Below are 56130 nucleotides of genomic sequence, written 5' to 3'. Positions count from 1 at the left end.
GTCGGGCAGCTCCCAGACGCCGAAGACGCCCGCCTCGCGCATCCGCTCGGGGGTCACGGCCAGCAGGCCCGGCTGGTTCATGGCGGTCGCGTGCCGGGACAGGTCCTGCGCGGACGGCGTGGCCTCGTAGGCGCGCAGGACCAGCTCGTGCGTGCGCGCCACGCCGTGGGCGTCGCCGAAGCCGGGCTCGTAGTCCTCGTAGGTGACCTCCAGGCCCTCCAGCTGCTCGGCGAAGGTGTCCTGGCCCATGCCGTCGTGGTAGAAGCGCAGGTCCATGGCCGGGGCGGACGGCGACCACAGCCAGGCGGTCACGGTGGCCAGGTCGGTGGCCGCGTTCCTGACGTCGAGGCGGGTGGGGTGCAGGCGCCAGAAGTCGCGCAGCCCGAAGCCCAGGCCGCCGCCGGTGCCGCCGACGTAGCCGTAGCCGGCCGAGCGGGTGCCCGAGGGGATCGTCACCCAGGAGTGGCCCTCGGCGGTGCGCTTGCGCAGGGTGAAGCCGTCGGCGGAGCTCTGGTCGAGCGTGTAGTCGTTCCAGGTGGGGATGAGGTGCAACCGGTTGGCGACCTCGGGGGCGATCTCGCCGGCCGGCCTGCCCTCGACCTGCGCCCGCCGTACGGACTCGCCGGGGTCGCGGCGCAGCCCGGTCAGCCCGCGCACCGCCTCGGTGAGGAAGCCGCCGCTGCCGGCCAGGCGAACGTGCCGGTCGTGCGGCTCGTCCCGCATGACCACGTCGGCGCGCAGGCCGAGCCCGGCCAGGAAGTCGCGCTCGGGGTCGCCGTCCCAGACGAACGTGTGCATGATCCGCGCCTGCTCGGCGCCCGCGTGGAAGTACAGGCGCACGGTGAACGGCAGCCAGTCGCCGTGCCTGCCCTCCAGCCGGACGACCGCGCGCACGGGCCCGTCCTGCTCGACCGTGACCTTCTCGACCTGCCCCGTGGTCTCCGAACGGGCCACCGGGCCGCCCTCGTCGGGCGTGGGCTCGCTCTGGCGGAGGCTGACCAGGCGCACGTCCCTGGCGATCTCGCGGCTCCCGCGCGAGATCGAGCGGGCCAGCGTGCCGCCGGACTCCTCGATCGTCCAGGTGACCACGCCGGTGCTCACGGTCAGCACGCCGCCCTCGCGGGCGACGGTGACGGGGGCGGCCGCCGCGGCGGGCTCGCGCCCGGGCTCGATCCGGTACGACAGCTCCGCGGGCCGCGCGCCGATCGCGTGGGCTGACCACTTGACCGAGCCGTCGGGCCAGGTGGCGGTCACCCAGGTCTGCACGGGCACCTCGCGGCCCTCCGGGTCGGCCAGCGCGAACGGCGCGCCTGGCTCGACCGCGCCGCGCGGCCACGGAACCCCCCAGGTCACCCCCTGCTCCCCCGGTCGGTCCAGCCAGCGCAGTGCCGTCATCGGATCTCCCTCAGTCGTTCGGCGACGATCGCGGCCACCTCGTCGGCGCCGCGGAAGCTGAAGTGGGTGTCGTCCGCCACCCCGTCGGGGTAGAGCGGGTGCTCCCCCGGTTTGAAGTGCGTGAACAGGCTTCTGGAGCCGTCGGGGCCGTACCGCTCGTACAGCTCGGTGGTGGCGGCGGTCAGGTCGATCAGCGGCACGCCCTCGGCGGCGGCCAGCGCCCGCACCCGGTCGGGGTAGTCCCCGTGCGTCGGCACCAGCCGCCCGCCTTCGAACCTGCGCCGCTGCACCGGCGTGCACAGCACCGCCGTCGCGCCCGCCCCGCGTGCCTCCTCGACGAAGGCGCGCAGGTTGTCCTGGTACGGGATCGCGGGATCCTTCTGGTCGTTGTGCCCGAACTGGATCACCACCAGGTCTCCGGGCACGACCTCCCGCAGCAGCGCCGCCCACAGCCCTTCCGCCTGATGACTGGCGGTGGTGGCGCCGCCCTTGGCGAAGTTGCGCACGGGCTCGCCCGCGTACGCGCCGAGCTGCGCCCCCCACCCGGACATGGGCGCCTCCCAGGCCGGGCACGAGGCGACCGTCGAGTCACCGGCCAGCAGGATGGCGCGGCTCACTCCTTGACGCCCCCGATCAGGACACCCTTCGCGAAGTGCTTCTGCAGGAACGGGTAGAAGAGCAGGATCGGCAGCGTCGCGATCACCACGACCGCGAACTTCAGGCCCTGCTCCGGCGGCACGAACGTCCTGTCCATGTTCGCCAGCGCGTCGGCCTGGTCAGCGCTGGTCAGCTGGCGCACCAGGATCTGCAGCGTCCATTTGCTGGGATCGCTGATGTACAGCAGCGGCGACATGTAGTCGTTCCAGATGCTCACCGCGTAGAACAACGAGAACGTCGCGATGATCGGCTTCGACAGCGGCAGGACGATCTTGAAGAAGACGCCCATCTCGTTGCAGCCGTCAATGCGCGCCGCCTCCTCCAGCGCCTGCGGCAGCTCCTGGAAGAAGCTCTTCACGATGATCAGGTAGAACGGGTTGATCGCCAGCGGCAGGATCAGCGCCCAGTAGCTGTCCAGCAGCCCCATGTCGCGCACCACCAGGTAGGTGGGGATCATGCCGCCGGAGAAGACCAGCGTGAAGATCACCAGGTTGAGCACCAGCGTCCGGCCCGGCAGGTACCGCTTGGCCAGCGGATACGCCATGGTGAATGTCAGCACCAGCTGCACCACCGTGCCGACCGCCGTCACGACGATGGTCGTGAGCAGGGCGCGGATGAAGGTGGGGGTGGAGAAGATGAACGTGTACGTGTCCGTGATGAACTTCTCCGGCCACAGGAAGAACGGCCGCGCGGCGATCTCCGACTCGCTCGCGAAGGACCCCGCCAGCACGTACAGCAGCGGCAGCACCGTGACCAGCGCCAGGCCGATGAGCACGGCGACGTTGATCACGTCGAACACCCGGCTGGCCACGGTGCTGTATTCCGTGTTCAGCTTCTTGTGCTTCATGCTGTTCATATCCAGGGCCCCCTAGAGCAGTCCACGCTGGCCGAGGCGCTTGGCCAGCCAGTTGGAGCCGAAGATCAGGATGCAGCCGACGACGCCCTTGAACAGGCCGACGGCGGTGGAGTAGCTGATGGCGCCCTGGGTGATACCGGTGTAGTAGACGTAGGTGTCGAACACGTCCGCCACCGAGCGGTTCAGCGAGGTGGTCATGAGCCAGATCTGCTCGAAGCCCGTGTCGAGCAGGTTGCCCGAGGTGAGGATGGCCATGACGACGATCGTGGGGCGGATCGCGGGCAGCGTGACGTGCCAGAGCTGGCGGAAGCGGCCGGCGCCGTCCATGCGTGCGGCCTCGTACAACTGCGGGTCCACACCGGCCAGCGCGGCCAGGTAGATGATCGTGCCCCAGCCGGTCAGCTTCCACATCTGCTGCAGGATGATCAGCGGCCGGAACCACTCCTCCTGCGCCACGTAGTCGATCTTCGCGGTGTCGCCGAGTATGTCGCGCAGCCATCCGGAGAGCACCCCGTAGTCGGCCGAGAACAGCAGATACGTCAGCGACGCGACGATCGTCCAGGACAGGAAGTGCGGGATGTACATCACCGACTGGACCGAACGCTTGAGCACGTTGATCCGCAACTCGTTCAGCAGCAGCGCGACGACGATCGGCGCGGGGAAGATGAAGACCACGGTCAGGAGCGCCAGGAACAGCGTGTTGAACATCAGCCGGCCGAAGTCCGGCCCGGTGAACAGATCCTGGAAGTGCTGGAAGCCCACCCAGGGACTGCCGGAGTAGCCGAGGAACGGCAGGAAGTCCTGGAAGGCGATGGTGATGCCGTACATCGGCAGGTACTTGAAGATCGCGAAGTAGACGACGCCCGGAAGGAGCATCAGGTAGAGCCAGCGGTATCGCGCCAGGGACGCGCCCAATCCCGGCCTCCGGCGTCGGCCGGGCTTGCTCGCCGCCCTCGCGGGAGGCGGCGCCAGGTCGGTGGCCACAACGGCCTCCTTTCATGTGAGGGGCCCGGGCACGACGGCCCGGGCCCCTCAGGCGGATCAGTTGGTGCCGAGCTTGGAGACCAGGTCGTTGATCTCGGTGGCGACCTGCGTGCCGCCGGCGTCGTACCAGCGCTTGATCTCGCCCTTCAGCTGCTCTTCGGTCATCTCACCCGACAGGTACTTGATCCGGGCGTCGGGGATGATGTCGTCGAGCTGCGCGCCCTTGGCGACGGCCGTGGGTGAGACCACGGGCAGCGCCGGGTTGAACACGGCCGTCTTGAGGTCCTCGTTCATCAGGTCGAGGCCCAGCTTGATGATGTCCTTGTACGGCTGGCCGGACGGCGTGCGCGCGTAGGCGAGGCCGCCGTACGTCGTGTCGCCCTTGAAGCCGAGCTGGGTGAAGGCCTGGTCGACGTTGTCCTGGACGACCCGGACCGCGGGGTCGGTCTCGTTGATCAGCGCGGCGGTGTCGCCCTCGGCCTTGAAGTTGCGCCCCTCGATGCCGTTCTGGACCAGGACCTGGCCCTCCTTCGTCCCCAGCTTGTCCAGGACCTTCAGCAGGTTGTCGAGGTCCTGCTCGGTCCGCACGTTCTGCTTGGAGATCGCGATGGCGTCGTTGTAGCCGGTGAACGGCAGGGAGAACTTCTTGCCGTCGGAGCGCTTGAGGTTGCCGACCATGGCGACCTTGTCACCGTAGTCCTTGTCGCCGTCGTCCCTGAACTTGTCGAGCAGCGCCCTGGAGCGGACGTTCACGTCGATGATGATGCCGCCCTTGCCCTGGAAGAACGGATCGTCCCACTTGGCCGTGTCGTAGCTGGCGAAGTCCGGGTTGACCAGGCCCTCGTCGATCATCTTCTTCAGGAACTTGTTGGCCTCGAGGAACTCGGGGGTGTCGAAGCCGGGGACCAGCTTGCCGTCGCGCTCGCCCCAGCCGTTCGGGGCGCCGAACCAGGTCTCCAGCGTGTCATAGGGACTGGAGCTGGCGTACTTGCCCGGCCACTTCGGGATGATCAGGCCGTAGGTGTCCTTCTTGCCGTTGCCGTCGGGGTCCTTCTCGGCGAACGCCTTGGCGATGGTGTAGAGGTCGTCGACGGTCTCGGGCAGCTTCAGGTCGAGCTTCTCCAGCCAGTCCTTGCGGATCATGACTGCCGAACGCAGCATGGGCCGCATCCGGGGGATGGAGTAGGACTTGCCGTTGATGGAGGCGTTGAGCACGCGGCGCTCGTCCGTCGGCTTCAGGTTCGGGTACTTGTCCAGCTTGTCGGTCAGGTCCCAGAACGCCCCGGCCTGCGCGGCCTTGACGAACGCCGGGCCGTGCGGGTCCACGACCATGAGCTGCGGCACGTTGCCCGAAGCCAGCGTGACGTTGACCTTGTCGGCGTACTCGGCGTTGGGAACCCAGGTGATCTGGAGCTTCTTGCCGAGGAACTTCTCGACCGCCTGCTGCATCTCTCCCTTCGGGTCGGGCGCGGCGCCGAACAGCTTGGTCATGATGGTCAGCGTGTTCGGATCGCTGGCGGGCGCGTCACCGCCTGAGCAGGCCGAGGCGGTGAGTGCAGCCGTGAGCGTTAACACACCGGCGAGAAGCCGGCGACGACGGGATGCGCTCATGAGTTCCCTTTCGAATGCAGGCGCGCCTCGTTCTCCTCGAAGAAGCGCTGGCAGAGCCACGTGTTGAGATAGATCCACGCGCCGAAGCTGATCACCGGCGCGAGGATGGGCGCCGCCGAGGTCGCGTAGGCGATGGCTGAGAGCGCTAGCAGCAGCAGCACGGACGAAGCCGGACGCAGGAGCGCTAGCTGCGCCGCCTTGGGCCAGTAGGCCCGAAGCGGCAGGTCATAGTGCGTGTACAACGGCCCCACGTACGCCCCCACACCCGCAAGTGCGATGAGCGCCACGAAGGTCGCGATCCGCAACGCTCCCATGCTGGGCCCGAGAGCGGAGAGGTAAAGATAGTTGCCGACCAGGACGGTGGCCAGCGCCGCCACGGGCAGGACCAGCAGCGAGCCCCGGACGAACTCCCGTCGGTAGACGGTCCAGAATTCGGCCCAGGCATGAAACGATTCATTGCGAGCCCGCCGCCGAGCCAGCGTGTACGCGGCGACGGTGGCGGGCCCCAGCCCGCCGATCACGCCTCCAGCGAGCGTGAAGACGATCCACATCAGGTTCAGCTGGACCGCCCAGATGAGCTCTGAGCAGGCAGCTTGAATCCTGATAGACATGGCGGGATGGTTCATCCGGCACCACCTCTCGTGGCATGTGCACGGATACGGGGGTGGGGTTGTTGCACCGCGATTCCTGCCCCGTTACAAGCCAGTGAACGGCGGGTTGGTGCGAAATTAGTGTTGAATCGACTCAAAGTCAATGACGAGACACCCGGAGATTTGCGTACTCTCCGATCAGCGGCGCCATCTGCCGAAACCCGATCTTGCCTCCGGCCAGGGCGGGACCGCCGATCGAGCCGTCGTCCGCCCATCGGAACGAGACCAAATCGTTGACCGAGAACGTGATCGTCCCGGCCTTGATCTCGAGGCGGATCGCGTACGGGCCCTCGGCGTCCAGCACCGCGGGGAGCGGGTCGGGGCCCTGCGCGACCAGGTGGAAGCCGTGGCTCTTGCGCAGGTTGCAGGTGTGCAGGGCGCGCTCCGAGGCCCACATGCGGCGGAAATAGGAGACGTGGTAGGCGTCGATGTCGCCGTGGTGATACTGGTCATAGGGGCCGGTGCGCGTGGCCAGGCCCGGGTCGAACAGGTCCTCGCCGGTCCTGCCGCGGGCATGGAAGAACATGATGGCCAGGCCGGGCTCCCGCACGGGCCAGAAGTCCCACTCGATCCGCACGTCGGCGGGGAACTCCTCGGGACACCACAGGACCAGGTTGGCCGCCTGGCCGTCCGAGGGCGGTCTGAGGCTCTCCAGGCGCAGGCGTCCCTGGGGGAACGAGGTGGCGCCGTCCCCCTCCAGGCGGAAGCCTGCCAGGTCATCGGGGGTGGCCAGGGGGTTTGTGTAGAGCTCGGTCAAGAGGGCTCCTTCCGGTTGTCACAGCCCGCCGCAGGTCACGCCGGGCACGTGGCGACTGTGCCGCCCATGCCGGACGGACCCCACGGGCACGCGGCGCGCAGCCGCCGATGAATCGGTTCACGGGGCTCCGGCGCGGGGGGGAATGGAGGTCAGGCGCTGCGGTCCAGCGCGCTCGACTCCCGGACCACCAGGTCCGGCTGGAAGATGACCTGCCGATGCCGATGCTGCTCCGGCTCGGCGACCTCCTCCAGCAGCAGGTCGATCGCCGTACGTCCGAGCAGCTCACGCGGCTGCCGGATCGACGACAGCGGCACCGCGGCCGCCGCGGCGAAGTCGATGTCGTCGTACCCGATGATGGCCAGGTCCTCGGGCACGCGTAGTCCGTGCGTGGCCATCGCCTGTAAGAAGCCCAGCGCCATCATGTCGTTCGCGCAGAACGCCGCCGTCGGCCGCTCGTCGGCGGGCAGCGCGGCGATGCGCTCCCCGACGGCCCGGCCCTCGGCGACGGTCAGCGTGGGAGAGATGGAGGTGAGCAGCTCGACCGCGCCGTCGGCCGCGGCGACGGCGCTGCTGATGCCCGCGTGCCGGTCGGCCACCTGTCTTATGGACGTCGGTCCCCCGACGAACAGGATCCGCCGATGCCCCCGCTCGATCAGGTGGGCGCCGGCGATCTGCCCGCCGAGCCGGTCGTCGACCGCCACCGAGCACTGCAGGCCGGTCGCGGGGCTGTCGACCAGCACCACGGGCGTGCCCCGGGCGGCCAGCTCCTCCAGCCAGGGGCTCTCCATCTCCACGGGGGTGATCAGTATGCCCATGACCCGCTGCTGTTCGAGCTGGTCGAGGTGGCGGCGCTCGCGGCCGGGGTCGCCGGCGCTGTTGCAGAGCACCACCATCGAATCGTGGCCGTCGGCCACCGACTCGGCACCCTGGGCCACGTCCACGAAGAACGGGTTGGACACGTCGAGCACGACGAGGCCGACCGTACGGCTGCGGCCCACTCGCAGGTGGCGGGCCACTTCATTACGGACGAAGCCCAGTTTCTTGATCGCTTCGAAGACGCGTTCGCGTGTGGCGGGGGACACGATCTCCGGGCGGTTGAGCACATTGCTCACCGTGCCCACCGAGACGCGCGCCAGCTGCGCGACCTCCTTGATGTTCCTGGTCGCCATCGATCCTCACGAGGCCGTGCTGCTTGAACTGCATAATCCGCTACTTGGCAGTGGTCCGCCGGACGCGGCCCACCGAAGGTGCACAAACCGCAGCCTGCGGCGGCCCGCCGTGACGCGGCCCACCGTAGCTGCGCGCTACCGCCGCCTGCGGCGATCCGCTGGACGCGGTACGCCGTGGGCGCAGAGACAACGGATGAACCGCCGATGGCGGTCACCGTGAACTTCTCGCATCATAGCGGCATTCAAGATTCTTTTGAATCGTCTCAAACTCTCAAACCGGTCACGGGGCCACGTGAGCGGACGGCGTGGCCGCGCCGGTCTTCATCCCGTCGAGCATCAGGTGCAGGTATCGGACCGGCCTGGACGCCACCGGCTCGGGCAGCCGGCCGGGGTGGCAGGCGAAGACGTTCAGCAGGTGGATCAGGTCGTCCACGCCGACGTCCGTGCGCATCGAGCCCTCGGCCTGCGCCCGGCGTACGAGCGCGTCGAACCGCTCCACCCACCTCGCCCGCGCCCGCGCGAACTCCTCCCGGCCCGTGATCACCTCATCGGGCAGCACGGCCAGCGCGGTGGCCAGCGCGGCACGGCCCGGCTCCGCCGCCCAGGTGACGAAGTCCCAGATCGCGCTCCAGGCGTCGGAGGCGCTCGACGCGGCGAGGTCGAGCGCGTCCGCCATCGTGTGCACGTAGTGGTCACCGACGGCCGCGATCAGCGCGTTGCGGTCGGGGAAGCGCCGGTAGAGCGTGCCGACGCCGACTCCGGCCCGCTTGGCGACGGCCTCCATGGGCGCGTCCACGCCGCGCTCGGCCATGATCTCGGCCGCCGCCTCGACGATCTTGTCCAGGTTCCGCCTGGCGTCTGCGCGCACGTACGACCCCCAAGTGGACGATTCGATTCCGGTTAGTGTAGCGTCCGGGCAACCGGAATCTCATCGTCCGCTTAGGGAGGCCAGCAATGATCGTGGTAACCGGTGCCACCGGCTCCATCGGCCGGGCGCTCGTCGAGCGCCTGCGCGGTCACGACGTCCTCGCCGTCGTCCGCGGACTCGCCGACGACCTGGGCTGCGACCACGCCCTCGCCGACTTCGACGAGCCCGGGACGATCGGCGCGCTGCTGTCACCGGGCGACCGGCTGTTCCTGAACAGCTCGCTCTGGCCCGGCTTCGCCGACGCCCACCGCGCCGTGATCGACCTGGCCGCCCGCGCGGGCGTGGCCCAGGTGGTGACGGTGTCCGTACGGGGCGCCACGCCGGGCGCGAAACTGGGCGGCGGGATGCACGGCGAGGTCGACGCCCACCTCAGGAGGTCGGGCCTGCCCTGGTCGATCCTGCAACCGACCGGCTTCATGCAGAACCTGCCGCGCGAGGTGCGCGACGGACGCTTCTACGGCTCGTACGGGCCCAGGCCGGTCAACTACATCGACACGAGGGACATCGCGGAAGTGGCCGCCGCCCTCCTCACCCGCCCGGTCGGACCGGACGCCGACCACGTGCTCACGGGCCCGGAGTCACTGTCGCACGACCAGATCGCCGAGGAGATCAGCGCCGTCCTCGGCCGCCCGATCCGCTACGTGGACCTGCCCGTTCCCGAGATGGCCGCCCACCTCGAACGCCAGGGCATCCCTCAACCGCTGGCCGGCGACCTGGCCGAGCTGATGGCCTCGACCGGGGACGGCCGCTGGTCCACGACCACGACGACGGTCGAGGACCTCACGGGCCACCGGCCCCGTCCCCTGTCCACCTTCCTCACCGACCACAAGCCCGCCTTCACCCCCTGACCGCACCCACGCCACCATCTCCCGTGATCGCAGCGCCGGCCCGATGGCGCACCGCGGGGCTGGGGGCACGGGGCGGGAGATGGACGCGTGGGCGCGGGGCTCGGGCGCGATACAGAGCGCGAGCAAGGGCGCAGGTCAGGGTGGGTCGATGATCCTGATGCGGGTCGCGCGGAACGACGCCGGCGTGTCCCGGAGCACCGCCAGCCGGGGGTCCGGCACCACCAGGAACGGCTCGGTCTCCAGCGCCAGCAGCGACGCCAGCCGCCGATCCCCCCGCAGGGCGTCCACGGCCCGGCGATCCCCGCCCAGCACCACCCCGTCCAACTCCCCCAGGTACGGCGTCAGCACCCGCACCGCCGTCTCCACCGCGTCGTCGAACGCCTGCGCCGCCTGGTTGCTCCGCCGCCTGGCGAAGCGATGCTGCGACCACCCGCCCGCCGCCGTACGCCCCTGCACCAGCCGCGACCCCACCTTGGACGCCACCAGCGAAGACCCGGAGAAGACCCCCGCCGCGTACCCCCCGAGCCGCACCAGGAACACCCCCACCTGCCGCGCCGCCCGGGCGTGGACGACGAGCCGGGTGACGTGCGGCGGCCCCGGCGGCGTCATGGGCGGGAACGGCACGTGCAGCTCGGCCAGGGCCCCGTCGTCGGCGAGCAGCCGCACCACCCGCTCGTCACCGGACGCCGTGAAGGGCCCGTGACGCCCCGCGAACCCGTCGATCCACGGATGCAGCCGCTCCGGCGGCACCGTGACCCACCGGCCGCCACCCCTCGCCGGACGCGCACCCATGCCGGAAGGCTAACCGAATGAGATTCCCCGCGGCCAAGCCGCCGCTCCCCGGATGGAAAACGAAATGTCGGTAAATTTTGCTGCCTGGGCCTTCAGCCACGCCCGTGACTCCACCACCATTCGTACGTGTCCTCCCTGCTCACCAGCCCCATAGTGGATCTCGACACCGGGGCAGCCATCGCCCACCCGGCCGTCGTCGACTCCGCGGGCACGCTCAAGGCGGCCCCCCTGCCGATGGTGCTGGAGCTGCCTGTCAGGGTCGTTCTGGCGGGCGCGGGTGCCCTGGCGCCCCTGCACGAGGCGCTCCGAAGGGCGGGCAGGCATCCCCGTGAGGCGATCGTGCTGCTCACTGGACCGTGCCAGGAACAGGACCGGCCGCTGCTCAAGGTCGGGCTCGACAGCCTGCGCACGATCGGCTACCTTCTCGGCTTCGCCGACGTGGGGACCAGTGGCGCGGCCCTGGCACTGATCGCGGACGCGAGCCCGTACCTGCTGGCCCTCGACCCCGAGACGGTCACCCGCGTCCCGGGCGACCATCGCGCGACCGCGGTGGTGCGGTCGGTGGTGACGCTGGCCCGCGGCATCGGCGCCCACGTGCTGGCCCCCGGCGTCGAGCGCGAGCCGCAGGCCGCGGTGGCCCGCGGGCTCGGCGTGCGGCTGGCGCACGGCCCGCTGCTCGCACCCGGCCCCGACGGCAAGATACGGGTGCCGCTCCCCGTCACCGACGAGCCGGCCTCCGTCATGCTCGGCCCGCGCGTCCAGGAACTGCTGATCCCGGCGGTGACGCTGCCCGCGGAGGCCAAGGCGGAGGACGCGGTGGCGGCGTTCGGGCAGGAGCCGACGATCACCAGCGTGATCCTGGTGGACGAGTTCCAGCGGCCCAAGGGCAGCCTCGACCGCAGCCGGTTCCTGCTGTCGTTCGCGGCCCGCTACGGGCACGCGCTGCACGGTTCGAAGCCGGCGCAGCGGCTGGCCGACCCGCCCCGTACGGTGCCGCGGACCACCCCGGCTATCGCGGCCATGCAGGCGGCGGGCCGGGACTCGGCCCGCGTCTACGACGATCTGGTGGTCACCGACGAGATGAACCGCTGCCTCGGCATCGTGCGCGTCTCCGACCTCATCAGGCAGGTCAGCGCGATCAGGTGAGGGAACGCCGCCGCCTGGATAGGAAGTAGCCATGCGGGTGGACAGGAGAACCCTGCTCGGAGCGGGGATGCTGGCGGGGCTGACGAGCGCGTGCACAACCAGTACGCCTGCGGTGAAGCCGAAGTTCGACCCCGGCGACTGGGCGTCCGTGCGGGCCCAGTTCGCGCTGGACCCGGCCTACGGACAGTTCGCGGCGTTCGTGCTGGCGCCCGCCCCGGCCCAGGTACGGGAGGTGATCGCGAAGCACCGCGACGCCCTGGACGCCGACCCCGAGTACACGCCGCCCGGTGCCCAGTCGCCCGACCGGACGGTACGCGAGGCGGCGGCCCGCTACCTGGGCGCCAGGGCGGAGGAGATCGCGCTGACCGACAGCACCACCATGGGCCTGGCCCTGCTCTACTCCGGCCTCAGGCTGCGCTCCGGCCAGGACGTGCTGACCACCGAGCACGACTTCCTCGCCACCCATGAGGGGCTGCGGCTGCTGGCCGAGCGCACGGGCGCGAAGGTGCGCAAGGTCAGGCTGTACGACGACCCGGCCCGCGCGGACGCCGGCCGGATGGTGGCGGCGGTCAAGGCCGGCCTCGGCCCGCGTACCAGGGTGGTCGCGCTCACCTGGGTGCATTCGAGCACCGGCGTGCGCGTGCCCGTCCGCGCCATCGCCGACATGCTCGCCGAGGCGAACAAGGGCCGCGCCGAGCACGACAGGGCGCTGTTGTGCGTGGACGGCGTGCACGGGTTCGGCGCGATGGCCGACGGCCCCGGCGACCTGGGCTGCGACTTCCTGGCCAGCGGCACGCACAAGTGGCTGTTCGGGCCGCGCGGCACCGGCATCGTGTGGGGCAGGGCCTGGGACGCGCTCTCCCCGATCATCGCCAGCTTCAGCGGGGCGTCGTTCCAGGCGTGGCAGGGCGGCGGGTCTCCGGGGGCGAGCACGGCGGAGCTGGTCACGCCGGGCGGTTTCAAGGCGTTCGAGCACCGGTGGGCGATGCCGCAGGCGTTCGCCTTCATGACGGCGATCGGCAAGGACCGGGTCCAGCGGCGCACGCAGGAGCTGGCCACCCGCCTCAAGGACGGGCTGGCCGGGATCCCGCGCGTCACGCTGGCCACGCCGCGGGCGCCCGAGCTGTCGGCGGGCCTCGTGTGCTGCTCGATCGAGGGGATGGCGCCCATGGAGGCCGTCGACCGGCTGCACGCGAGCAAGGTGGTCGCGAGCGTGACGCCGTACGATCCGCCGCTGCTGCGGTTCGGCACCAGCATCGTGACCACCCCCGAGCAGGTGGACCAGGCGGTCAAGGCGGTGGCCGGGCTCACCTAACTAGAGCCAGCCCTGGGCCTTGGCGCGCTGCACCGCCTCGATGCGGTTGCGGGCGTGGGTCTTCTGGATGGCCGAGGACAGGTAGTTGCGCACGGTCCCCTCCGACAGGTGGAGCTTGCCGGCGATGTCGCCGATCGTGGAGCCGTCCACCGCCGCCTCCAGCACGTCCCGCTCCCGCGCCGACAGCGGGTTCGGCCCGGCGCTGAGGGCCGCCGCCGCGAGCCCGGGGTCGATCACCCGTTCCCCCGCGTGCACCCGCCGGATGGCCGCCGCCAGCTCCCTGGCCGGGCTGTCCTTCACCAGGAACGCCGAGGCCCCCGCCTCCATGGCGGTACGCAGGTAACCGGGCCGCCCGAACGTGGTCAGGATCATCACCCGGCACCCGGGCACCTGCTGGGTGATCCTCGCGCAGGCCGCGAGCCCGTCCATGCCGGGCATCTCGATGTCCAGCAGCGCGATGTCGGGCCGGACCTTGACGGCGACCGCGAGCGCCTCCTCCCCGTCGGCGGCCTCGCCGGCCACCTCGATGTCGGGCTCCAGGCCCAGCAGGGACGCCAGCGCGCCGCGTATCATGCCCTGGTCCTCCGCCAGCATCACGCGGATCACGCGCACGCCTCCGTCGGCACCAGCACCCGCAGCCGGTGTCCGCCGCCCGGGGCGGGGCCCGCCTCGACGGTGCCACCCGCGCCGGCCACCCGTTCGTTGAGGCCGCGCAGCCCGCTGCCCATCTCGTACGGCCCCTCGCCGCCCGTTCCGTTGTCCATGATCTCCAGGGTGGCGTGTCCGCCGTCGAACGTCACCTTGATCTCGCACCGGGTGGCCCGCGAGTGGCGCACGACGTTGGTGGTGCCCTCGCGTACGGACCAGCCGAACAGCCCGTCGAGCATCCCGGGCAGCGGCGTGCCCGAGATCCGCACCTCGGCCGCCACGCCCGCCGCCCGTAACACGGCCCTGGCGTTGTCGAGCTCCTCGGGCAGGCTGCGCCGGCGGTAGCCGGTGACGGCCTCGCGCACCTCCACCAGCGCCTTCCTGGCGACGGTCTCGATGTCGGAGATCTCCTTGTGCACGTGCGGCGCGTCCTCGGACAGCCGCCCGGCCAGCTCGCTCTTGAGCACGATCAGCGACAGGCTGTGCCCGAGCAGGTCGTGCAGGTCGCGGGCGATGCGCAGCCGCTCCTCCGTGGCCGCCAGCCGGGCCATCTCGTCCTGGGCCAGGCGCAGCTTGACGGTCAGCGCCCTGGTGTTGCGCACGCTGATGAACAGCACGCCGAGCGTCACCACCTGCAGGCCCAGCACGATGATCGTGTCGGCGCCGTCGTGGTTGACCAGGCCGGCGCCGACGACGACGGCCAGGTTGGCGACGACGGCGAAGACGGCCCACACAGGCGGCAGCGTGAACCCGTACAGCACGACGGTGTAGACCGGCAGGCTCAGCCAGGAGCCGCCGAAGACGGTGGCGCCCACCACGCCCAGCACGCTGGTCACCCCGAGCAGCGGGTAGGTCAGCGGGCTCTGCTCGAACATGCTCTTGTTGGCCACGACCGTCGCGATGAAGGACGCGAGGAAGGCGAAGAGCAGCACCCCCGCCCACACCGCCCGGGCCCCCGTCAGGGTGCCGCCGAGGATGTCGGTGATGGGGAAGACCAGGTAGACCAGGCCCACGGAGATGCCGATCAGCCGCCGCCTGCGCGACGGCCGGCCCTCGGCGTCCCCGAAGGTGATCTTCTCCGCGAAGCTCATGACCGTACGGTAGCCCGCCGGTAGAGGAAGACGGCGGCGGCCCCCAGCACGATCCCCCAGCCGGCCACGACCAGGACGTCCGTCATGGGCAGGCCGTGACCGGCGACGAGGCTCTGGCCGAGCCTGGCGTAGTGGAACGACGGGGTGACGTCCGCGACCGTGCGCAGGGTGTCGCCGAGCACCTCGGGCGGGAACCACAGCCCGCCGGCGATCGCCAGCACGAACATACAGATCATCGCGGCCGGCTGGGCGGCGTCGGCGGAGAGCACGGACCCGATGGCCAGGCCCAGGGCGACGAACGGCAGCACGCCGAGCCAGAGCGCGAGCAGCAGCTCCGCCCATGTGCCGAGCGACAGCGACACGTGCTGCTGCACCACGGCGGCCAGGCTCACCAGCACCAGCGATGGGAGCACGAGGACCATCGTGGCGGCGAGCTTGGTCACGATGATGGCCCAGCTCGGCAGCGGGGTGATCTGGAGCTGGCGCAGCCAGCCGGACTGCCGCTCGGTGGCCCACGGGACGGCCGAGCTCATCATGGACGAGGCCAGCGCCCCGTAGGCGGCCATCGACACCATCAGGATGACGCTGTACTTCACGCCGCCCGCGTCGGTCTGGTTGCCGTAGATGTTGGCGTTGATGAGGTAGAGCACGACGGGGAAGGCGACCACGAAGATCAGGTAGCGCCGGTTGCGCAGCATCCTCAGGGCCTCGGTCTTGGCGTAGTAGAGCATCAGGACTCCCGGGTGAGGGCGAGGAAGGCGGCTTCGAGGTCGGCGCCGGAGAGCTTCAGCTCGCGCACGTCGAGGGCGGTGTTCCGGTAGAGCGCGGCGAGGGTGGCGTCGGTGTCGGAGGTGTGCAGGGTGGCGACGCCGCGGGCGACCTCCACGGCGGTCACCCCGGGCAGCCGGTCGAGCCCGGCCGCGGGCTGCTCGCGCAGGGCGAAGCTGACGGTGTGGCCGCCGGCCCCGGCCTTGATCTCGGCGGCGGTGCCGTCGGCGGCCAGCTTGCCTCTGGCGATGACGATCACGCGGTCGGAGTGCTCGTCGGCCTCCTCCAGGTAGTGGGTGGCGAACAGCACGGTCCTGCCGCCGGAGGCGTAGTCGTGCATGCTGTCCCAGAACCGCAGCCTCGATTCCACGTCCATGGCCGCGGTCGGCTCGTCGAGCAGCAGGATCTTGGGCGCCCCCGCGATGGCCAGGGCGAACCTGACGCGCTGCGACTGGCCGCCGGACAGCTTGTTCGCCCGCCGGCCCGCGAGCTCGGACAGGTCGGCCAGCTTGAGGATCTCGTCCAGGGCGAGCGGGTTCGGGTAGAGGCGGCGTACGAGGTCGATGAGCTCCTTGACGGACAGCTCGGGGATGAGCGCGCCGTTCTGGAGCATGGCGCCCATCTCGCCGGCCCTGACGGCCTCGTCGGGGGTGCGGCCGTGCACGGTCACGGTGCCCGCGCTGGGCTTGAGCAGGCCGAGCAGCAGGTTGATGGAGGTGGATTTGCCGGCGCCGTTGGGGCCGAGCAGCGCCACGGTCTTGCCGGGCTCGATGGCGAGGGAGAGATCGTCGACGGCAAGCACGTCCCCGTAGCGCTTGCTGACCTGGTCGAACACGATGGCGTTCATGAGAAGAACGCTATGGCCGGGCTTCCCGGGCGGTTAGTGCGTTCCCTCCGGCGTTGGCCGTGACATTTGTCAGGCCAACGCCGGGCCGGACGTCACACGCGGCAGGCGTAGATGTCGGTGACCAGGATCGCCCGCGCGCCGATGTCCCACAGCTGGTCCATCACCAGCTGGTGGCCCTGGCGGCGGACCATGACGCGGACGGCCACCCAGCCCTCGCGGTGCAGCGGGGAGACCGTGGGGCCCTCCATGCCGGGCGTGAGCGCGATGGCATCCTCGATGCGCTCGGCCCGGATGTCGTAGTCCATCATGACGAAGTCGCGGGCGTGCACGACGCCCTGGATACGGCGGACGAGCTGCTCGACGGCGGGCGTGTCGGGCGCGCTCTGCTGCTTGATCAGCACCGCCTCCGAGCGCATGATCGGCTCGCCGAACACCTCCAGGCCGACGTTGCGCAGCGTGGTGCCGGTCTCCACGACGTCGGCCACCGCGTCGGCCACGCCGAGCCGGATGGCGGTCTCGACGGCGCCGTCGAGCTTGATCACGCGGGCGTCGACGCCCTGGTCGGAGAGGTACTTGTCGAGCAGGCCGGCGTAGGAGGTGGCGATGCGGCGGCCGTTGAGGTCGGCGGTCGAGGTCATCGTGCCGGCCATGGCGGCCAGGCGGAAGGTGGAGGCGCCGAAGCCGAGCGGCATGACCTCCTCGACCGGCGCGCCGGAGTCGACCAGCATGTCGCGGCCGGTGATGCCGACGTCGAGCGTGCCTTCGCCGACGTAGACGGCGATGTCGCGGGGTCGCAGGAAGAACAGCTCGCAGCCGTTGGCCTCGTCGACGACGACGAGCTCCTTGCTGTCCCTGCGGGACCGGTAGCCGGCCTCCTTGAGCATGTTCTGGGCCGCCTCGCTGAGCGAGCCCTTGTTGGGTACTGCCAGACGCAGCATGTTCGGATCCTCGATCTGTCTCGCTGTTGCTTCTCCAGGGGCTGGGTGGCGGGCGCCGGGCGCCCTAGAGATGCTTGTAGACCTGGTCGAGGCCGATGCCCTTGGCGATCATGAGCACCTGCACGTGGTAGAGAAGCTGGGAGATCTCTTCGGCGGCCCTGTCGTCTGACTCGTGCTCGGCGGCCATCCAGCTCTCGGCGGCCTCCTCGACGACCTTCTTGCCGATGGCATGGACGCCGGCGTCGAGGGCGGCCACGGTGCCCGAGCCCTCGGGCCGGGTCCTGGCCTTCTCGGACAGCTCGGCGAACAGCTCTTCGAAGGTCTTCATGGTCTCTCTCGTGGGTTGGCTGACGTGCTCGTCAAGCCTAGTCTGCGCGAGAGGGTGACGCCGCCCCGCGTCCGCCACGCGAGACGGCCTCGCCAAATGGCCACCGGCGCGCCACCCGGGGGCCACACCTGGCCGGCGCCGCCGACCGCGACCGCTTCCACCAGGGGGTGCGCCCTGGCCCCGGCTGTCCATGACGAAGACCGCGTAGCCGACGCCGGGCCAGAGCAGCCAGTCGATCGGCAGCCCCCGCCCGCCGCCTAGCCCTGGTGCTCGACCACGCACGGCACCGGCCCGGCGGCCTGGCGCGGGACGAGGAGCCTGTATTCGCGTAGCTGGGCGAGTGGCATGTCGACGAACATCGGCGCTCCTGGAGGACATGCCTGGGTGCCCTCACCGTAACGGCGATCGCGTGGGCGCGATCATCCGGTCACGGACGGCGGGCGCATGATGCCAGGAACGCCGTAGTTATCGCTGATACGGTTCAGTGAAAGTTTCAGGGAGAGGAGCACGGGGTGAAGAGGCCAACGATCGCCGACATCGCCAGACGGGCCGGCGTGTCCAAGGGGGCCGTCTCGTACGCGCTGAACGGCCAGCCCGGTGTCTCCGCCGAGACCAGGGCCCGCATCCAGGCGATCGCCCAGGAGATCGGCTGGCGGCCCAACGTGGCCGCGCGCTCGCTCAGCGGCGCCAGGGCCGACGCCATCGGCCTGGTCCTGTGCCGCCCGGCCCGCTTCCTCGGCGTGGAGCCGTTCTTCATGGAGCTGATCAGCGGCATCGAGGGCGAGCTGGCGGCCAGCTCGTGCGCGCTGATGCTGCAGGTGGTGCCCGACCACGAGACCGAGATCGCGGTCTACCGGCGCTGGTGGGGCGAGGGCCGGGTGGACGGCGCGATCCTGGTCGACCTGCACGCCGACGACCCCCGGGTGCCGGTGGTCGAGCGGCTGGGGATGCCGGCGGTGGTGACCGGGCACCCGTCGGGCGCCGGCTCGCTGCCCGCGGTGTGGTCGGACGAGGTGGCCGTGCTGCGCGAGGTGATCGAGTATCTCGCGGCCCTCGGCCACCGGCGCATCGCCCGGGTGGCCGGGCTGCCGGCGCTGCTGCACACCAGGATCAGGGACGAGGCGTTCGCGGAGATCTGCGCCGGGTCGGAGGTGGCCGAGCACCCGGTCGTCCACACCGACTACACCGGCGAGCAGGGCGCCCGCGCGACGCGGCGGCTGCTGAGCTCCCGGTCCAGGCCCACCGCGATCGTCTACGACAACGACATCATGGCGGTGGCGGGGCTGTCGGTCGCCCAGGAGATGCGCCTGGACGTCCCCGCCGAGCTGTCGATCGTGGGCTGGGACGACTCGCCGCTCTCCCAGGTGGTGCGGCCGGCGCTGACTGCGGTGACGCGCGACATCCCCGCCTGCGGCGCGCACGCCGCCCAGACCCTGCTGCGCCTGATCGGAAGCGGGGAGACGGGGAGCCTGGAGGGGCCGCCGGCCCGCCTGCTGCCCAGGGGGAGCACCGCTCCCGCGGGCCGTGACCGAACCGTTTCACGGGCCATGTAGCCACAGGTCAGCGCCGCCATAAGGGGAAACATTTCAGCAACCTCTGAGGCTGGCTATTGTAACTTACCCGTTTAAGTGGTGAGATCCCTACACCATTGATTTTGGGCGCCAGTCGTGGGGATGCCCTCGCACATCCGCACGCCCTTTCGCGGGGAGTCCCGGTGCCCATCCGACCGATAGATCGGACAGCCCCATGCGACGAACGATGGCAGCGTGCAGCGCGGTCCTGTTGACGGTCCTCAGCGCGGCCTGCGCCACGAGTGGCCAGACGGAGACCAAGCAGGCAGACCAGAACGCCCCCGCGACCCTGTCCTTCTGGTCCACGGGCGGAGATGACGAGACCGCGACCTTCCAGAAGGCGGCCGACCTTTACCACCAGAAGCACCCGAACGTGACGGTCAAGGTGCAGACCCTGTCGTGGAGCGACGCGTACGCCAAGTTGCTGGCGGCGGCCACCAGCCGCAACGGCCCCGACGTCATCTCGGGCGGCATGACCTGGACCATCCAGTTCGGCACCAGGGGCGCCATGGTGGACCTGCGCAAGTACGGCGCCGACTCGCTCAAGGCGCAGGCGCTGCCGGCCCAGTGGGAGTCGGCCATCTCCCCCGACGGCTCCGTGTACGGCGTGCCGCTGGACATGTCGACGCTCGCCCTCTACTACCGCACCGACCTGCTGGAGAAGGCCAAGGTCGAGCCGCCCAAGACCTGGGAGGAGCTCACCGCGGCCATCGACAAGCTCAAGGCCGCCGGCGTGAAGAAGCCCTACAGCCAGGACTGGGGCAACCTGGACTGGATCGGCTACTTCAACTACCTCTACCAGGCGGGCGGCTCGTTCTACACCGCGGACTGCAAGCCCTCGCTCAACACCCCGCAGGCCGAGCAGGCGCTGACGTACTGGGCCGACCTCTACAAGAAGCACGGCGCGCCCACCGCCACCGTCGAGGGCTCCGACGCGCTCGACACCGGCACCGCGATGGTGGTGGCGGGCAACTGGATCGCCAAGGGCATCGACATCAACAAGCCGAAGCTGAAGGGCAAGTGGGCGATGACCACGATCCCGGCGGGACCCGCCGGGCCGACCGCGTTCATCGGCGGCCGGGCGATCGGCGTGACCTCCTTCAGCAAGTACGTGGAGACCGGCGCGGACTTCGTCAAGTTCATGTACAGCGACGAAGCCGTCGCGGCGATCTCGGACGAGGCCAGGAAGCGGAACATCTCCTACATCTCGCCACGCGCCGACAAGATCGTGAACGGCTCGGTGTTCGCTCCCGAGCAGGCTCAGGTGTTCGAGGCGTCGATCAGGACGGGCAAGGCCGCGCCGGGCTGCCCGGGCTGGGACGAGAGCGCGCCGGACGTGACCAAGCAGCTCCAGTCGGTCATCCTGGGCAAGTCAGACGCCAAGACCGCGCTGGCGGAGGCCGCCAAGGTCATGGAGCGCAACGCCGGCTAGCCGCCCGCCGGGACCGGCGCGGGCTGATGATCCGGCCCGGTCCCGGCCCCGATCCAGGAGTCCGATCCGGAGTCTGACCCAGGAGTCTGACATGGCCTCCCCCATCCCCCTGCGCAGCAGGCTGCGCCGCTACGGCACCTCGTACGCGATGCTGCTGCCCTTCCTCGCGCTGTTCGCGGGCTTTCTGATCTGGCCGCTGGCCAACTCCCTCTACCTGAGCTTCACCAAGTTCGACGGGATCAATCCGGCCGCGTTCACCGGCCTGGAGAACTTCCGGCAGCTGGCGTCGGACGGCAGGTTCCGCCACGCGCTGGGCAACACGGCCCTGTACGTGGTGGCCTCGGTCGTGTTCGGCACGCTGCTGTCGCTCGGCCTCGCCCTGGCCTTCAACGGCACCGGCTGGCTGCACCGGATCATGCGCACGGTGTTCTTCCTGCCCTCGGTGACCTCCTCCATCGCGCTCATGCTGATGTGGAAGTGGGTCCTGTACCCCAGCGACGTGGGCCTGGCCAACACGATCGTGGGCTGGTTCGGCGGCAATGCGGTCGCCTGGCTGGCCACGCCGGGGCTGACGATCCCCATCCTGGTCGTGATGTCGGTGTGGGGCGGCATGGGCTATGGCATGGTGCTGTACGTGGCCGGCCTCGGCTCGATCCCCGAGGAGTACTACGAGGCGGCCAAGATCGACGGCGCCTCGACCTGGCACCGGTTCCGCCACATCACGCTGCCGCTGCTGCGCCCCGTCACCACGTACGTGGTCGTGACCGGCCTGATCGGCGCCTTCCAGGTGTTCGAGGCCGTCTACATCGTCTTCTCGACGGGCGCCAACACCATCGGCGGTGTGCTCGACTCGGGCCTGATGATCGTCCCCTACCTCTACGACCAGGGATTCACCCACTTCAGGCTGGGCTACGCCTCGGCGATCGCCTGGGTGCTCTTCCTGGTCATCTTCGTGCTGAGCCTCATCAACCTGCGCGTGGGCCGCGCCATGAAGGAGCTGTGATGGCCGTCGCCCCGATGGACACGATCGCCCCCGCGCCGCAGCCGTCCCGGCACGCGGCCCCGGCAGGCGGCAGCCGGCGCGCGAAGATCAACGGGCATCTTCTGCGCCTGCCGTTCTACCTGCTGGCGCTGACGATGATCGCGCCGTTCTACTGGCTGCTCATCACGGTGTTCAAGCCGCCGAGGGAACTGGCCAGGACGCCGCCGTCGTTCGTGCCGCAGTCCCCCACGGTGGCCAACTTCTACGACACGGAGTGGACTCCGAAGGGGATCAACCCCGGCCACCTGGCGGGCATCTTCCAGCGCTACCAGGTGGACCTGGGATTCTGGCGGTTCATGCTCAACAGCCTCGTCATCACCACCGCCATCACCGTCGGGTCGCTGCTGATCTGCTCGCTGGCCGCGTACGTGATCTCCAAGCACGACATCAAGGGCCGCCGGACGATCTTCCTGCTGATCATCGCCTCGATGATGGTGCCCTGGCAGACGACGCTGATCCCGAACTACGTGATCATGCGGAACCTGGGCTGGCTGGACAACTACGCCGCCTACATCGTCCCGGCGCTGGCCAAGGCGTTCGTGCTGTTCTTCCTGGTGCAGTTCCTGCAGTCGCTGCCGAACGAGCTGATCCAGGCGGCCAGGGTGGACGGCGCCGGGGAATGGCGGATCTGGTGGAAGATCGTGCTGCCGCTGCTGCGGCCGGCGCTCGCCGCGATGTCGATCTTCATCGTGCTCGCGGAGTGGAACAACTTCCTCTGGCCGCTCATCATCGTCCAGAGCGACGAGATGGCGAACATACCCGTCGCCCTGGCCCGGCTCAACTCCTACTACGTGGGGCCGGATCACCAGGGCGCGATCATGGCGGGCGGGCTGCTCGCGTCGGTCCCGACGATCGTCTTCTTCGTGATCTTCCAGAAGTACTTCACCCGCGGCATCGCCCTCAGCGGCCTCAAGGGCTGACCCGGTGCGCCTGGAGCAGCTCCAGGAGGTCCCGGTCCACCGGGAACCCGTCGAGCTGCTCGAAGCGCGCACCGGGCCGCCGGTGCCCGATCACCCCGAACGGCCCCTGGAACTCCCACAACGCGTATCCCCAACCGAACGAGGCGAACACGCCGAGCACGTCGGACAGCCAGCGCAGCGCGACGTCGTTCGGCGTGCGGTCGTAGCAGCCGAACTCGCCCACGTGAACGGGCACGCCCTGCGCCGCCACCTCCCGCCACGGGGCGTAGAAGTCGCGCAGCGCGGCCCGATCCCAGTGCCGCCCCTGGTAGTCGCCGGGGTAGACGGGCTCGGGCAGGCCCTTTGAGCCGGGCCACCACTCGGCCCGGTAGTGGCTGACGCTCATCGGGGCGTAGCCGCGGGTGCTGTGCACGGCGCCGAGGTCGGCCAGCTCCGGCATGGCCAGGTGGCCGCCGCCCAGCCCGTCGATCACGATCGGCCGGTCCGGGTCGGCCCGCCGGATCTCCGCCGCCACGCGGCGGATCACCGTCTCGTGCGCCGCCCTGGTGAACCCCCGCTCCCCCACGGCGGGCGGCTCGTTGACGAGGTCGAAGGAGAGCTCGTCGGCCGGCACGCCCCGGTAGCGGCGGGCGAAACCCGCCCAGACGGCGGTGAAGCCGTCCTGCGCCGCACGGTCGGCCCAGAGGTTGTGGTGCTCGCTCTCCCAGCCGGTGATCACGTAGCCGGGGGCGCGGTGGAGGTTGAGCGAGAGGTGCAGGCCGCGCTCGCGGCAGGCGTCGAGGTAGGTGTCCAGCACCTCCAGGACGCGCTCGTCGGGGTGGGCGTAGTCGAGCCCGTCGGTCCAGAAGCGGTAGTCGCACGGCATGCGCACGAAGTCGAAGCCCCATGCGATGATCGCGTCCAGCGCCCGTTCGTCGACGGGCGCGGGCTTCACCCCGGGGTCCTTCCAGAACATCCACTGCAGGTTGAAGCCGTAACGCCTCATCGTCGCACCACCACATCGTTGACGCAGCGCAGCACCGGCGCGCGGACCAGGGCCCGCTCGTCCAGACCCGCCGTACTGATCAGGAACTCGGCCCGCTCGCCCGGCAGCAGCGTGACGAGCTGGTCGTCGGCCCGCGCGTCCGGGTCCAGCCGGTCGGGGAAGACGGCCAGGTCACGCAGGAGCGTTCGCGCGGTGACCGTCAGCCGGAGCCCGCCGGGGACGGCCTCGGCCGCCGTGTCGTAGCGCGGCGCGGGCAGGCGCAGGTCCCGGTCGGGCGCGAAGAACCACAACGCCCGGTCCACCTCCAGGTCGCCCCCGCCCGGTTCGGTGATCGCGGCGGCGATCAGCTCGCTCGCCGCCTCGCCCGGTCCGGCGACGGGAGCGGCCAGCGGCAGGGTGACGACCGCCCGCGGCGGCACGTCCAGCTCAAGGTCCTGCGCCGCGAGCGCGGCGCCGTCGAAGCCGTGCCGTACGGCCCGCGCCCGCGCCCGCCACGGCAGCGCGGTGTCGTTGACGGCGACCAGCGCCAGGCCGCCGTCGCGCGGCTGCACGGTCAGCAGCCGGTCGGCGTACGCCCGGCGCAGCGCGTGGAACAGCGGCTTGCGCCGGCCGTCCCCGTCCACGGCCGACCAGGAGGTGACCGGCCAGCAGTCGTTGAGCTGCCACACCACGCTGCCCGCGCAGTGCGGCCACAGGGCCCTGAAGTGCTCCACCCCGAGCTGGATGGCGCGGGCCTGGTTGACCTGGGTGAGGTAGTGCCAGTCGTCGAAGCTCTCGGGGACCGGGAAGTGCGGCTTGAGCCCGGCGGCCAGCTTGAGGTTGCCGTCGACGGCCTTCTGGTGGTGCAGCAGGCCCCGGGAGCCGGGCAGCAGCGGCTCGTCGCTGATCGCCCGGCGGATCGTGGCGTACGCGGCGGGCCCCTGGAAGCCGAACTCGGCGGCCATGCGGGGCCGGTAGTCGCGGTAGACGGTGTAGTCGCGCTCGTTCCACACGTCCCAGATGTGCATGGTGCCGCGGGCCGGGTCGTTGGGCGGCAGGTCCATGGAGCCCGAGTAGGGGCTGCCCGGCCAGTACGGGCGGGTCGGGTCCAGCTCGGCCACGACGCGCGGCAGCGTCTCCAGGTAGAAGCCGCCGCCCCAGCTGCGCCCCTGGAGCCGCTCCTGCCAGCCCCAGTCGGCGTAGCCCTCGATGTTCTCGTTGTTGCCGCACCACAGGACCAGGCTCGGGTGCGGGCTCAGCCTGGCGACCTGCTCGCGCGCCTCCGCCTCCACCTCGGCCCCGATCGGGTCCTCCTCGGGATAGGCGGCGCAGGCGAACGGGAAGTCCTGCCAGACCATCAGCCCGAGCCGGTCGCACAGGTCGTAGAAGTCCTCGCTCTCGTACAGGCCGCCGCCCCACACGCGGATGAGGTTGACGTTCGTCTCGCAGGCCTGGGCGAGCCGGGCGGCGTAGCGGTCGCGGTCGACCCGGCTGGGGAAGCAGTCGTCGGGGATCCAGTTCACCCCTCTGACGAACACCTCGACCCCGTTGACGGCCAGGGTGAAGGCCCCGTCGCCGGTAGCCAGCCGCACCTCGCGCAGCCCGATCTCGCGGCGCCACACGTCCTCGCCGGCGGTCACCTCGAGCTCGTACAGCGGCTGCCCGCCGTACCCTCTCGGCCACCACAGCTCAGGGTCGGGCACCTCCAGCGTGAGCACGGCCTCGTCGCGGTCCCCGGGGATCACGGCGCGGGCCGTCACTCCCTTGATCGCCGCGGTCACCTCGGCGGCGCCCGTCTTCTCGACCCGGACGTGGACGTCCACCCTGGCCGTCCCGTCCTCGACGGTGACCAGCGGCCGGACCTCGGCGATCCTGGCCCCGCTCCACTCGTGCAGCCCGATCGGCCGCCAGATGCCCGCCGTGACCAGCGTCGGGCCCCAGTCCCAGCCGAAGTTGCAGGCCATCTTCCTGATGAAGTTGTAGGGCTGGGTGTAGGCGCCCGGCCGGTCGCCGAGCTCCTCCCGCAGCCGCTCGGCGTATTCGAGCGCCGACCCGAACGTGACCGTCAGCCGGTTGCTCCCGGCCCGCAGCGCATGGCGGACGTCGAAGCGGTACGAGCGGTGCATGTTCGCGGACTCGCCCACCGGCACGCCGTTGAGCTCGACGGCGGCCACCGTGTCGAGCCCCTGGCACACGAGGTCGACGTGCTCGTGCCCGGTGCCGTCCCACGAGAACTCCGTCTCGTAACGCCACTCGGTGCGCCCGATCCAGGCCAGGCGGGTCTCGTTGTCGTCGAGGTAGGGATCGGGGATCAGCCCCGCGGCGAGCAGGTCGGTGTGCACGCAGCCGGGGACCGTCGCCGGCACCGGGGCCGACACCGGGGCCGGGGCCGGGGCCCGCACGTCGCCGCTCGCGGAGCGGACGGTCCAGGCTTCATGAAGGGGGCGGAACGGGCTCATCAACCCTCCGGGCTCGAGCAGCGGGGAATTGTCATCGCATCACTAAACCCGTTTAGTTTCAATCTTTCTTATGGTGACTGAACGGGTTCATGGGATGTGCGCACGGACCGGGGCGGTGCTGCCCCTGCTGACCATGCGCGGGTTGGCCTGTCGCGTGTCGGCCACCTCGCGGCCCTGGACCAGGTCGAGCAGGGCCCGGGCGGCGTGGGCGCCGTAGGCGGCGATGTCCCTGCTGACCGCCGTCAGGTGCGGCCGGGCCAGCAGGCACAGGGCGGAGTCGTCCCAGGCCACGACGGACAGCTCGCCGGGCACCGAGATCCCGGCCTCACGGGCGGCGGCGGTGCCCGCGACCGCCATCACGTCGTTGTCGTAGACGATGGCGGTCGGCCTGCCGGGCCCGCGCAGGAGGTCGAGCGTGGCGCGCTCGCCGCTCTCGCCGCTGTAGTCGGCGTACACGGTGACGCTCTCGACGCCCAGCCCGGCGGCGGTCGCCCGCATGGCGGCGGTCCTGACCCGGGTGTGCATGAGCTCCTCGGGGCCCGCGACCCTGGCGATCCTGCGGTGCCCCAGCCCGGCCAGGTGCTCGATCACGGTGGAGAGCGCGCCGCCGTCGTCGATCCAGACGGCGGGCAGCCGCCCGGTCCCGCCTGGGCCGCCGATGACCACGGCGGGCAGCCGCAGCTCCTCCAGCACGGCGATCCGGGCGTCCTCGGCCCGCAGGTCCACGACGAACACCCCGGCGACGCGGTGCTGGGCCCACCATTTCCGGTAGATCGAGATCTCGGCCTCGTGGTCCTCGGTCATCTGCAGCAGCAGCCCGACGGACGCCGCCGACAGCGTGGCCTCGATGCCGGAGATCAGCTGCATGAAGAACGGCTCCAGCCCCAGCGTGCGCGCCGGGCGGTCCACGACCAGGCCCAGCACGTCGGGCCTGCCGTCGAACAGGGCCCGCGCCAGGCTGTTGGGCTGCCAGCCCAGCTCGGCGGCGATGGCCTGGATGCGGCGGCGCGTCTGGCTGGAGACGCCGGGACGGCCGTTCAGCGCGAACGACACGGCCCCTTTCGAGACGCCGGCCCTGCGCGCGATGTCGTCGATCGTGGGTCGCTTCATCGGCCGCCCCTCGGGATTTACCGGTTCATATATGTCGCAAACGCGACTCTACGCAAATGACACCGCCCGCCGCATCCCTTGCGGGACGCGACGGGCGGGTCAGCGATGAAGAACCGGGTCAGCGCTCGAAGCGGCGGCCCGAGTTGCGGCGGTAGCCGCCGCCGTTGCCGCCGCGCTCGTCAGAGCGGCCACCGCCGGAGCGGTAGCCGTCGCGCGGGGCGCGCTCGTCGGAGCGGTAGCCGCGGTCGCGGTCGGCCGAGAACGGGCGGCTGCGGTCGGAGGCGTAACGCCCGCCGCGGTCCTCGGAGCGGTAGCCGCCACCGCGCTGGCCACCGCGGTCGTCCTGGCGCAACGGCCGGTCGTCGGAGCGGTAGCCGCCGCGCGGCCCGCCGTCACGGCGCCGGTCGTCCCCGAAGGTACGCGGCTCCTGCGAGCGCCCGAACGGCCGCTCACCGTCGGCGTGCCGCCGCGGACGGCGGTCCTCGCCCGAGTTGAAGGAGCGCTCGCCGTCCTCGTGGCGGCGCGGACGACGGTCCTCACCCGAGCCGAAGGACCGCTCGCCGTCCTCGTGCCGCCGGGGGCGGCGGTCGCCGTCGAAGTCGCGGCGCTGGCGACGGCCGTTGCGGCGCTCGCCGCCCTGGCCACCGCCCTCACGGCGAGGACGCAGAGGCTTGCGGACGTCCGGCTCCCAGACCGGGATGGCCTCGCCGCTCGGCGTGCGGGCACCGGTCACCTCGGCCACCCGCGGGTGGCCGGGCGTGGCCTTCAGGCGGAACGGGTGGATGCCGGCCCGCCGGGTGAGCGCGTCGGTGGAGCGGCGCTCGCTGGGCAGCACCAGCGTGACCACGGTGCCCTTCTCGCCGGCGCGGGCGGTGCGCCCGCCCCGGTGCAGGTAGCTCTTGTGGTCCTGCGGCGGGTCCACGTGCAGCACCAGGCTGATGTTGTCGACGTGGATGCCGCGCGCCGCGACGTCGGTGCAGACGAGCACGTTGATGGCGCCCTCGCGGAACTCGGCGAGGATGCGGGTGCGCTGGTTCTGGCGCTTGCCGCCGTGCAGGCCGCCCGACTTGACGCCGACCCTGGCCAACTGCTTGCAGAGCCGGTCGACGCCGTGCTGGGTGCGGACGAAGACGATCGTACGGCCCTCGCGGTTGGCGATCTCGGCGATGACGTCGAACTTCTCGTCACGCGTGACCTGCATCACGTGGTGCTCCATGGTGTCGACCGGCGAGGTCGCGGGCGCCACGGAGTGGGTGATCGGGTTCTTGAGGAAGCGCTGCACCAGCTTGTCGACGTCGCCGTCGAGCGTGGCGGAGAACAGCAGCCGCTGCCCGTCGGTCGGGGTCTGCGCGAGCAGGTCGGTGACGACGGGGAAGAAGCCGAGGTCGCACATGTGGTCGGCCTCGTCCAGGACGCTGACCTCGACGTCGGCGAGCGAGCACTCGCCCTGCCGGATGAGGTCGCCGAGCCGGCCGGGCGTGGCGATGACGACGTCGACGCCGCGCCGCAGCGCCTCGATCTGCTTGCCCATGGACATGCCGCCGACGACGACCTTCATCCGCAGCCCCAGGCCGCGGCCCAGCGGCTCCAGGGCGTCATGCACCTGGAGGGCGAGCTCGCGGGTGGGCACGAGGATCATCGCGCGCGGGTGGCCGGGGGCCGGCTTCACACCGGCGATGCGGGCCATGGTGGGCAGGCCGAACGCGAGCGTCTTGCCGGAGCCGGTCTGGCCGCGGCCGAGCACGTCGTTGCCGGCGAGCACGTCGGGAATGGTCGCGCTCTGGATGGGGAACGGGCTGTCGATGCCCTGCTTGGCCAGCCCGGTGATGAGCGGCTTGGGCAGGCCCAGGAGCTCGAACTCGGACGGCCGCGCCTCGGCGTCTCTCTCCGGGGCGGAGTCCGCCGGACCGGCGTTCTCGTCGAATGCGGGCATGACAGCGTCAAGCATGGTCACGAAAGTCGTGCCTTTCCGTCGAAGTGGCACGTCACTTCTGCGAAAGGACGAGCCGGGACGTGCGGCGCACGCCGCACAGGGGTTCTGGTCACCCGCCGTACGGGCGGGTCAAATCATTTAAGGGGGTAACACACCGGGCACCGGCCGCAGGCGATGCGAGACGCGCGATGAGACGTCAGGTGCGTTTGTTACCAACGCCGGGATGTTATCTGAAATTCCCCGGACGGGCCCGGACTTTCCGCAACCCTCTATGGCACGCTGAAACGGCTGACGAGTGAACGTCAGCCGTAACAGCAAAAAGATCAGACATTAAATCCTAGCATACGGAGCTGCTCGCGCCCCTCGTCGGTGATCTTGTCCGGGCCCCACGGCGGCAGCCAGACCCAGTTGATCTTCACGTCGGACACCATGCCGTCGAGCGCCGAGTGGGCCTGGTCCTCGATGACGTCGGTCAGCGGACAGGCCGCGCTGGTCAGCGTCATGTCGATGGTGGCCACGGGCCGCGCGCCGTCGGCCGGGTCGAGGTTGAGCCCGTAGATGAGGCCCAGGTCGACCACGTTGATGCCGAGCTCGGGGTCCACGACGTCCTTGAGCGCCTCCATGACCTCTTCGACGGTCGTCTCGCCGTCGAAATCGGTCGGAGTCTCCACAGGCTTACTCATCGGGCACTCCTCACTACCGCATCCTTATAGGCCATCCACGACAGCAGCGCGCACTTGACGCGCGCCGGGAATTTGGCCACGCCCGCGAACGCGACCGCGTCGCCGAGCACTTCCTCGTCGGCCTCGACCTGGCCCCTGCCCTGCATGAGCCTGGTGAACTCGTCGACCACGGAGAGCGTCTCCTCGACCGTCGAGCCGGTGGCGAGCTCGTGCAGCACCGAGGCGGCGGCCTGGCTGATCGAACAGCCCTGTCCGTCGTAGGAGACGTCCAGGACCTTGCCGCCGTCGCCCACCTTCACCCTGAGCGTGATCTCGTCGCCGCACGTCGGGTTCACGTGGTGAACCTCGGCGTCGTACGGCTCGCGCAGCCCCCGCCCCTGCGGGTGCTTGTAGTGCTCCAGGATCAACTCCTGGTACATCGACTCGCCGATCATGGCTATGCGAACACCTTCTGAACGTGATGGAGGCCGCGGACCAGGGCGTCGATCTCGCCCGTGGTGTTGTACAGGTAGAACGACGCCCGCGTGGTCGCCGGTATTCCGAAGCGCAGGTGCAGGGGGCGCGCGCAATGGTGACCGACGCGTACGGCGACGCCGAACTGGTCGTCGAGGATCTGCCCGACGTCGTGCGGGTGGATGCCCCCCAGCGTGAACGACACCGTGCCGCCCCGCTGCTCCAGCGAGTCGGGCCCGATGAGCCGCAGGGTGGGCACCTCGCGCAGGGCGTCGAGCGCGTAGGCCGTCAGCGTGCGCTCGTGCGCCTCGATGGCCGCCATCCCGACCTCGGTGAGGTAGTCGACGGCCGCGCCCAGCCCGATGGCCTCGACGATCGGCGGCGTGCCGGCCTCGAACTTGTGCGGCACCGGCGCGTACGTCGAGTGGTCCATCCAGACCGCCTCGATCATCTCGCCGCCGCCCAGGAACGGGGGCATGGCGTCGAGCAGCTCGGCCTTCCCCCACAGCACGCCGATGCCCGACGGGCCGACCATCTTGTGTCCGGTGAAGGCCACGAAGTCGGCCTCCAGCCCGGCGACGTTCACCGGGTGGTGCGGCACGGACTGCGACGCGTCCAGCATGATCAGCGCACCGACCTCGTGCGCCCGCCGGGCCACCTCGACGACCGGGTTGACGGTGCCGAGCACGTTGGACTGGTGGGCGATCGAGACGATCTTCGTCCGCTCGGTGATCACGGACGGGTCGTAGTCGAGCCGTCCTTCGTCGGTGACGCCGAACCACTTCAGCGTCGCGCCGGTGCGCTGCGCGAGCAGCTGCCACGGCACGATGTTGGAGTGGTGCTCCATCTCGGAGATGACGATCTCGTCGCCGGCCCCGAGCGTGAAGCGCGGATCGGTGTTGATGGGGTTGCCGAAGGCGTACGCGACGAGGTTGAGCGCCTCGGAGGCGTTCTTGGTGAAGATCACCTCGTCGCGCGACGGCGCCCCGACGAACGCGGCGACTCTGTCGCGGGCGCTCTCGTAGGCGTCGGTCGATTCGGCGCCGAGCACGTGCATGGCCCGTCCGACGTTGCTGTAGTGCAGCGCGAAGTGGTCACGCATGGTCTCGATGACCTGATTGGGCTTCTGGGAGGAGTTGCCCGAGTCGAGATAGACGAGCGGACGCCCGTCGGGCAGCTCGCGGGAGAAGATCGGGAAATCCTTCCTGACCTTCTCCACGTCAAAGCTGATCTGAGTCATGCAGATGCCTTCGTGTACTGCTCGTAGCCCTCGGCCTCGAGCTTCTCGGCCAGCTCCGGGCCGCCCTCCTCGACGATCCGGCCGCCCGCGAAGACGTGGACGAAGTCCGGCTTCACGTACCGCAGGATGCGGGTGTAGTGCGTGATCAGCAGCACGCCGGTGTCGCCGGAGGCGCGGAAGCGGTTGATGCCCTCCGACACCACGCGCAGCGCGTCGACGTCGAGGCCGGAGTCGGTCTCGTCGAGCACCGCGATCTTCGGCTTGAGCAGCTCGAGCTGGAGGATCTCGTGGCGCTTCTTCTCGCCGCCGGAGAAGCCCTCGTTGAGGTTGCGCTGGGCGAACGCGGCGTCGATGGACAGCGCGTCCATGCCGCCCTTGAGGTCCTTGGCGAACTCGCGCAGCTTGGGCGCCTCGCCGCGGACCGCGGTGACGGCCGAGCGCAGGAAGTTCGAGACCGACACGCCGGGGACCTCGACCGGGTACTGCATGGCCAGGAACAGGCCCGCGCGGGCCCGCTCGTCGACCGACAGCTCCAGCAGGTCCACGCCGTCGAGCAGCACCTGGCCGCCGGTGATCGTGTATTTGGGGTGGCCGGCGATCGCGTAGGCGAGCGTCGACTTGCCCGAGCCGTTGGGGCCCATGATGGCGTGGGTCTCGCCGGAGTTGACGACCAGGTTGACGCCGCGCAGGATTTCCTTGTCCTCGACGGCGACGTGGAGGTCGCGGATCTCAAGGGTGGACATGGTTGTTATGACTCCTTCGAGAGCGAGACGAGCACGTCATCGCCGTCGATCTTGACTGTGTAGACGTTCACGGGCTGGGTGGCGGGCGGGCCGGTGGGCTTGCCGGAGCGCACGTCGAAGCACGAGCCGTGCAGCCAGCACTCCAGAGTGCCGTCGTAGACCTCGCCCTCGCTGAGCTTCACCTCGGCGTGGGAGCAGACGTCGTGCAGGGCGAACACCTCGCCGCCCTTGCGCACGAGCGCCACCGGCGTCTCGTCGACCTCCACCCCGATTACTCCCCCGTCGGGGATGTCGTCGAGCTTGCAGACCTTCTCGAACGAACTCATCGCGCGAGCTCCGCCTCCAGCGCGCTCAGCACGCGCTCGCGGATCTCCTCGACCTCGATCTTCTCGACGAGCTGGCCGAGGAAGCCCCTGATGACCAGGCGGCGGGCCTCGTCGAAGGGGATGCCACGGGCCTGGAGGTAGAAGATGTGCTCGTCGTCGAGCCGGCCGGAGGCGGAGGCGTGCCCCGCCCCGGCGACCTCGCCGGTGAGGATCTCCAGGTTGGGCACCGAGTCGGCGCGGGCGCCGTCGGTCAGGATGAGGTTGCGGTTGAGCTCGTAGGTGTCGGTGCCCTCGGCCTCGACGCGGATGATCACGTCGCCGATCCAGACGGCGTGCGCGTCCTCGCCCTGCAGGGCGCCGCGGTAGTCGACGTTGCTCTTGCAGTTGGGCTGCGAGTGGTCGACCAGCAGGCGGTGCTCCAGGTGCTGCCCGGCGTCCACGAAGTAGACGCCCGACATGTCGGCGTCGCCGCCGGGAGCGGTGTAGGAGACGTTGGGCGACAGGCGTACGAGGTCGCCGCCGAGCGTCACCACGAAGCTGCGGAACGTCGCGTCCTTGGCCAGCTGGGCGTGGTGATGGGAGACGTGGACCGCGTCGTCGTCCCAGTCCTGCAGGCTGACGACCCTGAGCGAGGCGCCGTCGCCGACGACGAACTCGATGTTGTCGGCGTAGACCGCGCTGCCCTTGTGGTCGAGCACGATCACGGCCTCGGCCAGCGGCTCCACCTTGACCACGATGTGGCCGTACGCGGCGCCGTCGCCCGAACCGGTCAGCGTCAGCACGGTCGGCTTGGAGGTGACGGCCTCGCGCGGCACCGTGACCACGGTGGCCTTCTCGAAGCTGGTCCACGCCTGGGCGCTGACCCGGTCGGTCGGCATGAACGACTTGCCGACGCGGGCGTCGTCGCGGCCGACCGTCTCGACGATGACCTCGGGCGCCGCCTCGACGTCGACCCGGACGTGACCGACGGCGTCGGCCTTGCCGTTGTGCAGGCCCTTCAGGCGCGAGAGCGGCGTGAAGCGCCAGGCCTCCTCGCGCCCGGTCGGGACCTCGAAGTCGCCCAGCTCGTAGGACGCCTTCTCGTGCAGGGTCGACAGGGGCTTCTCGTTCAGGCCCATCAGCCGACGGCTCCTTCCATCTGCAGCTCGATCAGCCGGTTGAGCTCGAGCGCGTATTCCATGGGCAGCTCGCGCGCGATCGGCTCCACGAAGCCGCGCACGATCATCGCCATCGCCTCGTCCTCGTCGAGCCCGCGGCTCATGAGGTAGAAGAGCTGGTCCTCGCTGACCTTGGAGACCGTGGCCTCGTGACCCATCTTGACGTCGTCCTCGCGGACGTCGACGTAGGGGTAGGTGTCGGAGCGGCTGATCTGGTCGACCAGCAGGGCGTCGCACTTGACGGTGCTGGCGCTGCCGTGGGCGCCCTCCTCGATCTGCACGAGACCGCGGTAGGAGGTGCGGCCGCCGCCGCGCGCCACCGACTTGGAGATGACGCTGGAGCTGGTGTGGGGCGCCAGGTGCACCATCTTGGAGCCGGCGTCCTGGTGCTGGCCCTCGCCCGCGAACGCGACGCTCAGCGTCTCGCCCTTGGCGTGCTCGCCCATCAGGTAGACGGCCGGGTACTTCATCGTGACCTTGGAGCCGATGTTGCCGTCGATCCACTCCATGGTCGCGCCCTCGTACGCCACGGCGCGCTTGGTGACCAGGTTGTAGACGTTGTTCGACCAGTTCTGGATGGTCGTGTAACGGCAGCGGGCGTTCTTCTTCACGATGATCTCGACGACCGCGCTGTGCAGCGAGTCGGAGGAGTAGATCGGCGCGGTGCAGCCCTCGACGTAATGGACGTAGCTGTTCTCGTCCACGATGATCAGGGTCCGCTCGAACTGGCCCATGTTCTCGGTGTTGATCCGGAAGTAGGCCTGCAGCGGGATCTCGACCTCGATGTTCGGCGGCACGTAGATGAACGAGCCACCGGACCACACGGCGCTGTTGAGGGCGGCGAACTTGTTGTCGCCCACCGGGATGACCGAGCCGAAGTATTCCTGGAAGATCTCCGGGTGCTCCTTCAGGCCCGTGTCGGTGTCGAGGAAGATGACGCCCTTCTCCTCAAGGTCCTCACGGATCTTGTGGTAGACGACCTCGGACTCGTACTGGGCGGCGACACCGGCGATGAGGCGCTGCTTCTCCGCCTCGGGGATGCCGAGCTTGTCGTAGGTGTTCTTGATGTCGGCGGGCAGCTCGTCCCAGGAAGCGGCCTGCTTCTCGGTGGAGCGCACGAAGTACTTGATGTTGTCGAAGTCGATGCCGGTGAGGTCGGAGCCCCAGGTGGGCAGCGGCTTGCGGTCGAACAGGCGGAGGCCCTTCAGGCGAAGGTCGAGCATCCACTCCGGCTCGTTCTTGAGAGCGGAGATGTTGCGGACGACCTCCTCGGACAGGCCGCGCTTGGCCGCCGCCCCGGCGGCATCCGGGTCGGCCCAGCCGAACTTGTAATTCCCGAGGCCTTCCAGCTCCGGGCGGTCGGTGACAGTCACCTTCCGGTCTCCTTGCTTTTGTCTCTATGTGCGGATTCACCCAGCGACTGTGGGCTCACATGTGTCGTGCAGACCCCGTCGCCGTGGGCGATCGTGGCCAGGCGCTGCACCGGGGTGCCGAGCAGCTGCGCGAACGCCTCCGTCTCGGCCTCGCAGAGCTGCGGGAACTCCGCAGCCGCGTGGGCCACCGGGCAGTGGTGCTGGCAGAGCTGGTCGCCGCCCGACTTGGCCTTGCTGGCCGAGGCGGCGTACCCCTCCGCCGACAGCGCCTGCGCCAGCACTTGCACGCGCTGGTCCGCCGGCACCGTCCGCATGACCGGCTCCAACCGCTTGAGCAGGCTCGAGACCTGCAGGCGGGCGAAGTCGGCCACCGCTTCCTCTCCCATGCGCTCGGCCAGGAAGCGCAGCGCGCTCCCGGCGAGGTCGTCATAGGCGTGCTCGAAAGCACTGCGCCCCGCGTCGGTGATCGCGAACAGCTTGGCGGGGCGTCCGCGCCCGCGCTGCCCGCGCGGCCCGACCGTGCGAGGCTCTATCATCCCGTCGGCCAGCAGCGCGTCCAGGTGACGGCGGACGGCGGCGGGGGTGAGCCCCAGCCGCTCGCCCAGCGCGGCGGCCGCGACGGGACCGTGCTCAAGGATCAGCCTGGCGACGCGGGCACGGGTGCTCCGCTCGCTTCCTGGCTCTATCCCTGGCACGTTTTTCACAACATCAGTGTGCCGTAATTCCTTCCCAGTTCACAAACGGATCTGAGCAGCCCGGGAATGGAATTTCTCACGCAGGGTAGGCTTACCTAACTCTTTCTCAGGAAGGCGAAAGTCAAGCTTGAGCAAAGGATGAGGCCCAGCATCACGCAGGCCATCGGCACGGCGCTGCCCTCGCCCGCCAGGCCGACCAGCGGGGCCGCGAGGGCGCCCAGCGCGAACTGCAGCACGCCGAGCAGGGCCGAGGCGCTGCCCGCGACCTGCGCGGGCTGGCTGGCCAGGGCCAGCGCTCCGGTGGCCGGCATGACCAGGCCCTGGCCGAGCATGATGACGAACAGCCCGCCCACGATGCCCCACAGGCCGAGCCCGGCCAGCGCGGCGGCCAGCAGCAGCGAGGCGCCGGTCAGCCCGATCGCGAGCCCGGTGACCACCAGGGTCACCGGCGGCACCCGTCCCGACAGCCGGCCGCCGAGCTGGGCCATGGCGGTCAGGCCGAAGGCGTTGATGCCGAAGATGAGCGAGTACTGCTGGGGCGTGGCGCCGTACACCTCCTGGAGCACGAACGGCGAGCCGGAGATGTAGCCGAACATGGCGGCGAACGCCAGCCCCGCGGTGAGCGCGGTGCCCATGAACGCCCGGTCGCGCAGGAGCCTGCCGAACGTGCCGACGGTGTGCTTGAGCCCGCCGCTCTCGCGCTCGGCCGCGGGCAGCGTCTCGCGCACGCCGCCCAGGACGGCCAGCAGCAGCACCACCCCGGCGACGCTGAGCGCCACGAACACGCCGCGCCACGAGGTGAACGCCAGCAGCTGCGCGCCGGCGATGGGCGCCAGGATCGGCGCCAGGCCGCTGACCAGCATGAGGGTGGCGAAGATGCGGGCGATGGCGGCGCCGTCGTACAGGTCGCGGACGACCGCCCGCACGATCACCAGGGCCGCGCCGCCGAGCACGCCCTGCAGCAGGCGGAAGGCGATGAGCATGGGCACCGACGGCGCGAAGGCGCACAGCAGCGAGGCCGTCATGAACCCGGCCACGCCCACGATCAGCGGCATCCTCCTGCCGCGCACGTCGCTGACCGGCCCGGCGATCACCTGGCCGATGGACACGCCGATGAGGCAGGCGGTGAGGGTGAGCTGGACCTGGGCTGGAGCGCTGAGCATCTCGGAGGTGATGGCGGGCAGCGCGGGGAGGTACATGTCGATGGACAGGGGTCCGATGGCGGACAGGGCTCCCAGGATCACCAGCAGCAATCCGCGGCTGCCCCTCCTCTGCCCCACGGCGATGGTGGACGTGGACGTGGCTTCGGCCGCCACGGACATGCGTGATCCCCTCTCCCTCTTGGGCCGGTGGCCCACGAGGGCCGAGAGATCAAACCACCATCCGGTCCTCCAAATTCCCGGTCATCAGATATTTCATGCGATTTCGTGAAGCTCAATGATCGAGAACGCCGCGCCCTGGGGGTCGGTGAGCATCGAGAACCGGCCGGGCGGCGCCTCCATCGCCCGCACCAGCACGGTCGCGCCCGCGCCCTCGGCCGCGGCCATGGTGGCTTCGAGGTCGGCGACCGCGAAGTACGTCATCCAGAACGACGGCGTCGCGGCGGGGTAGTCGGAGAACATCTCGACCATGCCCGCGATGGCCCGCTCGCCCCGGTGCCACTCGGTGTACTTGATCCCCTCCATCTCCTGCAGGTTCGGCGTCCAGCCGAAGACGGCGGCGTAGAAGCCCTCGGCGGCCTGCGGGTCGCGCGTGACCAGCTCGTTCCAGCAGAACGAGACGGGCTCGTTGACCAGCTCGGCGCCGCGGTGGTTGCCCGCCTGCCAGGCGGCCGCGTACGAGCTGTCCGGGGCCTGGAAGACCGTCATGACGCCTTCGTCGAAGACCGCCATCGGGTCCATGGTCACGGTGCCGCCGGCTTTCCTGACCCGCTCGGCGAGCGCGGCGGCGTCGTCGGTGGCCACGAACATGTTCCAGAACGAGGGCGACTCCGCGCCCATGACCGGCCCCAGCCCGGCGACGTGTTTGCCCTGGTGGAGGAACATGCCGTAGCCGCCGGCCTCGGGGTCGTCGATCATGTCGGCCTGCCAGCCGAAGACCTCGCCGTAGAACCGGGCGGAAGCTTCGACATCGGTGCTGGACAGGTCCACCCAGCACGGGATTCCTGGGTCGTATCCGCTGCGTTGCGACATTGCGCCCTCCTCTGACATGGAGCTCGTCGTCAGACTTTCACCTCAGATGGCGCCTTACTGGGAAATGGCCGGGTCAAGACATGTCCAAATCCGGCCAACCCCACCTGCGGCCCGAACCGCCCGCGCCAGTCCCTAAACTCGTGGCCATGGAGTCCCCAGCCGTCGAGATCATCGGCCTGGTCAAACGCTACGGCGGCATCACCGCCGTCGACGGCCTCACGCTGCGCGCCGAGCGCGGCGCGGTGACCGCCGTGCTCGGGCCCAACGGCGCGGGCAAGACGTCCACGGTCGAGATCTGCGAGGGGTTCCGCAAGGCCGACGCGGGCACCGTCCGCGTGCTCGGCCGGCCGCCCACGCAGCCCGAGCTGCGGCCGCGGGTGGGGGTCATGCTGCAGTCGGGCGGCGTCCCGCCCGCGATGCGCTGCGGCGAGTGGCTGCGCCTGGTCTCCCGCTTCTACGCCCGGCCCCTCGACGCCGGCGCGCTGCTGGCGCGGCTGGGGCTGGCCGATCACGTGCGCACCCCGTACCGGCGGATGTCGGGCGGGCAGCAGCAGCGGCTGTCGCTGGCCGCGGCCGTCATCGGGCGGCCCGAGCTGGTCTTCCTCGACGAGCCGACGGCCGGGCTCGACCCGCAGGCCCGGCACGCCTGCTGGGAGATGGTGGGCGAGCTGCGCGGGGCGGGCGTGTCGGTGGTGCTGACCACGCACCACATGGACGAGGCCGAACGACTGGCCGACCACGTGGTGATCATCGACAAGGGGCGGGTGGTGGCCGAGGGCAGCCCGGCCTCGCTGACGGGGGCGGAGCGGCAGCTGCGCTTCCGCGCCCGGCCGGGGCTGGCGCTGGAGGAGCTGCTCAACGCGCTCCCGGCGGGCAGCGCGGCCAAGGAGTCGCCCGCCGGGCACTACATCATCGAGGGACTGGTGGGTCCCGAGCTGCTGGCCACGGTGACGGCCTGGTGCGCGGCCGAGGGCGTCACGGCCGACGACCTCCGCATCGAGCGCCGCACGCTGGAGGACGTCTTCCTTGAGCTGACGGGCAGGGAGCTGCGATGACCGCGTCCGACCGCGCGCCCGCAGGGCGGACCGCGCTGGACTTCACGCCCGCGCCCGGGGCGGCGCCGTTCCCGCGCATGGTCCTGGCCCAGACGGGCGCGGAGATCCGGGCGATGCTGCGCAACGGCGAGCAGCTGCTGCTCACCTTGATCATCCCGGTGCTGCTGCTGGCCGGGTTCTCGCTGGCGCCGCTGATCGACGTCGGGAGCGGCAGGCGCATCGACTTCCTGGCGCCCGGCGTGCTGGCGCTGGCCGTCATGTCCACGGCCTTCACCGGCCAGGCCATCGCGACCGGCTTCGAGCGCCGCTACGGCGTGCTGAAGCGGCTGGGCGCGACCCCGCTGTCCCGGGCCGGGCTCATGCTCGCCAAGACGGCCGCCGTGGTGGCCGTGGAGGTCATCCAGGCCGCGGTGATCGTGTGCGTCGGCCTGGCGCTGGGGTGGCGGCCGCACGGGTCGTTCCTGAGCGCGGCGCTGCTCATCGTGCTGGGCACGGCGGCGTTCAGCGGGCTGGGGCTGCTCATGGCCGGCACGCTGCGCGCGGAGGCCACCCTGGCCGCCGCCAACCTCGTCTACCTGGTGCTGCTGGGGGCCGGTGGGGTGATCTTCCCGCTGTCGAAGTTCCCCGAGGGCATGCGCCAGGTCCTGGAGCTGCTGCCCATCTCGGCCCTGACCGGCGGCCTGCGCGCGGTCCTCGCCCAAGGGGCCGCGCTGCCCCTGGGCCCGCTGGCCGTGCTGGCCGTGTGGGCGGTGCTGTCGCTGGGTCTGGTCTCGCGCACGTTCCGCTGGGAGTGACGGCTCACGCGCCCCGGGGGCGCTCGGCGTGCAGCGTCCCGTAGCGGCGCCTGGTGAGGGCGGCCGTGGCCGTCAGCGGGATCGCCGCGGCGGCCGCCAGGCCGAACAGCAGGGCGTAGCGGCCGTGGTCGGCCAGCGGGCCCGCCGCCCACGACGCGACCGCGCTGCCCACGAAGAGCGCGGAGGCGAAGAAGGCGATCGTCGTCCCCCTCGCCTCGGGCACCACCGAGGTGGCCCACGTCTGCAGCGAGGAGTGCAGGAAGGACCAGCCGCCGCCGAGCAGCAGCGCCGTGACCGCCACGGTGGCCAGGTCGACGTGCACGGAGACGATCGCGAACCCGGCGCAGAGCTGCGCCCCGCCCACCGTCATCAGCGCGGGAGCGGGCCAGCTCCCCGACAGCCGCTTGACGAGCTTCGAGAACGCCCACAGGCCCAGCCCGTACGCGGTGATGGCCAGCCCGGCCACGGCGGCGGCGTACCCCGCGTGCTCCAGCGCGGTGGCCAGGAACGGCATCGCGCCGAGCATGATCGCGCCCTCGACGAACGCGAGCCCGAACACCAGCAGCGCCCAGCCGTGCCCGAGCACCGCGCCCAGGTACCGGCCCACACCGGCCGCCGGGCCGTGCGGGAGGTCGCGGGGCGGCTCCGGCAGCGAGCGCAGCGCGAGCGCGCAGACCAGGGCGCAGGCGGCGGGCACGGTGAACGCCACCCGCCAGTCCACCAGGCCCGCCAGCACCCCGCTCAGCCCGGTGGCCAGAGCCGTGCCGAGGGCGGCGGCGCCCATCAGGTCGGTCAGCGCCCGCTGGCGGATCGACGGCCGCACGGTGTCGCCCACGTACGTCAGCCCGGTCGGGATCACCGCGCCGAAGCAGGCCCCCGCCACGATCCTGGCCGCCACCAGCGCCCCGAGGACCGGCATCAGCGCCGAGGCCAGCCCCGCCAGCGCCGCGCCGAACAGCGCCCCGCGCATGACCCGCACCCGGCCGAACCGGTCCGACAGCAGCCCCCACAGCGGCTGCGTCAGCCCGTAGGCGAGGTAGTAGCCGCTGGCGGCCGCGACGGCGGCGGACAGCGGGACCTCCAGGTCCACCGCGATCAGCACGAGCATGGGGCTCACGGCGAAGCGGTCGAAGCTGCTGACGAACGAGGCCGCGGACAGGGCCAGCGGCGGCCGGGCGAGGCTCGTGGGGGACTTCATACGATCAATGATCCAATAGTCGCCCAGAACACCCTATGTGGGGTCATGTCACAGGCCACAGGTACGCTCTGACCGTCAACCCCCCGCATCCCGTGAGGAGTCCTGTGACCGCGTTCGCCCTCGACGATCCCTTCGATCGCGGGTCCGGCCTGCCCAAACCGGGAAACCCCCTGCGCACCGTGTCCATGGTCGCGCTCACACGGGGCTCCGCTGGTTACGCAGGCTACCGCTCTGCGCCCCAGGCTCGCCGCTCCGCCGCCGACTCCATCCCCCCGTCCGGCCTCGTGCTGCTGGCCATCGTCTCGGTGCAGCTGGGCGCCGGTTTCGCGAAGGAGCTGTTCGCGGCGCTGCCACCGAGCGCGGTGGTGTTCCTGCGCATCGCGGCCGGGGCGCTGATCATGGGAGCGCTCGTCCGGCCCCGGCTGAAGGGCCTGTCCTGGCGCGACTGGGCGGTGGGGATCGGGTTCGGGGTGACGCTCGCGCTCATGAACCTGACGTTCTACGAGGCCCTGTCGCGGTTGCCGATGGGGATCGCGGTGGCCATCGAGTTCCTGGGGCCGCTGGGGGTGGCCGTGGCGGCCTCGCGGCGCAGGATCGACCTGCTGTGGATCGGCCTGGCGGGAGCGGGCGTGGTGCTGCTCGCGCCCTGGGGGCAGTCGGCGTCGGTGAGCTGGCTCGGCATCGGGTTCGCGATGCTGGCGGCGGTCGGCTGGGCCGGGTACATCCTGCTGTCGGCGGCGGCCGGGCGGCGCTTCCCCGGCACGAGCGGGCTGTCGTTCGCGATGATCGTGTCGGCCGTGGTGGTCGCCCCCGTCGGCGTCGTGACGGGCGGGGCGGACCTGCTGCAGCCGGAGCTGCTGCTGATCGGGCTCGGCGTGGGCCTGCTGTCCTCGGTGATCCCGTACTCGCTCGAACTCCAGGCGCTGCGGCGGATGCCCAAGCAGGTGTTCGGGATCCTCATGAGCCTGGAGCCGGCCGTGGCGGCGCTGATCGGGGTGCTGCTGCTGGGCGAGGTCCTGCACGCGCAGCAGTGGGCGGCGATCGTCTGCATCGTGGCCGCCAGCCTGGGCTCGACCCGGCGGCGCAAGTCCTGACCCGGGACCGGCCCGGGACTTAAGCAGGGCGATGGCGGGCCGCCGCGCGCCCGTGGGATGGGGTCTCGGGCGCGCGGCGGGGGGCTCGGCTCTCGGTGGGCGGGGTATGCCGAGCCCATGGAAGGTCAGCGGAGTGCGGGTGTCCGCTTGACCAGGCATGCGCCATCCACCGGAATCGGTGGTGGCCGGTCCGCTGGGGACCTGGACGACGGGGCCGCCGGCGGACGCTCTAGGCGTCGCTCTTCCGGCCCGAAATCGAGCGTACCGCTATCAAGGTGCCCGCGATCCCCGAATGTCAGAACTTACCGCGCTAAAAACGGACGAGCCGCCCACGGGCGGCTCGCTCAGTGCTCGGCCCAGATCCCCCGGACGTGACCGATGTGCTCCGCCATGAGGTGTTCGACGGCCTGGCGGTCGCCGCTCTTGAGCGCGTCCAGCAGCGCGAGGTGCTCCCTGGCCGACTCGCCCAGCACGTCGCGCTCCCTGAGCTGGGACAGGCCGTAGAGCCTGGCCCTGTTACGCAGGTCGCGCACCACCTCGACCAGGTGGGCGTTGCCCGCCAGGGTCAGCAGCTCGACGTGGAAGCGCAGGTCGGCGTCCACGTACGCGAGCAGGTCGCCGCGTTCGGCGGCCGAGACGATCTCCTCGCCGATGGGCCTGAGCCGCTCGAACTCCTCGGCCCTGGCGCTGCCGGCCAGCCTGGCCACGGTGGGCACCTCGATGAGGTGGCGGATCTCGGTGAGCTCGTCGAGGTCGCGGTCGGACAGCTCGGTCACCCGGAAGCCCTTGTTGCGCACCGCCTCGACCAGGCCCTCCTTGGCGAGGTCGAGCATGGCCTCGCGCACGGGCGTGGCCGAGACGCCGAACTGGGCGGCCAGCACCGGCGCGGAGTAGACCACGCCCGGCCGCATCTCGCCGGTGATCAGCGCGGCACGCAGCGCGTGCGCGACCTGCTCGCGCAGGCTCTGCCGCTCCCCCACCATCGGCAGGTCAAGCCGGTCCTCGGCAGCCATCCGCCCATCCCTTCCTAACACCACGCCTCGTAAGCGGCGGCCGCGACCACGAGGTCCTCCCAGGCCATGCCCGTGCTCTTGAACACGCGCGGCCCCGTGCCGGCGACCACGCGCCCCGCGACGAGGTCGGCGAGGTTGCCCGCGAGATGACCAGCGGAGATCGTACCCTCGCGGATCGGGATGAGCACATCCCCCGCCTCCTCCAGGGCGGCCGCCCTGGCCTCGACGACCACGGTGGCGCGGGCGACGAGGTCGCCGTCGAGCTCGCGGGCGCCGGGCTCGTGCGACCCGACCGCGACGACGGTGACGCCGTCGCGGGCGAGCTTACCCGGGAACAGCGGTTCTCTCGCTGTCGTGCAGCACGCGACGATGTCGGCCCCGGCCAGCGCCTGCGCCGAATCGGACTGCCGGACGGCGCGGGCGGTCAGCCCGAGCATCCGGCAGCGGGCGGCCAGCGCCTCCGCGCGGTCCCGGTCGCGCCCGACCACCGTCACGTCCTCAAGGGGCCGCACCTCCCGCAGCGCGAGCACGTGCCCCCACGCCTGCGGCCCGCTCCCGAACACCACCAGTCGGCGGGCGTCCCCGCCGGCCAGGTGGCTGACGGCGAGCGCCGAGACGGCGGGGGTGCGCAGGGAGGTGAGCGCGATCCCGTCCAGGGCCGCGAGCGGGGTCAGGGTGTCGCCGTCGAACAGCAGGTACGTCCCCTGGATCCGGGGCAGGTCGCGATCGGGGTTGCCGGGCGCGATGGTGACGGCCTTCACCCCCGCGTACCGCCCGGCCGCGGCGGGCATGAGCAGGAGCTGCCCGGCCGGCAGGTCCACGATCGGCCGCTGCGGCGTGGCCTCGGGGTCGAGCCCGGCGCGAAGGGCGCCCTCCAGGATCCGTACGGCGCGCCCCATCGGCACCAGCCGCTCCATCGTGGCGGCGTCGAGATATGGCAGTCCGGTCATCGCAGCGTGAACCCCACACCCATCGGATCGTCGGGATCGAGCTCGAAGACGTGCCGCCCGGTGCGGTACGCCATGCCCTCGATCTCCGGCACGACCCCCTCGTCGAGCACCGCGGCCACGCGCGCCAGGAAGGTGCTCCCGACGACGCCGTCATGGATCAGGGGCGCGCGCAGCCCCGAGTCGTGCAGCAGCGCCATCCGCGCCGCCGTGCCCGACCCGCAGGGCGAGCGGTCCACCTCCCCGTCGGCGAACACCGTCACGTTCCGCTGGTGCGCCGCCCCGTCCTCGTCCGGCAGCTCGTCGTAGAAGATCACGCCGTAGACGCCGGACAGCCGGTCGTCGGTCGGGTGCCGGGAGGCCGGGTGGTCCGCCAGCTCGGCCTTGATGCGGCGGGCGTGGCCGATGAGCGCCGTCAGGCAGGCAGGCTCGACGGACAGGCCCACCGCCCCGGCGGGCAGCGACGCATAAATCGCGCCACCGTACGAAATATCGACTTTTGTTCTGGCGACGGCCACGTCCCGCGCCAGCACGAACGACGGCACGCTGACGAACGTCACCCCGGTCACCTTGCCGCCCGAGCAGCGCACCCGGGCCGTGACCCGCCCGGACGGCACGTCGATCACCACGTCGGTCTCCCCGTCGGGGTCGGCGGCCACCAGCCCCTCGTTCACGGCGTAGGCGCCGAGCGCGATGGTGCCGTGGCCGCAGGCGGTGGAGAACCCGTCCTTGTGCCAGAACAGCGCCCCGAACGCGGCCCCGGGGTCGTCAGGCGGGACGAGGAAGCACCCGTACATGTCGGCGTGCCCGCGCGGCTCCTGGCACAGCAGCCGCCGCACGTCGTCGAAGCGGGGCTCGGCGGCCGCGGTGGACCGGCGCGACAGCACGTCCGCTCCGGGAATCTCCGGCACGCCGCCGGTCACGATCCTGAACGGCTCGCCGCCCGTGTGGTAGTCGACCGTGGTGATCGTGGTCCCGGCCAGGGCGGAGCCGCGATCGTCGCGCCCGCTCACAGCTCGAACCCGGCGGGGAACGGGTCGCGCGGGTCCAGGAAGTACTGGGCGGTGCCGGTGACCCAGGCCCGGCCGGTGATCGAGGGGAGGACGGCCGGCCCGCCACCCACCGTGGTCTCCTCCAGCAGCCGCCCGATGAACCGGGTCCCGATGAAGGACTCGTTCACGAAGTCCTGGCCGAGCGGCAGCTCGCCCCTGGCGTGCAGCTGCGCCATCCGGGCGCTGGTGCCGGTGCCGCAGGGCGAGCGGTCGAACCAGCCCGGGTGGATGGCCATGGCGTGCCGCGAGTGGTGCGCGTCCGAGCCGGGCGCGGTGAAGTAGACGTGGTGGCAGCCGCGGATGCGCTCGTCCTCCCGGTGCACGGGCTCGTCGGCCGCGTTGATCGCCTCCATGGTGGCCAGACCGGCGGCGATGATCTCGTTCTTGGCCTTGCGGTCGAAGGGCAGGCCGTAGGAGCCGAGGTCGACGACGGCGTAGAAGTTGCCGCCGTACGCGAGGTCGTACGGGATCTCCCCGAACCCCGGCACCTTCACGACGGCGTCGAGCCGGTCGCTGTAGGAGGGCACGTTGCGCAGCGTCACCGACATGGCCTGGCCGTCCTCGACGGCCACGTCCACCTCGACGAGCCCCGCCGGCACCTCCAGGCGCACGGTGGTGACCGGCTCGACGACCTCGACCATGCCGGTCTCGACGAGCACGGTGGCCACGCCGATGGTGCCGTGGCCGCACATCGGCAGCAGCCCCGACACCTCGATGAACAGCACGCCGTAGTCCGCGTCCGGCCTGGTGGGCGGCTGCAGGATGGCGCCGCTCATGGCGGAGTGGCCGCGCGGCTCGGTCATCAGCAGGGTGCGGATGTGGTCGAGGTTGTCGCGGAAGTAGACGCGTCGCTCGGCCATGCTCGCGCCCGGGATCACGCCGATCCCACCCGTGATGACGCGGGTGGGCATGCCCTCGGTGTGGGAGTCGACGGCGTGGAAAACGCGTTTTGTCCTCATCGCAGCCCTTCTGCCAGTGCCTTCTCGGTCGCCGATCGCACGATAGCGGCCTGCTCGTCCGTCAGCGGCTGCCTGGGCTGCCTGCACGGCCCGCCGCGGCGGCCCGCGATGTCCATGGACAGCTTGATGGCCTGGACGAACTCCGTCTTGGAGTCCCAGCGCAGCAGGGGGTGCAGCGTCCGGTAGAGAGGCAGCGCGGTCTCCAGGTCGCCGGCGACGGCGGCGCGGTAGAGCGCGGCGTTGGAGGCGGGCAGCGCGTTGGGGTAGCCGGCGATCCAGCCCACCGCCCCGGCCACGGCGAGTTCGAGCAGCACGTCGTCGGAGCCGATCAGCAGGTCCAGCTCGGGTGCCAGCTCGGCCAGTTCGTACGCGCGCCGCACGTCCCCGCTGAACTCCTTGACCGCCACGATCAGCCCCTCCTCGTGCAGCCTGGCCAGCAGCGCGGGAGTCAGGTCCACCTTGGTGTCGTAGGGGTTGTTGTAGGCCACGACCGGCAGGCCCGCCTTGGCGACCTCGCGGTAGTGCTCGACGACGGCCCGCTCGTCGGCGCGGTAGGAGTTCGGGGGCAGCAGCAGCACCGAGCCGCAGCCCGCCTCGCCCGCCTGCTCGGCCCAGCGGCGCGACTCCGCGGCGCCGTACGCGCCCACTCCGGCCATCACGTTGCGCCCGCCCACGGCCTGGACGGCGGTCTCGATCACCCTGGTCCGCTCCTCCGCGGTGAGCGTCTGGTACTCGCCCAGCGAACCGTTGGCCGCGATGCCGTCGCAGTCGTTCTCGACCAGCCAGCGGCAGTGCTCGGCGTAGCCGTCGAAGTCGACGGAGAGATCGTCGCGCAGGGGCAGCGCGGTGGCCACCATGATGCCGTGCCAGGCTTTGGTGCGGTTGTCCATCGGGAAGTCCTCCATGTCAGGTCAGTGGGCGGGGGGAACGTCGGAAATTTCGGAAACGTCAGGAAGGTCGGCCAGGGTGCCGAGGGTGACGGGCTGGGCGATGGGGCGGCGGGGCGGCCGCGGCGGCTCCCCGGCCAGGCAGGAGACGGCGTAGCCGCAGATGCGGCCCTGGCACCAGCCCATGCCGGGCCTGGCCAGCAGCTTGATCGAGCGCGCGTCGGTGGCGCCGAGGTCGCGCGCCTCGCGTACGCGGGCCAGCGGCACCTCCTCGCAGCGGCACACCAGCGTGTCGTCGCGCAGCCAGCCCTGCCAGCCGGGCATGACGGGGTACGCGCGCTGCAGCGCCTCCCCGAAGGCCCGCCCGCGCTCCCGGCGCCGCAACAGGGCCCCGGGCACGGGCTGCGGCGTGCCCGCGTCGGCCACGACGGCGCGGCCCGCGATGCGGCCCTCCGTCTCGGACAGCAGCCAGCCGCCCACGCCCGTGGGCTCCCCGGCGGCCCAGACTCCGGGGACGGAGGTGCGCTGGGCGGCGTCCACGTCGAGCACGGGGGTGCCGTCCACGTCGTCGCGGGTGGCGCAGCCGAGCTGGGTGCCCAGCTCGATCTGCGGCACGAACCCGTATCCGACGGCCACCGTGTCGCACTCGACGACGCGGGTGGCGAGAACGTTCCATGCCTGGTCGAGGCGGGCCACGGTCACGGCCTCCACCTCGCGCTCCCCGTGCGCCGCGACCACCGCCCGGCGCGTCCGGTACGGCACGCGGTGCCTGGCCAGGCTCGCGGCGTACCCGGCGGCCTCCCCGGCCTTGCCCAGGGCCAGCAGCGGATACCGGGCCAGCCCGAGCCCGCCGTTGGCCTCGAACACCCCGAGCACCCGCGCCCCCGCCCCGGCCAGGCCCGTGGCCACGGGCAGCAGGAACGGGCCGGTGCCGGAGACGACGATCCGCCTGCCCGCCACGACGCCGTCGCCCTTGAGCAGCGCCTGCGCGCCGCCGGCGGTCAGGACGCCGGGCAGGTCCCACCCGGGGAACGGCAGCGGCCGGTCGTGCGCGCCGGTGGCGATCAGCAGCCGCCGGGCCTTCAGGACCTGCCGGTCCTGGGAGCCGGCGCCTCGCGCGACCGAGTACACGACGAGGTCGCCGTCCGGCTCGCGGGTGACGCTCCACACCTGGTGGCCCAGCAGCACGTCGGCGCGGGCGTCCAGGGCCCGCGCCTGCCGCAGGAACCGGTCCAGCCCGGGAGCGGGCCCGGGCTCTGCGGCGTGGCGGAAGTACTGGCCGCCCAGCCGTACGGAGGAGTCCAGGAGCGCCACCCGCAGTCCGGCCAGCGCCGCCGTGAGCGCGCCGGCCACTCCCGCGGGCCCGCCGCCGATCACTGCCAGGTCGTACGTCACGACGTCGTCACCTCGTCACCGGGCGCGGCCTCCAGCAGGCAGGCCCGCTCGGGAGCCCGCCCGTTGACCGAGATCAGGCAGTCGAAGCAGACCCCGATCCCGCAGAACAGCCCGCGGGGCCGCCCGCCGAAGCGGGTGCTGCGCCACGACCGCACCCCGGCCGCGTGCAGCGCCGCCCCGATCGTCTGCCCGGGCACCACGGGCACCGGGCGCCCGTCGATCGTGATGTGGAACGTCAAGAGGACTCCTCCGCGAAGCGATCCGGCCGGAAGGGCCGCAGGTCCAGGTCGGTCGGGGAGCCGGTGAGCACCTGCGCGAGCAGGTGACCGGTGGCCGGGGCGAGCCCGATGCCCGCTCCCTCGTGCCCGCAGGCGTGATACAGCCCGGGAGCGCGCGGGTCGGCGCCGATGACGGGCAGGTGGTCCGGGCAGTACGGCCGGAACCCGCAGTACGACCTGATGGCCCGCACCTCGCGCAGCGCGGGGAACAACGCGACGGCCTGCTCGGCCAGGCGGGTGAGCACCGGCACCGACATGGTCCGGTCGAACCCGACCCGCTCCCTGCTGGCCCCGATGAGCACGGTGCCCGCGGGCGTGCCCTCCACGACGGCCGACGTCTCCAGGCCGGCCGAGTCGCTGGCCACGTTCGTGACGTAGGCGGCGGTGTAGACCTTGTGCCTGATCAAGGGCTCGGGCAGCGGCTCCGTCACGAGGATGAACCCGCGCCTGGGCAGGATCGGCAGGTCGACGCCCGCCAGCGCGGCCACCTGGCCGCCCCAGGTGCCCGCCGCGTTGATCACCGCGCCGCCGAGGACGTCGCCCTGGGAGGTCCGCACGCCCGCGATCCGGTCCCCGCGCCGGACGAACCCGGTCACCTCCGCGCCGAGGCGCAGGCGGAGCGTCCCGTGGCCGAAGCTCTCCGCGCCGTGCCTGAGCAGGTGCGCGGCGGCCAGCATGGGCTGCACCTGGGCGTCACCGGGGTAGTAGACCCCGCCGGCCAGGCCGCCGGCCAGGTGCGGCTCGTAGTCGCGCAGCGACTCGCCGGGCACCAGGGTGTGCTCCACGTCCTGCTTGGCGGCCAGCTCGGTCAGCTGCCGCTGGACCTCCCCGGTCTCGGCGACCACCAGGCCGCCCTTGGGCTCGAACTCGAACCCGCCCAGCCCGGCCAGCGAGCGCCACAGCCGGTTGGACAGCAGGGCCAGCTCCAGCTCGGGGCCCGGCTCCTTGTCGGACACCAGCACGTTGCCCTCGCCCGAGCCGGTCGTGCCGCCCGCCACGGGGCCACGGTCGACCACGGTCACGTCGAGACCGGCGCGCGCGGCGTAGTAGGCGCATGCCGCGCCCACGACTCCCGCGCCGACCACGATGACGTCGGACATCCATCACCTCCAGGGCTGTAATATGTCACATACCCCCTTCGCTTGAGAAGGGGCTTTCCACGGACGGCAGCGCCACACCCTCCTGAATACGGCGCTACCCGCTGACGGCATATCACCACCTCACCGCCCACCCGGCCGGAGTCCCTCCGAGGAGGGCCGCCGGACGCCGCCACCCCCACGCGGCGCGTCCCGGGCGGCGCCGCCGGGCGTTGTGCGTGGCCGGGGGCGGGGTGACCGGTGGTGGGACCGAGTGGTCAGGCCCGTACCATCGATGGCGTGAAGCTACCCACGGACCACCCCAACCCCTACGTGCGCCGCCTGTTCTCCTTCTGGGCGCCCACGACGGAGTCGATGCGGGCCTGGGCGATGGCGTCCGTGGTGGTCAACGCGGGCATCGCGGTGACGGGCGCGGGCGTGCGCGTGACCGGTTCGGGGCTGGGCTGCCCGACCTGGCCCAAGTGCACGCCGGACAGCTTCATCCCGGCCGCGCACCCCGAGGTGTCGATGCTCAACATGCTGGTGGAGTTCGGCAACCGGCTGCTGACGTTCCTGGTGCTGGCGGTCGCGGTGGCGTGCGTGCTCTCGGCCCTCAGGCTGGCGCCGCGCCGGCGTTCGCTGGTGGGGCTGGCGCTGCTGCAGCCGGCGGGCGTCCTGGCCCAGGCGCTGTGGGGCGGCCTGGTGGTCAGCACGATGCTCAACCCGTTCACGGTGGGCATGCACTTCCTCATCTCCACCGGCCTGATCGCCGCCTGCTGGATGCTGTACGCGCGCGCGGGCGAGGGCGACGGCCCCGCGCGACGGGTGACCCACCGCGACATCCGCAGGCTCGGCTACGCGCTGCTCGCGGCCGTGTTCGCGCTGCTGGTGGCCGGGGTCGTGGTGAGCGGCACGGGCCCGCACTCCGGCGACGAGATGGCCTCGCGCTTCGACCTCGACATCGAGGCGGTGGCCCGGCTGCACGCCGACGTCGCCTACATCGTCGTGGGCCTGACGTTCGCGCTGCTGTTCGCGCTGCACGTGAGCCACTCGCAGCGGGCCGCCAAACGGGCGGCGCTGACGTTGCTCGTGGTGGAGCTGGGCCAGGGCGTGATCGGCTACACGCAGTACTTCCTGGCGGTGCCCGCCGCGCTGGTCCTGCTGCACGTGCTCGGCTCCACGCTGGTCTGGATCGCCGCCCTCAGGGTGGTCACCTCGCTGCGCACCCGCTCCCCGCAGACCGGCCCCGCCGGCGCCGCCGACCACTCCCCCGCCGAAGCCGCCGGAGCACCCGCCGCCGTCTGAGGAGATATGCCAGGGTATGGGGAGATGCGTCCGCCACTCCCCCACCCCCTGGCGGGTGTGATTTGTCACTGAAAGTCCGCCCCACTCGGAAGGCCCTGCGGCGCGCCTACCAAGCGCTGGTGCTGGTCAGCGTGCTCTCCCTGGCGCCGATGACGTGGGCCTGGCTCGGCAGCTCGCCCCACCGGGTGACGGCCGTGGGGGACGGCTGGCTCGGGCACGTGCCCACGGCGCAGGCCGCGCTGGTGCTGGGCGCCGGCCTGTACGGCACGCAGCCCACGCCGATGCTGGCCCACCGGCTCGACATCGCCGCCGAGCTCTACCGGTCGGGCAAGGTGCGGGCGCTGCTGCTGTCGGGCGACAACAGCCGCAAGGAGTACGACGAGCCGACGGCCATGCGCGACTACCTGCTCCGCAGGGGCGTGCCGGACCGGGTGATCGTGCTGGACTACGCGGGGTTCGACACGTGGGACTCGTGCGTGCGGGCGCGCAAGGTGTTCGGGGCGCGGCAGGTGACGGTCGTGACGCAGGAGTTCCACCTGCCCAGGGCCGTGACGCTGTGCCGGACGGCGGGCCTGGAGGCGTTCGGGGTGGGTGACGACTCGACCAGGGACTTCGCCCCGACCACGTACGCCCTCGCCACCCGCGAGCTGCTCGCCACCGCCAAGGCGTTCGCCGACGCGATGGTGCTCCACTCCGACCCGGTCTTCCCCGGCCCGCGCGAGGTCTCCCTGACGAACATCCTGGGTCAGCCGGGCGCGCCGGGGGCGTAGCCGGGCGGCGGGGTGCCCCGCGCGACCGACCTGGCGTGCGCCGTCGGCACCGGGAAGTCCGCCCGGGCCGTGCTCATGCACTCCAGCAATGCCCGCTGCTCCTCGTGGAAGTTCTGGTCGTCGACCATGTGGCGGGCCGCCCGCTCGTGCAGCAGCCCCAGCTCGGTGGCGGCCAGCTGGTAGTCGCGCATGGCGCGCAGCCCGCGCTTGCCGCCGTGGGCCTTGGCCCACTGCCGGGCCTGGCGCCTCCTGGGGAAGGTCGACAGCATGTAGATGTCGGCCTGGGTGACCAGCTTGGTCGGCTCATACGGCGGCAGGTAGCGCTGGATGAGGGCCACGATGCGCCGCCGGTCCTTGAACACCACGCCGATGAGCACGATCAGCACGGCCAGCAGCGCCAGGTAGGCCACCACGAGCCCGGGGAAGCCGCCGTAGGAGGCCAGGCCGTTCCACAGGCCGTGCAGGATCATCGCGCCGGCCCAGCCCGCCAGGATGTAGAAGACCCGCTCGGGGCCGCCGCGCCGGGCGGCGTAGGCGACGGCGACGCCGATCATGGAGCTGAACAGCGGGTGGGCCAGCGGCGACAGGACTCCGCGCAGCACGACGGTGACCGCCAGCCCCTTGAAGCCGGAGTTGGACAGCGCGGAGAGGTAGTAGCTGACGTTCTCGCTCATGGCGAAGCCGAGCCCGACCATGCTGGCGTAGATGACGCCGTCGGTGGGCCCGTCGAGCTCGGCCCGGCGGAACCTGAGCAGCCCGAGCAGCACCAGCCCCTTCATCGTCTCCTCCACCACGGGCGCGCCGAAGGTGGCCGCGACGTTGCGGGCGCTGGCCTCCGACAGCTTGGCGGTGTCGATGATGTAGTGCAGGTTGAGGTAGTTGATCAGACCGGCGACCAGCACCGCGACGCCCGCGCCCCACGCGAAGGCGAAGACCAGGTTGCTGCGCGGCTCCGGCTCCATCCGGTCGAGCGCCAGCACGGCCGCCAGCAGCAGCGGCACCGGCGCGAGCGCCAGCGCGAGCGCGATGAAGAACTGCACGGGAGCGCCGTTGATCACGTCGAAGGAGAACGAGACCAGAGCGCATACGCCGGTGAGGACGAGCCCGATGATCAACGCGAACGACGGGCGGTCCTTCAACACCCAGCGTGGATCACGGGTCGCCATACGGTGACTTTAACGGATCAGAGGGCCGGGGTCCGTGCCGGTCAAGACAGCCTCACCCTCCGGACACGGGTCAGCGCGGCGCTCAGGCCAGCAGCGGGTCGATGGCCACGGCCAGGAACAGCAGCGCCAGGTAGGCGTTGGACCAGTGGAAGAAGCGCATGGGACGCAGGTCGACGCCGCTCTTGCCGGCGTTGAGCCGGGCCAGCAGGCGGTGGACCTCCCACAGACACATGGCGCCGAGGAGGGCCGCCACGATCGGGTAGAACAGCGTGGTGCCAGCCACCGGCCACAGCGCCAGCGAGCACAGCACGGTCGCCCACGTGTAGGCGATCGACTCCAGGATCACCCGCCGCTCGGTGGCCACGACGGGCAGCATGGGCACCTTGGCCGCCGCGTAGTCCTCCTTGTAGCGCATGGCCAGCGTCCAGGTGTGCGGCGGAGTCCAGAAGAACACCACCCCGAACAGCACCAGCGGCGCCCAGTCGAGCCGCTCGGTGATGCCCGCCCAGCCGATCATCACCGGCATGCAGCCCGCGATGCCGCCCCACACGATGTTCTGGGCCGTGCGGCGCTTCAGGATCATCGAGTAGACGAGCACGTAGAACAGGATCGCCCCGGTGGACAGCATGGCGGCCAGCCAGTTGGTGGTCACCCAGAGGCCCACCAGGGACAGCACGCCGAGCGTGATCCCGAAGACCAGCGCGCCGCGCGGCGACACCTGATGCCGGGCCAGCGGCCGGCGGCGGGTGCGGCGCATCTTCTGGTCGATGTCGCGATCCACGTAGCAGTTGAGCGCGTTGGCGCTGCCCGCCGATAGGGTGCCGAACACCATGACCGAGATCGACGTCCACAGCGGCGGCAGGCCGCCGGCCGCCAGGAACATCACCGGCAACGTCGTGATCAGCAGCAGCTCGATGATCCGCGGCTTGGTGAGCGCGATGTAGGCCTTGACGATCATGCCGATCGAGCGCGGCCCCTCCACCTGCGGAGATCGGGCCGTCGCCTGCCTGTTGGTCAGCACCGTCAAGGCGCTTCCAGCCTGTGCGGAGTCAACGCGTAACCTCTGATTAGAGCGGATCCATGGGTGGGCGCCGTGACGCCCCTGCGAACAAACAAACTGTAGTCGCAGGGACGGCCGGTCCGGCCAATGGGGGGCTTGCGCCGCACATGGACGCGTGCGGGTGGAATGGGAATCGATCGCCAGCTCCACTCGGTTAGGGTCCCGTGTGGGCGGGATAGCCAATCAATGACAACTAGATTCCGGAGATCGAGCACTTGAGCACCGAACTCGTGCCAGCCCTCGAATGGACCGACCTGGACAAGCAGGCGGTCGACGTCGTTCGAGCCCTGGCCATGGACGCAGTGGAGAAGGCGGGCTCGGGTCACCCCGGCACCGCCATGAGCCTGGCTCCCGCCGCATACCTGCTGTTCCAGCGTGTGATGCGCCACGACCCGACCGATCCCAAGTGGGCCGGCCGCGACCGTTTCGTGCTGTCGTGCGGCCACTCGAGCCTGACGCTCTACATCCAGCTCTATCTGTCCGGCTACGGCCTGACGCTCGACGACCTGCGCCGGCTGCGCCAGTGGGACAGCCTGACGCCCGGTCACCCCGAGTACGGGCACACCGCGGGCGTGGAGACCACGACGGGCCCGCTCGGCCAGGGCCTGGGCAACGCGGTCGGCATGGCGATGGCAGCCCGCCGCGAGCGCGGCCTGTTCGACCCCGACGCCGAGGCCGGCAACTCGCCGTTCGACCACCACATCTGGTGCTTCGTCAGCGACGGCGACATCGAGGAGGGCATCAGCCACGAGGCCAGCTCCCTCGCCGGGCACCAGAAGCTGGGCAACCTCATCGTGGTGTGGGACGACAACCACATCTCCATCGAGGACGACACGCTGATCGCCAAGTCCGAGGACGTGGTCAAGCGCTACGAGGCCTACGGCTGGCACACCGAGAGCGTCGACTGGACCGAGAGCGGCGAGTACGCCGAGGACGTCCAGGCGCTCTACGACGCGCTGCAGGCCGCCAAGGCGGAGACCGACCGGCCGTCGTTCATCCGGCTGCGCACGATCATCGGCTGGCCGGCCCCGAACAAGAAGAACACCGGCAAGATCCACGGCTCGGCCCTGGGCGAGGCGGAGGTCGCCGCCACCAAGGAAGTCCTCGGCATGGACCCGGCCAAGACGTTCGACGTCCCGGCCGCGGTGCTCGAGCACGCCCGCGGCATCGCCCGGCGCGGCCGCACCGAGCACGCCGAGTGGGAGAAGGGCTACGCCGAGTGGCGGCTGGCCAACCCCGAGCGGGCCGCGGAGTTCGACCGCATCTCCCAGCGCGAACTGCCCAACGGCTGGGCCAAGGCGCTGCCGTCGTTCGAGGCGGGCGCGTCGATCTCGACCCGCAAGGCCTCCGGCGAGGTGCTCAGCGCGCTGGCGCCGGTGCTGCCGGAGCTGTGGGGCGGCTCGGCCGACCTGGCTGAGTCGAACAACACCACGATGAAGGGCGAGCCGTCCTTCATCCCCGAGGAGTTCCAGACCAAGGAGTTCCCCGGCAACCGCTACGGCCGCACGCTGCACTTCGGCATCCGCGAGCACGCCATGGGCGCCATTCTCAACGGCATCGCCCTGCACGGCGGCACCCGCCCGTACGGCGGCACCTTCCTGGTCTTCTCCGACTACATGCGCCCGTCGGTGCGCCTGGCCGCGCTGATGAAGCTGCCGGTCACGTACGTGTGGACGCACGACTCCATCGGCCTCGGCGAGGACGGCCCCACCCACCAGCCGATCGAGCACCTGTGGGCGCTGCGCGCGATCCCCGGCCTCGACGTGGTGCGCCCGGCCGACGCCAACGAGACCGCGTACGCCTGGAAGGCCGTGCTCAAGCACACCGACCGGCCCGCCGCTCTGGCCCTGACCAGGCAGAACCTGCCGGTCTTCGAGGGCACCAGCGCCGAGGGCGTGGCGCGCGGCGGCTACGTCCTGCGCGAGGCCTCCGACGGCCAGCCCAAGGTCATCCTCATCGCCACCGGCAGCGAGGTGGAGATCGCGCTGGAGGGCCGCGAGCTGCTGGAGGGCAAGGGCATCCCGACGCGGGTCGTGTCGATGCCGTGTGTCGAATGGTTC

Annotated in this window: 54 protein-coding genes and 1 pseudogene (2 of these 55 running past the window's edge); 13 read left to right on the top strand and 42 right to left on the bottom strand. The window is 71.1% G+C overall.

From position 1 onward, the window contains the following. The 9 genes from ACIBQ1_RS45895 to ACIBQ1_RS45855 all read right to left on the bottom strand — a co-directional run. Positions 1-1395: the 5' portion of a Tat pathway signal sequence domain protein gene (locus ACIBQ1_RS45895; protein WP_397287449.1), read on the bottom strand. The gene continues 1188 nt to the left of window position 1, outside the view; 1395 of the gene's 2583 nt are visible here — the first part of the coding sequence; the start codon lies at positions 1393-1395; the stop codon falls past the left edge of the window. After that, on the bottom strand, positions 1392-2012 hold the full coding sequence (locus ACIBQ1_RS45890) for a rhamnogalacturonan acetylesterase (protein WP_397287447.1): 621 nt from the start codon (positions 2010-2012) through the stop codon (positions 1392-1394). Before ACIBQ1_RS45890 ends, ACIBQ1_RS45895 begins: the two co-directional genes overlap by 4 nt. Next, entirely contained in the window at positions 2009-2908 is a 900-nt protein-coding gene (locus tag ACIBQ1_RS45885; RefSeq protein ID WP_397287445.1) for a carbohydrate ABC transporter permease, read from the bottom strand. The genes ACIBQ1_RS45890 and ACIBQ1_RS45885 overlap by 4 nt, the downstream gene beginning before the upstream one ends. Positions 2909-2920: 12 nt before the next feature. After that, positions 2921-3892: an ABC transporter permease gene (locus ACIBQ1_RS45880; RefSeq protein WP_397287443.1), complete on the bottom strand. Its 972-nt coding sequence runs from the start codon at positions 3890-3892 to the stop codon at positions 2921-2923. 57 nt (positions 3893-3949) lie between these two features. Next, positions 3950-5383, bottom strand: a complete 1434-nt coding sequence (locus ACIBQ1_RS45875) for an extracellular solute-binding protein (RefSeq protein ID WP_397287441.1) — start codon at positions 5381-5383, stop codon at positions 3950-3952. Positions 5384-5499: 116 nt separating this feature from the next. Further along, positions 5500-6129, bottom strand: coding sequence for a YesL family protein (locus tag ACIBQ1_RS45870; protein WP_397287439.1), 630 nt, complete (start codon positions 6127-6129; stop codon positions 5500-5502). Between the two features lie 124 nt (positions 6130-6253). Continuing rightward, positions 6254-6910, bottom strand: a complete 657-nt coding sequence (locus ACIBQ1_RS45865; protein ID WP_397287437.1) for a DUF1961 family protein — start codon at positions 6908-6910, stop codon at positions 6254-6256. Between the two features lie 149 nt (positions 6911-7059). Continuing rightward, the gene (locus ACIBQ1_RS45860; RefSeq protein ID WP_397287435.1) at positions 7060-8079 is read right to left on the bottom strand and encodes a LacI family DNA-binding transcriptional regulator; all 1020 of its coding nucleotides are present in this window, start codon (positions 8077-8079) and stop codon (positions 7060-7062) included. Positions 8080-8359: 280 nt separating this feature from the next. Continuing rightward, positions 8360-8947: a TetR/AcrR family transcriptional regulator gene (locus ACIBQ1_RS45855; RefSeq protein WP_397287433.1), complete on the bottom strand. Its 588-nt coding sequence runs from the start codon at positions 8945-8947 to the stop codon at positions 8360-8362. Between the two features lie 86 nt (positions 8948-9033). Between ACIBQ1_RS45855 and ACIBQ1_RS45850 the strand changes: the two genes are divergently transcribed. Next, on the top strand, positions 9034-9855 hold the full coding sequence (locus ACIBQ1_RS45850; RefSeq protein WP_397287431.1) for an NAD(P)H-binding protein: 822 nt from the start codon (positions 9034-9036) through the stop codon (positions 9853-9855). A 135-nt stretch (positions 9856-9990) separates the two neighbouring features. Here the strand turns inward: ACIBQ1_RS45850 and ACIBQ1_RS45845 are convergent, their stop codons facing one another. Next, positions 9991-10647 (bottom strand): acVLRF1 family peptidyl-tRNA hydrolase, encoded by a 657-nt coding sequence (locus ACIBQ1_RS45845; protein WP_397287429.1) that lies wholly within the window; start codon positions 10645-10647, stop codon positions 9991-9993. 126 nt (positions 10648-10773) lie between these two features. On the opposite strand from ACIBQ1_RS45845, the gene ACIBQ1_RS45840 reads away from it, so the two are divergent. Together ACIBQ1_RS45840 and ACIBQ1_RS45835 are read left to right on the top strand one after the other, a co-directional pair. Next, positions 10774-11793, top strand: coding sequence for an EAL domain-containing protein (locus tag ACIBQ1_RS45840; protein WP_397287427.1), 1020 nt, complete (start codon positions 10774-10776; stop codon positions 11791-11793). A gap of 37 nt (positions 11794-11830) precedes the next feature. Continuing rightward, on the top strand, positions 11831-13108 hold the full coding sequence (locus tag ACIBQ1_RS45835; protein ID WP_397287425.1) for an aminotransferase class V-fold PLP-dependent enzyme: 1278 nt from the start codon (positions 11831-11833) through the stop codon (positions 13106-13108). On the opposite strand, the gene ACIBQ1_RS45830 is transcribed toward ACIBQ1_RS45835, so the two are convergent. The 7 genes and pseudogenes from ACIBQ1_RS45830 to ACIBQ1_RS45800 all read right to left on the bottom strand — a co-directional run. Next, positions 13109-13714: a response regulator gene (locus ACIBQ1_RS45830; protein WP_397287423.1), complete on the bottom strand. Its 606-nt coding sequence runs from the start codon at positions 13712-13714 to the stop codon at positions 13109-13111. It lies immediately after the preceding gene. Continuing rightward, positions 13711-14847 (bottom strand): sensor histidine kinase, encoded by a 1137-nt coding sequence (locus tag ACIBQ1_RS45825; protein ID WP_397287421.1) that lies wholly within the window; start codon positions 14845-14847, stop codon positions 13711-13713. Before ACIBQ1_RS45825 ends, ACIBQ1_RS45830 begins: the two co-directional genes overlap by 4 nt. Further along, positions 14844-15578: an ABC transporter permease gene (locus ACIBQ1_RS45820; RefSeq protein WP_397287419.1), complete on the bottom strand. Its 735-nt coding sequence runs from the start codon at positions 15576-15578 to the stop codon at positions 14844-14846. Before ACIBQ1_RS45820 ends, ACIBQ1_RS45825 begins: the two co-directional genes overlap by 4 nt. Further along, on the bottom strand, positions 15578-16462 hold the full coding sequence (locus ACIBQ1_RS45815) for an ABC transporter ATP-binding protein (protein WP_397287417.1): 885 nt from the start codon (positions 16460-16462) through the stop codon (positions 15578-15580). Before ACIBQ1_RS45815 ends, ACIBQ1_RS45820 begins: the two co-directional genes overlap by 1 nt. A 92-nt stretch (positions 16463-16554) precedes the next feature. Then, positions 16555-17400 carry an ATP phosphoribosyltransferase gene (hisG, locus tag ACIBQ1_RS45810; RefSeq protein WP_397287415.1) on the bottom strand — a complete coding sequence of 282 codons (846 nt, stop codon included), beginning with the start codon at positions 17398-17400 and terminating at the stop codon, positions 16555-16557. Between the two features lie 64 nt (positions 17401-17464). Then, positions 17465-17728, bottom strand: coding sequence for a phosphoribosyl-ATP diphosphatase (locus tag ACIBQ1_RS45805; protein ID WP_192785690.1), 264 nt, complete (start codon positions 17726-17728; stop codon positions 17465-17467). A 201-nt stretch (positions 17729-17929) separates the two neighbouring features. Further along, a pseudogene (locus ACIBQ1_RS45800) lies at positions 17930-18010 on the bottom strand (hypothetical protein); the annotation flags it as partial. Positions 18011-18240: 230 nt separating this feature from the next. Between ACIBQ1_RS45800 and ACIBQ1_RS45795 the strand changes: the two are divergent. The 4 genes from ACIBQ1_RS45795 to ACIBQ1_RS45780 all read left to right on the top strand — a co-directional run bounded on the left by ACIBQ1_RS45795 (position 18241) and on the right by ACIBQ1_RS45780 (position 22693). Next, positions 18241-19281 carry a LacI family DNA-binding transcriptional regulator gene (locus ACIBQ1_RS45795; protein ID WP_397287413.1) on the top strand — a complete coding sequence of 347 codons (1041 nt, stop codon included), beginning with the start codon at positions 18241-18243 and terminating at the stop codon, positions 19279-19281. Between the two features lie 229 nt (positions 19282-19510). Further along, complete coding sequence (locus ACIBQ1_RS45790; protein ID WP_397287411.1) at positions 19511-20731, top strand: extracellular solute-binding protein; 1221 nt, start codon at positions 19511-19513, stop codon at positions 20729-20731. A 91-nt stretch (positions 20732-20822) separates the two neighbouring features. Then, positions 20823-21734 carry a carbohydrate ABC transporter permease gene (locus ACIBQ1_RS45785; protein ID WP_397287409.1) on the top strand — a complete coding sequence of 304 codons (912 nt, stop codon included), beginning with the start codon at positions 20823-20825 and terminating at the stop codon, positions 21732-21734. Then, positions 21734-22693 carry a carbohydrate ABC transporter permease gene (locus tag ACIBQ1_RS45780; RefSeq protein WP_397287407.1) on the top strand — a complete coding sequence of 320 codons (960 nt, stop codon included), beginning with the start codon at positions 21734-21736 and terminating at the stop codon, positions 22691-22693. Before ACIBQ1_RS45785 ends, ACIBQ1_RS45780 begins: the two co-directional genes overlap by 1 nt. Here the strand turns inward: ACIBQ1_RS45780 and ACIBQ1_RS45775 are convergent. The 14 genes from ACIBQ1_RS45775 to ACIBQ1_RS45710 all read right to left on the bottom strand — a co-directional run bounded on the left by ACIBQ1_RS45775 (position 22683) and on the right by ACIBQ1_RS45710 (position 38021). Then, the gene (locus ACIBQ1_RS45775; protein ID WP_397287405.1) at positions 22683-23678 is read right to left on the bottom strand and encodes a glycoside hydrolase family 5 protein; all 996 of its coding nucleotides are present in this window, start codon (positions 23676-23678) and stop codon (positions 22683-22685) included. The genes ACIBQ1_RS45780 and ACIBQ1_RS45775 overlap by 11 nt on opposite strands. Then, positions 23675-26116 carry a glycoside hydrolase family 2 protein gene (locus ACIBQ1_RS45770; protein WP_397287403.1) on the bottom strand — a complete coding sequence of 814 codons (2442 nt, stop codon included), beginning with the start codon at positions 26114-26116 and terminating at the stop codon, positions 23675-23677. Before ACIBQ1_RS45770 ends, ACIBQ1_RS45775 begins: the two co-directional genes overlap by 4 nt. Before the next feature lie 87 nt (positions 26117-26203). Then, complete coding sequence (locus tag ACIBQ1_RS45765; RefSeq protein ID WP_397287401.1) at positions 26204-27226, bottom strand: LacI family DNA-binding transcriptional regulator; 1023 nt, start codon at positions 27224-27226, stop codon at positions 26204-26206. 118 nt (positions 27227-27344) lie between these two features. Then, positions 27345-29174 (bottom strand): DEAD/DEAH box helicase, encoded by a 1830-nt coding sequence (locus ACIBQ1_RS45760; RefSeq protein ID WP_397287399.1) that lies wholly within the window; start codon positions 29172-29174, stop codon positions 27345-27347. Between the two features lie 308 nt (positions 29175-29482). Continuing rightward, positions 29483-29842: a metal-sulfur cluster assembly factor gene (locus ACIBQ1_RS45755; protein WP_185076963.1), complete on the bottom strand. Its 360-nt coding sequence runs from the start codon at positions 29840-29842 to the stop codon at positions 29483-29485. Beyond that, complete coding sequence (gene sufU / locus ACIBQ1_RS45750; protein ID WP_350740058.1) at positions 29839-30276, bottom strand: Fe-S cluster assembly sulfur transfer protein SufU; 438 nt, start codon at positions 30274-30276, stop codon at positions 29839-29841. The genes ACIBQ1_RS45755 and sufU overlap by 4 nt, the downstream gene beginning before the upstream one ends. 2 nt (positions 30277-30278) lie before the next feature. Further along, positions 30279-31535, bottom strand: coding sequence for a cysteine desulfurase (locus tag ACIBQ1_RS45745; RefSeq protein WP_397287397.1), 1257 nt, complete (start codon positions 31533-31535; stop codon positions 30279-30281). Further along, positions 31532-32278: a Fe-S cluster assembly ATPase SufC gene (gene sufC, locus ACIBQ1_RS45740; RefSeq protein ID WP_397287395.1), complete on the bottom strand. Its 747-nt coding sequence runs from the start codon at positions 32276-32278 to the stop codon at positions 31532-31534. Before sufC ends, ACIBQ1_RS45745 begins: the two co-directional genes overlap by 4 nt. 5 nt (positions 32279-32283) lie before the next feature. Beyond that, positions 32284-32604, bottom strand: coding sequence for a non-heme iron oxygenase ferredoxin subunit (locus tag ACIBQ1_RS45735; RefSeq protein ID WP_366325007.1), 321 nt, complete (start codon positions 32602-32604; stop codon positions 32284-32286). After that, positions 32601-33722, bottom strand: a complete 1122-nt coding sequence (gene sufD / locus ACIBQ1_RS45730) for a Fe-S cluster assembly protein SufD (RefSeq protein WP_397287393.1) — start codon at positions 33720-33722, stop codon at positions 32601-32603. The genes ACIBQ1_RS45735 and sufD overlap by 4 nt, the downstream gene beginning before the upstream one ends. Next, the gene (gene sufB / locus ACIBQ1_RS45725) at positions 33722-35134 is read right to left on the bottom strand and encodes a Fe-S cluster assembly protein SufB (protein WP_397287391.1); all 1413 of its coding nucleotides are present in this window, start codon (positions 35132-35134) and stop codon (positions 33722-33724) included. The genes sufD and sufB overlap by 1 nt, the downstream gene beginning before the upstream one ends. After that, positions 35131-35829, bottom strand: coding sequence for a metalloregulator ArsR/SmtB family transcription factor (locus ACIBQ1_RS45720; RefSeq protein WP_185079281.1), 699 nt, complete (start codon positions 35827-35829; stop codon positions 35131-35133). Before ACIBQ1_RS45720 ends, sufB begins: the two co-directional genes overlap by 4 nt. A gap of 95 nt (positions 35830-35924) precedes the next feature. Next, the gene (locus tag ACIBQ1_RS45715) at positions 35925-37151 is read right to left on the bottom strand and encodes a multidrug effflux MFS transporter (protein WP_397287389.1); all 1227 of its coding nucleotides are present in this window, start codon (positions 37149-37151) and stop codon (positions 35925-35927) included. Positions 37152-37244: 93 nt separating this feature from the next. Beyond that, the gene (locus tag ACIBQ1_RS45710) at positions 37245-38021 is read right to left on the bottom strand and encodes a VOC family protein (protein ID WP_397287387.1); all 777 of its coding nucleotides are present in this window, start codon (positions 38019-38021) and stop codon (positions 37245-37247) included. 146 nt (positions 38022-38167) lie between these two features. Here ACIBQ1_RS45710 and ACIBQ1_RS45705 point away from each other — a divergent pair, with 146 nt between their 5' ends. Together ACIBQ1_RS45705 and ACIBQ1_RS45700 are read left to right on the top strand one after the other, a co-directional pair. Continuing rightward, on the top strand, positions 38168-39076 hold the full coding sequence (locus tag ACIBQ1_RS45705) for an ABC transporter ATP-binding protein (protein ID WP_397287385.1): 909 nt from the start codon (positions 38168-38170) through the stop codon (positions 39074-39076). Further along, the gene (locus ACIBQ1_RS45700; protein ID WP_397287383.1) at positions 39073-39870 is read left to right on the top strand and encodes an ABC transporter permease; all 798 of its coding nucleotides are present in this window, start codon (positions 39073-39075) and stop codon (positions 39868-39870) included. The genes ACIBQ1_RS45705 and ACIBQ1_RS45700 overlap by 4 nt, the downstream gene beginning before the upstream one ends. A 4-nt stretch (positions 39871-39874) precedes the next feature. On the opposite strand, the gene ACIBQ1_RS45695 is transcribed toward ACIBQ1_RS45700, so the two are convergent. Next, positions 39875-41068 (bottom strand): MFS transporter, encoded by a 1194-nt coding sequence (locus ACIBQ1_RS45695; RefSeq protein ID WP_397287381.1) that lies wholly within the window; start codon positions 41066-41068, stop codon positions 39875-39877. A 104-nt stretch (positions 41069-41172) separates the two neighbouring features. Here ACIBQ1_RS45695 and ACIBQ1_RS45690 point away from each other — a divergent pair, with 104 nt between their 5' ends. Continuing rightward, the gene (locus ACIBQ1_RS45690; RefSeq protein ID WP_397287379.1) at positions 41173-42162 is read left to right on the top strand and encodes an EamA family transporter; all 990 of its coding nucleotides are present in this window, start codon (positions 41173-41175) and stop codon (positions 42160-42162) included. A gap of 344 nt (positions 42163-42506) precedes the next feature. On the opposite strand, the gene ACIBQ1_RS45685 is transcribed toward ACIBQ1_RS45690, so the two are convergent. The 8 genes from ACIBQ1_RS45685 to ACIBQ1_RS45650 are packed head-to-tail and all read right to left on the bottom strand — an operon-like array spanning position 42507 to position 49793. Continuing rightward, entirely contained in the window at positions 42507-43175 is a 669-nt protein-coding gene (locus ACIBQ1_RS45685) for a GntR family transcriptional regulator (RefSeq protein ID WP_397287377.1), read from the bottom strand. A gap of 14 nt (positions 43176-43189) precedes the next feature. Next, the gene (locus tag ACIBQ1_RS45680) at positions 43190-44125 is read right to left on the bottom strand and encodes an ornithine cyclodeaminase family protein (protein WP_397287375.1); all 936 of its coding nucleotides are present in this window, start codon (positions 44123-44125) and stop codon (positions 43190-43192) included. Beyond that, complete coding sequence (locus ACIBQ1_RS45675; protein ID WP_397287373.1) at positions 44122-45135, bottom strand: proline racemase family protein; 1014 nt, start codon at positions 45133-45135, stop codon at positions 44122-44124. The genes ACIBQ1_RS45680 and ACIBQ1_RS45675 overlap by 4 nt, the downstream gene beginning before the upstream one ends. Next, the gene (locus ACIBQ1_RS45670) at positions 45132-46133 is read right to left on the bottom strand and encodes a proline racemase family protein (protein ID WP_397287371.1); all 1002 of its coding nucleotides are present in this window, start codon (positions 46131-46133) and stop codon (positions 45132-45134) included. The genes ACIBQ1_RS45675 and ACIBQ1_RS45670 overlap by 4 nt, the downstream gene beginning before the upstream one ends. Further along, positions 46130-47023: a dihydrodipicolinate synthase family protein gene (locus tag ACIBQ1_RS45665; protein WP_397287369.1), complete on the bottom strand. Its 894-nt coding sequence runs from the start codon at positions 47021-47023 to the stop codon at positions 46130-46132. Before ACIBQ1_RS45665 ends, ACIBQ1_RS45670 begins: the two co-directional genes overlap by 4 nt. A gap of 21 nt (positions 47024-47044) precedes the next feature. Next, entirely contained in the window at positions 47045-48415 is a 1371-nt protein-coding gene (locus tag ACIBQ1_RS45660; protein WP_397287367.1) for an NAD(P)/FAD-dependent oxidoreductase, read from the bottom strand. Next, complete coding sequence (locus tag ACIBQ1_RS45655; protein WP_355384397.1) at positions 48412-48654, bottom strand: (2Fe-2S)-binding protein; 243 nt, start codon at positions 48652-48654, stop codon at positions 48412-48414. The genes ACIBQ1_RS45660 and ACIBQ1_RS45655 overlap by 4 nt, the downstream gene beginning before the upstream one ends. After that, entirely contained in the window at positions 48651-49793 is a 1143-nt protein-coding gene (locus tag ACIBQ1_RS45650; protein ID WP_397287365.1) for an NAD(P)/FAD-dependent oxidoreductase, read from the bottom strand. Before ACIBQ1_RS45650 ends, ACIBQ1_RS45655 begins: the two co-directional genes overlap by 4 nt. A 276-nt stretch (positions 49794-50069) precedes the next feature. On the opposite strand from ACIBQ1_RS45650, the gene ACIBQ1_RS45645 reads away from it, so the two are divergent. Then, entirely contained in the window at positions 50070-51074 is a 1005-nt protein-coding gene (locus ACIBQ1_RS45645) for a heme A synthase (RefSeq protein ID WP_397287363.1), read from the top strand. 62 nt (positions 51075-51136) lie between these two features. Continuing rightward, the gene (locus ACIBQ1_RS45640; protein WP_397287361.1) at positions 51137-51844 is read left to right on the top strand and encodes a vancomycin high temperature exclusion protein; all 708 of its coding nucleotides are present in this window, start codon (positions 51137-51139) and stop codon (positions 51842-51844) included. Here the strand turns inward: ACIBQ1_RS45640 and ACIBQ1_RS45635 are convergent. After that, entirely contained in the window at positions 51820-53010 is a 1191-nt protein-coding gene (locus tag ACIBQ1_RS45635) for a PrsW family intramembrane metalloprotease (protein WP_397287359.1), read from the bottom strand. The two genes, ACIBQ1_RS45640 and ACIBQ1_RS45635, sit on opposite strands and share 25 nt — an antisense overlap. An 82-nt stretch (positions 53011-53092) precedes the next feature. After that, positions 53093-54037, bottom strand: coding sequence for a heme o synthase (locus tag ACIBQ1_RS45630; RefSeq protein ID WP_397287357.1), 945 nt, complete (start codon positions 54035-54037; stop codon positions 53093-53095). 248 nt (positions 54038-54285) lie between these two features. Here ACIBQ1_RS45630 and tkt point away from each other — a divergent pair, with 248 nt between their 5' ends. After that, positions 54286-56130: the 5' portion of a transketolase gene (tkt, locus tag ACIBQ1_RS45625; RefSeq protein WP_397287355.1), read on the top strand. Its footprint extends 264 nt past the window's final position; only the first 1845 of its 2109 coding nucleotides appear in the window; the start codon lies at positions 54286-54288; its stop codon lies beyond the right edge, outside the window.

The sequence above is a fragment of the Nonomuraea sp. NPDC050153 genome (assembly GCF_044460125.1).
In the GTDB taxonomy this organism is placed as follows: Bacteria; Actinomycetota; Actinomycetes; order Streptosporangiales; family Streptosporangiaceae; genus Nonomuraea.
The sequence above is the reverse complement of the archived record's forward strand: the minus strand, read 5'-3'. Positions and strand labels throughout refer to the sequence as shown.

Bases quoted from the DNA above. Each gene is read 5' to 3' on its own strand.
- ACIBQ1_RS45715 (WP_397287389.1), bottom strand. From the start codon at position 37,151: ATGTCCGTGGCGGCCGAAGCCACGTCCACGTCCACCATCGCCGTGGGG.
- ACIBQ1_RS45670 (WP_397287371.1), bottom strand. From the start codon at position 46,133: ATGAGGACAAAACGCGTTTTCCACGCCGTCGACTCCCACACCGAGGGC.
- ACIBQ1_RS45860 (WP_397287435.1), bottom strand. From the start codon at position 8,079: ATGGCGACCAGGAACATCAAGGAGGTCGCGCAGCTGGCGCGCGTCTCG.
- ACIBQ1_RS45710 (WP_397287387.1), bottom strand. From the start codon at position 38,021: ATGTCGCAACGCAGCGGATACGACCCAGGAATCCCGTGCTGGGTGGAC.
- ACIBQ1_RS45845 (WP_397287429.1), bottom strand. From the start codon at position 10,647: ATGGGTGCGCGTCCGGCGAGGGGTGGCGGCCGGTGGGTCACGGTGCCG.
- sufD (WP_397287393.1), bottom strand. From the start codon at position 33,722: ATGGGCCTGAACGAGAAGCCCCTGTCGACCCTGCACGAGAAGGCGTCC.
- ACIBQ1_RS45705 (WP_397287385.1), top strand. From the start codon at position 38,168: ATGGAGTCCCCAGCCGTCGAGATCATCGGCCTGGTCAAACGCTACGGC.
- ACIBQ1_RS45775 (WP_397287405.1), bottom strand. From the start codon at position 23,678: ATGAGGCGTTACGGCTTCAACCTGCAGTGGATGTTCTGGAAGGACCCC.
- ACIBQ1_RS45650 (WP_397287365.1), bottom strand. From the start codon at position 49,793: ATGTCCGACGTCATCGTGGTCGGCGCGGGAGTCGTGGGCGCGGCATGC.
- sufU (WP_350740058.1), bottom strand. From the start codon at position 30,276: ATGATCGGCGAGTCGATGTACCAGGAGTTGATCCTGGAGCACTACAAG.
- ACIBQ1_RS45760 (WP_397287399.1), bottom strand. From the start codon at position 29,174: ATGCTTGACGCTGTCATGCCCGCATTCGACGAGAACGCCGGTCCGGCG.
- ACIBQ1_RS45815 (WP_397287417.1), bottom strand. From the start codon at position 16,462: ATGAACGCCATCGTGTTCGACCAGGTCAGCAAGCGCTACGGGGACGTG.
- ACIBQ1_RS45680 (WP_397287375.1), bottom strand. From the start codon at position 44,125: ATGACCGGACTGCCATATCTCGACGCCGCCACGATGGAGCGGCTGGTG.
- ACIBQ1_RS45700 (WP_397287383.1), top strand. From the start codon at position 39,073: ATGACCGCGTCCGACCGCGCGCCCGCAGGGCGGACCGCGCTGGACTTC.
- ACIBQ1_RS45780 (WP_397287407.1), top strand. From the start codon at position 21,734: ATGGCCGTCGCCCCGATGGACACGATCGCCCCCGCGCCGCAGCCGTCC.
- ACIBQ1_RS45635 (WP_397287359.1), bottom strand. From the start codon at position 53,010: ATGGCGACCCGTGATCCACGCTGGGTGTTGAAGGACCGCCCGTCGTTC.
- ACIBQ1_RS45875 (WP_397287441.1), bottom strand. From the start codon at position 5,383: ATGACCAAGCTGTTCGGCGCCGCGCCCGACCCGAAGGGAGAGATGCAG.
- ACIBQ1_RS45685 (WP_397287377.1), bottom strand. From the start codon at position 43,175: ATGGCTGCCGAGGACCGGCTTGACCTGCCGATGGTGGGGGAGCGGCAG.
- sufC (WP_397287395.1), bottom strand. From the start codon at position 32,278: ATGTCCACCCTTGAGATCCGCGACCTCCACGTCGCCGTCGAGGACAAG.
- ACIBQ1_RS45765 (WP_397287401.1), bottom strand. From the start codon at position 27,226: ATGAAGCGACCCACGATCGACGACATCGCGCGCAGGGCCGGCGTCTCG.
- ACIBQ1_RS45665 (WP_397287369.1), bottom strand. From the start codon at position 47,023: ATGGACAACCGCACCAAAGCCTGGCACGGCATCATGGTGGCCACCGCG.
- ACIBQ1_RS45695 (WP_397287381.1), bottom strand. From the start codon at position 41,068: ATGAAGTCCCCCACGAGCCTCGCCCGGCCGCCGCTGGCCCTGTCCGCG.
- ACIBQ1_RS45745 (WP_397287397.1), bottom strand. From the start codon at position 31,535: ATGACTCAGATCAGCTTTGACGTGGAGAAGGTCAGGAAGGATTTCCCG.
- hisG (WP_397287415.1), bottom strand. From the start codon at position 17,400: ATGCTGCGTCTGGCAGTACCCAACAAGGGCTCGCTCAGCGAGGCGGCC.
- ACIBQ1_RS45785 (WP_397287409.1), top strand. From the start codon at position 20,823: ATGGCCTCCCCCATCCCCCTGCGCAGCAGGCTGCGCCGCTACGGCACC.
- ACIBQ1_RS45805 (WP_192785690.1), bottom strand. From the start codon at position 17,728: ATGAAGACCTTCGAAGAGCTGTTCGCCGAGCTGTCCGAGAAGGCCAGG.
- ACIBQ1_RS45825 (WP_397287421.1), bottom strand. From the start codon at position 14,847: ATGAGCTTCGCGGAGAAGATCACCTTCGGGGACGCCGAGGGCCGGCCG.
- ACIBQ1_RS45850 (WP_397287431.1), top strand. From the start codon at position 9,034: ATGATCGTGGTAACCGGTGCCACCGGCTCCATCGGCCGGGCGCTCGTC.
- ACIBQ1_RS45735 (WP_366325007.1), bottom strand. From the start codon at position 32,604: ATGAGTTCGTTCGAGAAGGTCTGCAAGCTCGACGACATCCCCGACGGG.
- ACIBQ1_RS45870 (WP_397287439.1), bottom strand. From the start codon at position 6,129: ATGAACCATCCCGCCATGTCTATCAGGATTCAAGCTGCCTGCTCAGAG.
- ACIBQ1_RS45755 (WP_185076963.1), bottom strand. From the start codon at position 29,842: ATGAGTAAGCCTGTGGAGACTCCGACCGATTTCGACGGCGAGACGACC.
- ACIBQ1_RS45885 (WP_397287445.1), bottom strand. From the start codon at position 2,908: ATGAACAGCATGAAGCACAAGAAGCTGAACACGGAATACAGCACCGTG.
- ACIBQ1_RS45820 (WP_397287419.1), bottom strand. From the start codon at position 15,578: ATGCTCTACTACGCCAAGACCGAGGCCCTGAGGATGCTGCGCAACCGG.
- ACIBQ1_RS45770 (WP_397287403.1), bottom strand. From the start codon at position 26,116: ATGAGCCCGTTCCGCCCCCTTCATGAAGCCTGGACCGTCCGCTCCGCG.